Here is a 56774-nt window from a genome sequence, read left to right as displayed (position 1 = left end):
GGATCGTTGTCCACATTGGCGGTGATGAACCCCGGCCCCAGCACAGCGAGGAACAGCACGATCCGGGTTCTCCAGCGTTTCAGCATCAGGAATGAGCCATCAGGGGTTAGGGATTAGCGATCAGGGATTAAGATCAGCGATCAGAAAAACGCTCCACAGGTGACAGTCAGCACTTATTAAGAGAAATGATTGGACGTTGGGGAGGAGCGAGTCGTTTCGAGCTTTTTCATCATCACTACCAGCATCTTACCGACTTCCGGGGAAAGCTCTTCGGCTCTCATCATTTTTTCCCTGCCGCCATAGCCGAGCTCCCGAGCGATCACAAGCTGCGTTTGTATTTCGAAGTTCGATCCGCGCGCCATCCCGAGGAAATGCCGATACTCGCCGGTCGTATTCCGTCCCCAGCCCTCAGCAATATTGCTCGCGGTGGAAATACCGGCATGCCGCAGCTGACTGACCAGGCTGTAAAGTTCTTCGCGCTGAAACTCGGCAGTGAGTTGATAAATCGCAACGGTCATCTGAATGACACGCTGCCAGACTTAAGGTCGCGGCAGGAGGGCTTGCAGGCTGTCTCAGACATCCCTCAAAAATAAATTCCTGCTTATTCCTCAAAGCCCTTCCAGCAAATCCTGTCCATTACCGAAGGCATGCTGAATCATCCCCGACCCCTGACAGCTAATGGCTGATGGCTAATCCCTGATCCCTAATGGCTGCCCCGCAGAAACGCGATCACATGATCGGCCTCAATCGCTCCGACCAGCTTTCCGGCTCCGTTCACCACCGGCAGCGCGCGCAGGTTGTATTTGTCGAAGAGCTCCGCGACCTCGTTCTGGTGCGCATCACCCTGCACGGAGATGAAGTGCGGCTCCGTCAGCACGCTCAGCCGCGTCTCCGGCCGCGCCAGCACCAGCCGCGCCAGCGGAACCACACCCTTCAGCGTGTCGTTCTCCTCGATCAGATAAATCTCCGTGACCGTCTCCGGATCGCCGTCAAACTCGCGCAGCGCCTGAATGGCATCGCCGACCGTGGCCGTATGCGCGACCGCGATGTACTCGGTCGTCATGCGCCCGGCGGCCGAGTCCTCGCGGAATTCGAGCAGCTCCTCGACCTCCTGCCGCTCCTCCGGGTCCATCTCCTCGAGAATGGCCTCCGACCGCTCATCGGGCAGCTCGGCCAGCAGGTCGGCCGCCGCCGACGGGTCCATCTCCTCGACGATTCCCGCCGCCGTCTCCGAATCCAGCGCCTCCACCAGCGACTTCTGCAGCCGCGGGTCCACCTCTTCCAGAGCCTCCGCGGCCACTTCCTCGTCGAGGGTCGTCAGCACCGCCTCGCGCTCGGCCGGAGCAAGATTTTCCAGAATGTCCGCGATATCGGAGGGGTGCAGCTGCGCCAGCCGCTCGTGCTCGATGCGCAGCTTCACCCGCCGCGCCGGATCGACCTCGATCATGTCGACAAACTGCCAGGGAATCACCCGCGCCGGAATCTTCCGCACCAGCGCCTCGATCGTCCGCTTCGGCATCGTCCCCGCCAGCAGCCGGCGCAGCGCGCCGCGCAGCCCCGTCTCCACCTCGGAGACGCGCAGATCCTCGACATTGCCCGTCGTGAACCACTGCAGGTCCACATCGTTCACCCGGACCACCTTACGCCCGTGCACATCGATGATCTGCCGGTCCAGCAGGTCCTGCCGCAGCAGGATGAAGTTCTCGTCGCCCTTCAGCTCGCGCAGCGTGGCCTCGGGACGCAGCTCGAGAGCCCCGCTCGGCGTCCAGCGCAGCTCCTTTGCCGGAACCACCTCGAGCCCGTTGCGCGTCTTCAGCACCAGCCCGGCCACGCGCCCCGCATCGGCGCCCGTGCCCACGGCAATATCCTTCAGACGCCCGCGCAGCCGCCCCTCCACGTCCGTGATGGGCGTGCCCTGCAGAGTCGTCAGCGCTTTGATGGCCAGCTTATCCCGCATTTTTCAAGGGTCCCGGCCCGAGTGTAACAGGCATGCATATTCCGGTGAGTTCTGTGATCCGCAAACAATCCCTCACGCTTCGCTTGACATCTAAGGTCTCAGCAAGCAAACTGCGACGTACGAGGAAAAGTGGTTCCGGGGTCGCCGCAGCAGGCGGCAGCACGGGTTACGCCGCTGAGGTCCGAGATGCGGAAATTGCCCGAAAACGCTCCAGGAACGCGATGCAGCAACGATGAGGAAGAGCATTTGACCGGACAACAGGCAAGCCGCATCACCTACACGCTGGAGTCGTCGCTCGACAGCGTGAATAAAGTGGAGGCAACCGCCGAGCAACTGGCGAAAAAAGCCGGCATCGAAGAGGACGAAATCTTCCGCATCACCATGGCCGTCCGCGAAGCGGCCGTCAACGCCGTGCTCCACGGCAACGCCTACGATCCGTCCAAACGCATCACCGCCGTATTTGAAAATACCGGCAAAGATCTCGTGATTCGCATCACCGACCAGGGCAAAGGACTGGACCCGGAAACGCTTCCCGATCCGCTGGCGCCGGAGAATCTGCTGCGTGGCTCAGGCCGTGGTATCTTCCTCATTCGATCGTTCATGGATGAGGTACACTTCAGGCAATTACATCCCGGGACTGAGCTGACGCTGATCAAGCATCTGGGAGCCGCCCCAACAGGAAATTAGTTGCAGTCAGTTAAGGAGGATTTTCTACGTGAGCATGAAAGTGACGACCCGTCAGGTGGACGGCGTAACCATTCTTGATCTGAGCGGACGCATTACTCTCGGCGAGGGCAGCGTGATGCTGCGCGACTCCGTCCGCGATCTGCTGTCCAGGGGACAGAAGCAGATTCTGCTCAACCTGGCAGACGTCAATTACATCGACAGCTCGGGCATCGGTGAGCTGGTCAGCGCGTACACCACCGTACGCAATCAGGGCGGCGAGCTGAAGCTCCTGAACCTGACCAAGAAGGTGCACGACCTGCTGCAGATCACCAAGCTCTACACCGTCTTCGACATCAAGGACGACGAGGCCAGCGCCATCGCGTCCTACGCGCGTGCCTGAAGCGGCAGCCGGTCTCCACTCCTCTGTTTCAAAAAGGCTGCCGCCACCGGCAGCCTTTTCATTTTCTGTGCCGGAAGGCTTTCATGCTGCCTGAACTCGTCGCTCCCACCCTGCTGCTGGCCTTTGGAATCGCGCCTCTCGCCCTCGCGCAGCAGCCCGCGCCGCCCGCTCTCACCAGCGCCGACTACGCCCACGCCGAGCGGTTCATGCCTTACAACACCGCGAATCTGGTCTACGGCGCGGTCGAGCACCTGACCTGGCTGCCGGCGCAGGGTTCTGAGCCGGAGCGCTTCTGGTACAGCACCATGACGCCGGAGGGCGCGCGCATCATGCTCGTCGATCCGTCCGCAAAGAGCGCGAAGCCGGCCTTCGATCACACCCGCATCGCCGCCGCTCTCTCGAAGGCCACCGGCCAGTCCTTCACTGCCGGCGCGCTGCCCCTCAAAGGCTTCGACCTCGCCCCCGGCGCGAAGACCGCAACCTTTCAGGTGGACGACCACTCCTGGAAGTGCGATCTGGCCTCCAATACCTGCGCCTCCGACAAACAGGCGGAGACCTGGAGGAAAAACGCCTCCGTCTCGCCCGACGGAAAGCGCGCCGTCTTTATCCGCAACTGGAACCTCTGGGTCCGCAACCTCTCCACCGGCCAGGAGACGCAGCTCACCACCGATGGCGTGAAGGACTTCGGCTATGCGACCGACAACGCCGGCTGGAGCTCGAGTGACAACCCCGTCGTCGTCTGGTCGCCCGATTCGAAGAAGGTCGCCACCTATCAGCAGGACCAGCGCGGCGACGGCGAAATGTATCTCGTCGATACCCGCATCGGCCATCCTCATCTGCGCGCCTGGAAGTATCCGCTGCCCGGCGATGCCGTCGTCACCACCATTCAGCGCGTCGTCATCGATGTGGATGTGCCCCGCGTCGTGCGCTTCAGAATGCCGCCCGATCAGCACCGCTCCACCCTCTGCGACGATCTCGCCTGCCACGGCGGCGACTGGCAGGACGTGCAGTGGAGTCCCGACTCCGCGCACCTCGCCTTCATCTCCACCTCGCGCGATCACAAACAGGAGTGGCTCCGCATCGCCGACGCCGCAACCGGGGAGATCCGCGACGTGATGCAGGAGACGGTGAAGACCTTCTACGAATCCGGCAATGGCAAAGCCAACTGGAAGTATCTTCCGCAGTCGAACGAGGTCATCTGGTTCTCCGAGCGCGACAACTGGGGCCAGCTTTACCTCTACGCCCTGACCACCGGCCGGCTTAAAAATCAGATCACCCGCGGTGAAGGCAACGTCGCGCAGATGATCTCCGTCGATCCCCAAAGCCGCACAATCTGGTTCATCGGCAACGGACGCGAGCCGGGACGCGACCCCTACTATCGTGCGCTCTACAGCATTCGCTTCGACGGCAGCGGCCAGAAGCTGCTCTCGCCCGAAGACGCCGACCACGACATCAGCGCCTCGCCCTCTGGCCGCTGGTTTGCCGATTCGTACTCCACGCCTGACCGTCCCGGCATCTCCGTCGTTCGCGACACCGAGGGGCATGTGGCCGATACCTTTTCGAAGACCGGCATCACAAAACTGCTCGCCGCCGGATGGGTCCCGCCGGTTCCCTTTACCGTGAAGGCGCGCGACGGCGTCACCGATCTCTACGGTCTGATGTTCAAACCCTCGCACTTCGATCCGTCGAGGAAATATCCCATCGTCAATCACATCTATCCCGGCCCGCAGACCGGCAGCGTCGGCACGCGCTCCTTCCGCGCTTCACGCGGCGACTGCCAGGCGCTGGCCGAGCTTGGCTTCATCGTCATCGAGCTCGACGGCATGGGCACGCCCTGGCGCTCGAAGAAATTCCACGAGACCTGGTACGGCAACATGGGCGACAACACACTGCCCGATCAGATCACCGGCATGAAGCAGCTCGCGCAGCGCTATCCGTGGATCGACCTCAGCCGCGCCGGCATCTACGGCCACTCCGGCGGAGGCAACGCCACCGCCGACGCCATGTTCCAGTATCCGGACTTCTTCAAAGCCGGCATCGCCGAATCCGGCAACCACGACAACCGCGAGTATGAGGACGACTGGGGCGAGAAGTGGATCGGCCTGCTCGATACGCACCCTGACGGCACGACGAACTACGACAACCAGGCCAATGAGAACATCGCAAAAAATCTCAAAGGCCATCTGCTGCTCGCGCACGGCACCATGGACAACAACGTGCCACCTTACAGCACGCTGCTGGTGGTAGACGCGCTCATCCGCGCCAACAAAGACTTCGACCTGCTTCTGCTGCCGAATCAGAAGCACGGCTATGGCCCCGACACGGCTTACATGACACGCCGCCGCTGGGATTACTTTGTCCGCTATCTGATGGGCGCCGAGCCGCCCTTCGAATACGAAATGCATCCCGAGCCCTGATATCCAGGCCCGGCGCAAACTGACGCAGCCTCAGAACTTGACCTGAGGCGCCTGGCGCGATCCCTCACTCGCCTGGAAGTACGCGTTGTCCGGCTGAAAGCCCGCTACGCCCGCCCAGATGCTGTTGGGAAACTGCCGGATGAAGGTGTTGTAGTCGCGCAGCGTCTCGTTGTAGCGCCGCCGCTCCACGGCGATGCGGTTTTCGCTGCCTTCGAGCTGATCCTGCAGCGCCAGAAAATTCTGGTCCGCCTTCAGGTTCGGATAATTCTCCGAGATCGCCAGCAGCCGTCCCAGCGCGCCGTCGAGCTGCCCGTTCGCCTGAATCTTCGACTGAGGATCGTGCGCGCCCAGCAGAGCCTCCCGCGCCTTGTCCACATCGCCGAAGACCGTCTCCTCATGCTGCGCGTAGCCCTTCACCGTGGCCACCAGGTTGGGAATCAGGTCCGCGCGCCGCTGCAGCACCACATCCACCTGCGACCACTCCTCGTGGACCGCTTCCTGCTTTGCCACCATCTGGTTTTTGGCCGTAACGTAGCTGCCGAAGACCAGCAGCCCCGCCAGAACCACCACCACTACCACCGCGATTGCAACCCACAGCCCGCGACGCATCATAGAATCGAAATTTCCTTTCCGCTTACCCGCATCCGTTCACCGCACCTTCTGACCCGCAGTCTACCAGTCGCCCCCGGCGCCGCCACCGCCGGTGCTGCCGCCGCCCCATCCGCCGAAGCCGCTTCCGCCATCACTGCCTCCATCGCCGCCACCACCCCAGCCTCCTCCGCCGCCGCGGCCGCCCCATCCACCGCCGAAGAACATGCCCAGCAGAAAGCCCAGCAGTCCCGAGCCGCCCGCCCACAGCAGAAAGATCACGATCAGGATGAGGAAGATGATTCCGCCGATAATCTGCCCCGGCGTGGCGTGCTGCGGCTGCGTCGCCGCGCCCTGCCGGGTCAGCGGGGTCAGCTTCACGCCCGCGTCGTCGGCGATAATCTGCGCGATCTCATCGGTGGCCAGCGTCAGCGCGCCGTCAAAGTCGTTGTTGCGCAGCATCGGCACCATCTGCCGGCCAATCTGTCCTACCTTCGCGTCGGGCAGAATCCCTTCGAGCCCGTACCCCGTTTCGATGAAACGCCTGCGGTCGTTCACCGCAATCAGCAGGATCACGCCGCGGTCCTGTTTATTGCCGACCTTCCAGGCGTCCTCCAGCTCCACCGCGTACTGCTGGATCGGCTCGCCGTTCGTGGTGTTGATCGTCACCACCGCAATCTGCGCGTGCGCCTGATGATCCACCTCGCCGCACAAATGGTCGAGCTGCAGCTTCGCCCCCGGCGACATCACATGCGCAAAATCGTTGACGTAATCCGTGGACCGGGGCAGGTCTTTTACCGCCTGGCAGACGCCCGGCATCGATCCGCACAGCAGTGCCGCTGCGCACCCCAGCAGCACCGCAGCCGCAAACGTGCATCGCTTCCGTCGAAACATGGCCGGAGACATTGCTTCTATTGTATGCACGCTGTCAAAGCTCAGCGGCTCTGAGCCTCAGCCGGCGGAGCGTCGACCGGGACGTGGTGTGCCTGCGCGATCTGATAGATCATGCGCAGATGCTGCGAGAGAAGGTCGCCGCCGTGCTTCGCCGCCTCTTTCACCGCCGCATCGTGCCCCTGCGCCGCCTCCACGCGAAAGGCCTGCAGGTCCTCGCGGTGATCCTGCACCATGACGCGGATATACGCATCATCGAACCGGCTGCCCGAGAGCCCCTTCAGCCTGTCCTCCTGCCGGCTGCCCTCGGAGGAGATCTCGTCCGTCGGCTGGATGCCGAGCCGCTGCCCCGCCGGCTGGATCTGCGCATTCAGCGCTTCATGATCGTCGATCATCTTCTGCGCAAACTCCTTCACATCGCCGCTGGCCGCCTTCTGCCCGGCAAGCTGTCCCAGATGGATCTCCGTATTGCCGCTTTCGAGCGCATGACGGATGAAAGCCCTGTCCGCATCCGTCGGAGCGCTCTTCGACGCATCCTGCGCTCCGCCGCGCCGCGGCGAAATGATGGCGCCCGCGCACGAAGCAAACACCGTCACCGCAGCCAGCGCCACAAGGACCGGCACGGCTGCTGTTCGCTTTCCGGATAGCTTCTCTGTTTCGTTCCCTGCCTCAGCCTTCATACGGTAGCCCCGCTTTCTGCGATATATTTTGCGCCGTGTAGACTGACTCTGCCTGCCGGCTATGAATCCATCATCTCCCTTGCTTGAATGCGCAAACCTTACCCGCGAGTTGTACGCGCCTGCCGAGGGAAAGGTGACCGCCGGTTCTGCGGGCCCTGCAAAGACCCTCCTGCACGATGTGAGCTTTTCTCTCAGCCGCGGCGAGGTGCTGGCCGTCGTCGGCCCCAGCGGAGCCGGTAAAAGCACCCTGCTGCGTCTGCTCAACCGCCTCGACGAGCCCACCTCCGGCGCCGTCCGGCTCGACGGCGAAGACTACCGGCAGATCAGCCCGCTCGATCTGCGCCGCCGCGTCGGCATGGTCATGCAGCGCGCGTATCTCTTTCCCGGGACCGTCGCCGAAAACATCGCCTACGGCCCCGCGCAGCACGGCAAAAACCTTCCGCCGGAGACGCTCGCCTCCATGCTGGCCCGCGTCGGCCTCGAAGAGTACGGATCGCGCAACGCCCTCACCCTCTCCGGCGGCGAAGCCCAGCGCGTCGCCATTCTCCGCGCCCTCGCCAACGATCCCGAGCTGCTTCTGCTCGACGAGCCGACCTCAGCCCTCGATGAAGCCGCGCGCTCCGGCGTCGAGCGCCTGCTCGAATCGCTGATCCGCGAGCGCCATCTCGCCTGCGTCTGGGTCACGCACAGCACCGATCAGGCGCGCGCCATGGCCGACCGCGTCCTCGTCCTTGCGGCGGGACGCATCCGCGCCATCGGCACGCCCGCCGACGTGCTCGCTCCATCCCTGCCCGGCTCATCATCCGAACCCGGAGGTGCCGCATGATCGAACACTTCTTTCACACCGAAATCGCACGCGGTCTGGTCGAGTGCGCCATCACCGCTCTGCTCGGCCTCGTGGTCATGCTGCTCGCCCGCCGCCGCGCGCCCGATCTCTTCCGCGATCTGCCCGTCGCCGAGCTGCGCGGCGTGCTCCAGATCGTCGCCGTCGGAGCCATCCTGGCCTTCCTGCTCCACGGTCCGCGCTGGACCAGCATCTTCGTGCTTGCCGGAATGGTCTTCGCCGCCGCCGGCATCGTGCGCAAACGCGCCAGGCTCATCCCCCGCGCCTTCCGCCTCGCGCTTACCGCTATCGCAGCGGGAGCCGGAGGCGTTCTCTGTCTCATGGCGCTGCTTGGCGTCATCCCGCTCGGCATCACCATCCTCATTCCGGTGGGCAGCATGGTCATCGCCAACACCATGAACACGCAGTCGCTCTTCCTCGACCGGCTGCGCGGCGAGGTCCTCGCCCACACCGGCGAGATCGAGTCGGCGCTCGCCCTCGGAGCCACCGCCGAAGCCGCGCTCTCGCCCAGCCTCAGCGCCGCTTACCGCGCCTGCCTCATCCCCTCGATCGACAACATCCGCTCGCTCGGCATCGTCTGGATTCCCGGCATCATGGCCGGCATGGTGCTCTCCGGAGCCTCGCCGCTCTATGCCGCGCTCTATCAGTTCGTCGTCATCACGACCATCTTCTCGGCCTCGGCATTGACCTGCCTCATCGCCAGCCGCATGGTCACGCGCCGCCTCTTCTCGGCGCACGAGCAGCTCCTGCTGCGCCCGTAACCGGTCGGAAAGTCGCCGCTACGCCGTCTTCGGTCTGCGCCCGAGGAACAGCCAGACGATCGAGAGCAGCGTAATCACCGCGATAATGCACTGCGAGGTCACGCAGTACAGGCACCAGGTTTCGAGCACGTGCGCTTCGATGTTGGTCAGGTAGAGCGCAAAGCCCAGGCCCGCCAGCGCCGCAATCAGCGTCAGCGCCTTCTGCCGCAGCAGCGCCAGCACCGCCAGCACCACGTACCCGATCATGCCGATCACCGCTACCGGAATCCCGTGGAAGAGCGAGTAGCGGCTGTGGTTGACCGTGCCGCAGTCCCAGTGCGAGTTGATGTCGCAGAACTCGACCGCATGGCTGTAGTGCAGGTGCAGAGTATACGAAGCGACCGCCAGACCGGCCAGAGCGAGAATCACAAGCAGCACGCGCATCCGTCTATCGAACCCCCGAGTTCAGAGTAGCAGCGGCCCGGGCCGAAATCCCGATTTCCGCAGGACCGTCGCAAAGCGATACATTAGAAGGCATGGTGAGTAGACGCCGTTTTGCACTTTTCGTTTTGGCTGCCCTCTTTGTTGTGTACTGCGGTCTTCGACCGGCGCAGGCCCAGCAGGTACCGGCGCAGGTGCACGATACCTCCGCGCTCAAAGTACCGCCCGGATACCACATCGCCCTCGTCGAGTTCGCCGACCTCGAGTGCCCGATGTGCGCGCACGAAAACCCCATTCTGAAGCAGGCCGCCGAGCAGTACCACGCCGCCTGGGTGCGCCACGACTTCCCGCTCCCCATGCACAACTGGAGCTTCCAGGCCGCCGTCTACGCCCGCTGGTTCGACACGAAGGCGAAGAAGACCGGCGATGAGTACCGCGACGCCGTCTTCGCCAACCAGGTCAACATCGAAACGAAGGCCGACCTGCAGAGCGCCACAGCGAAATTTGCAAAGGATCGCGGCATCGATCTGCCCTTCGTCATCGATCCCCAGGGCAGGCTCGAAGCCGATGTGCGCGCCGACGTCGCGCTCGGCGACCGCATGGGCGTGCATGAGACGCCGACCGTGTGGATCGTGATCGACAAGGCCGGCTCCGGCGCTCCCAACTACGAACAGGTGCTCGACTTCAACAAGCTCTACTCCATGCTTGACGAAGCCCAGGCGCAGACGCAGTCCCCACACACCGTCGCACGCGCGAAGAAGTGAATCTAAGCCAGGAATGAGCACGGAAACCGTCCTTCAGCCCCCGGTCGCGGCCATTCGCCACACCGAAACCCGCCTTCACGGCCACACCCTCGTCGATGACTACGCTTGGCTCCGCGAGCGCGAGAACCCGGAGGTCATCGAGTACCTCGAAGCCGAGAACGCGTACTGCTCCGCATCGCTCGCCGCCACCGAGCCGCTGCAGAAGCGCCTCTACGACGAGATGCTGAGCCATATTAAGGAGACCGACGTCTCGGTCCCCTTCCGCAGCGGCGGCTTCTGGTACTACTCCCGCACCGAGCAGGGGCTGCAGTACTCCATCCAGTGCCGCAAAGTCGCCGGAAGCATCTCCGCCTCCGCGCCCGATTCTCTCGCGCCGGAGGAGATCATCCTCGACATCAACGAGCTCGCCAAGGGCGAATCGTTCATGGCCGTCGGCTCCATGACCGTCTCCGACGATGGCCATCTGCTCGCGTATTCCATCGACAACAAAGGCTTCCGCCAGTACACGCTGCAGGTCAAAGACCTGCGCACCGGAGAGCTGCTGCCCGAGCGCGTCGAGCGCGTCGGCTCCGTCGTGTGGGCCGCCGACAGCCGCACGCTCTTCTACACCATCGAGGACGAGGAGCAGAAACGCCAGTACCAGCTCTTCCGCCATCAGCTCGGCACGCCGCACGACTCCGACGTGCTCGTCTACGAAGAGACCGACGAGCGCTTCAACATCGGCGCAGGCCGCACGCGCGACCGCCAGTACCTCATTCTCGGAAGCGCCAGCCACACCACCTCCGAAGAGCGCTTCCTCCGCGCCGACCAGCCCACTGCCGCGTGGAGCCTCATTGCGCCGCGCCAGGACAGCATCGAGTACTACGCCGATCACCGCGGCGGCCTCTTCTACATCCGCGTCAACGACACAGGGCGCAACTTCCGCCTCATCACCGCGCCCGTCGCCTCGCCCGGCAAACAGCAGTGGACCGAGCTGATCCCTCACCGCGCCGACGTCATGCTCGAAGACTTCGATCTCTTCGCAGACTTCGCCGTCGTCTGCGAGCGCTCTGCCGGCCTCGAGCATCTTCGCGTCACGCCCTTCGCCGGTTCCGGAGCCGCGCTCGCTCCCGGCCGCGAGATCGCCTTCCCCGAGCCCGTCTACGCCGCGCATCCGCACATCAACCGCGAGTTCGAGACCGCCACGTACCGCTACGGCTATCAGTCGCTGGTCACGCCCGGCTCGGTCTACGAGTACGACATCGCCACCGGCGCATCCACCCTGCTCAAACAGCAGGAGGTCCCCGGCGGCTTCGACCGCACGCTCTACGCCTCCGAGCGCATCTTTGCCACCGCGCCCGACGGCGTCGAGGTCCCGGTCTCGCTCGTCTATCGAAAAGACCGCTTCCGCGCCGGCGCCAATCCGCTCTGGGTCTACGGCTACGGCTCCTACGGCTACTCGCTCCCCATCGGCTTCAACAGCAACCGGCTCAGCCTGCTCGATCGCGGCTTTGTCCTCGCCTATGCCCACATCCGCGGCGGAGGCGACCTCGGCAAGCCCTGGCACGACGCCGGCCGCCTCATGCACAAGCAGAACACCTTCACCGACTTCATCGCCGTCGTCGAGCACCTCACCGCCCGCGGCTATGGAGATCCCGCACGCGTCTCGGCCGAAGGCGGCAGCGCCGGCGGCCTGCTGATGGGCGCCATCGCCAATCTGCGCCCCGATCTCTTCCGCGCCATCGTCTCGCATGTGCCCTTCGTCGACGTGATGAACACCATGCTCGACGCCTCGCTGCCCCTCACCGTTCCCGAATACGAGGAGTGGGGCAACCCGAATGAAAAAGAGGCCTTCGAGTACATGCTCAGTTACTCCCCCTATGACAACCTCGCGGCAAAGCCCTACCCCGCCATGCTGGTCAAAACGTCGCTCTACGACAGCCAGGTCATGTACTGGGAACCGGCCAAATATGCCGCGAAGCTGCGCAGACTGGGCACCGGCGCGCATCGTCTGCTGCTGCAGACCAATATGAGCGCGGGCCACGGCGGAGCCTCCGGCCGCTACGACTATCTGAAGGAGATCGCGCTCGATTACGCCTTTCTCCTTGAGGAACTGAAGGCCGGCGAGTAACCGGACTCGCCCTGTCTCGCTTACACTGTGAAAGACCTCATGTTCTACCCGACCGACGACTTACGCATCAAGTGGACCAAAGTAGTTCTTCCACCGGCCTTCCTCGAAGAAGAGCTGCCCATCACCGACACCGCATCGGCCACCGTCTTTGAGACGCGCAGACAGATCTGCGACGTCCTCAACGGCGACGACCACCGCCTGATTGTCGTGGCCGGGCCCTGCTCCATCCACGATCCCAAAGCCGCGCGCGAATATGCCGCGCTGCTCAAAGACGCCATGTCCGAGTTCTCGAAGGAGCTGCTGCTGGTCATGCGCGTCTACTTCGAGAAGCCCCGCACCACCCTCGGCTGGAAGGGCCTCATCAACGATCCCTGGCTCGACGAATCCTTCCGCATCAACGACGGCCTGCGCCTCGCCCGCCATCTGCTGATCGATCTCGCCGGGATGGGCGTGCCCGCCGGCTCCGAGCTGCTCGACATCATCACGCCGCAGTACATCGCCGCCCTCCTCAGCTGGGGAGCCATCGGCGCCCGCACCACCGAGAGCCAGAACCACCGCGAGCTGGTCTCCGGTCTGTCCTGCCCGGTCGGCTTCAAGAACGGCACCTCCGGCAACACGCAGATCGCCGTCGAGGCCATCCTCTCGGCCAGCCATCCGCACACCTTCCTCGGACACTCGAAGTACGGCCAGTCGGCCATCTTCGTTACCAGTGGCAACGAGGACTGCCACATCATTCTGCGCGGCGGCCGCGAGACCACCAACTACGATGCCGCGTCGGTGCAGAAGACCTGCGAGCAGATGGCGAAGACCGGCGTACCGCAGCGCGTCATGATCGACTGCAGCCACGCCAACTCGAACAAGGACCACACTCGCCAGGGCGCCGTCTGCCGCAACGTGGCCGGGCAGATCGCCGGAGGCGACCGCCGCATCATCGGCGTCATGCTCGAGAGCAATCTGGTCGCCGGAGCGCAGAAGTTCGTCCCCGGCAAAACCCAGGTCGGCGCTCTGGTCTACGGCCAGAGCATCACCGACGCCTGCATCGACTGGAAAGAGACGCGCAGCCTGCTCGCCGAGCTCGCCGCCGCCGTCCGCGAAGGCCGTCCGGCCGCCGTCACCGTGTAACCCTGCGGGTTCGCTCCCCCGAACCCGCGGAACCCTCCCGCGCGAAACGCATTTCCTCCGAAAGTCCGTCTTTCCAGACTGCAGAATGCAGGCCCGGCCCGTACACTGATACGGCTTGCACTCTCTCTTTCATCCTGAGCTTCATCCGCTCTTTGAAGTGCTCGGATACGTGGGCGGCTATGCCTTCTACCGGCGCAGCCGCAGCCGGCAGCAGGACTTCCTGACCACCGAACAGCGATGGATTCTGCTTGCCGCCGCTGCAGTTGGAGCGCTCGCCGGCAGCCGGGTGCTGGGACTGCTGGAGCAGGCTCCGCGAACAGGGTTGAGCTGGCACAGTCTCTTCCTGCCGGGCGGCAAAACCATCGTGGGCGGTCTGCTCGGCGGCTGGCTCGCGGTGGAAATGATAAAGTCCGCGTCCGGAATCGGCGAGCGCACCGGAGACCTCTTTGCGGTTCCGCTCTGTATCGGGATTGCCATCGGGCGCATCGGCTGCTTCTTCGCGGGGCTGGCCGACGACACCTACGGAAAAGCGACTTCGCTGCCCTGGGGCGTCGATTTCGGCGACGGCGTGCGACGGCACCCGGCGCAGTTGTACGAAGTCCTGTTTCTGACGGCTCTGGCAGGTATCCTGTGGCGTTATGGCAGGCGGCCACATACAAATGGACGCATCTTCCGGCTGTTTCTGGCCGGCTATCTGGCATGGAGGCTGGGGATCGACTTTCTGAAGCCGCAGCCTCTGATCGGTGGAATGAATGTGATTCAGTGGGCCTGCGTGGCGGGATTGGCGGCGCTGGGAATCATGGAAGGAAACGACCGGCGGCAAATCGAAGCCGTCTGACCGGTCACTCCGGAGGAGCGCATGAAACTGCAGTCGGAAAACCGGACGGGACTTGCGAAGGCAGCGGCAGTGCTGGCTTCGGTCTTTACCGTCTCGCTTGGATTGTGCGGGGTGAATTTCCTTGCCGTCACGGGATTACGGTCTTCGAATATATTTCAACCATTTCTCGCAATTGCCGGATGGACCGAATTGCTTGCGATCGTACTGAGCTTTGCAGGTCTCGTCCTTCTGGGATTTTTCGCACTTATCCTCGCAATATATAAACGCTTCTTTCAAAATGTGGATCGAAGCGGAGATCGGTGATGGCAAAGACGCGCGATTATCTCTTCTACGACACCGCCGTGTCGATCTGCACGGTATGCTTCCGCCGGATCGATGCAAAGATCGTCTTTGAAGACGGCAGCGTCTACATGTTCAAGCGCTGCCCGGAGCATGGATTTGAGCGCGTGCTGATGGCCGACGACATCGACTATTACCGCCGCTGCCGCGAGGTCTTCATCAAGCCTCCGGAGATGCCGCAGCACTACAACACGCCGGTAAAGTACGGCTGCCCCTATGACTGCGGCCTCTGCCCCGACCACGAGCAGCACTCCTGCCTCTCACTCATCGAAATCTGCGACGCCTGCAATCTCAACTGCCCCGTCTGCTACGCCGAAAGCGGAACCCACCGCACAACGTATCGCACACTGGAGCAGATCGAGGCCATGATGGACATGGTCGTCGCCAACGAGCTCGAGCCCGATGTCGTGCAGATCTCCGGCGGCGAGCCCACCCTCCATCCCGATTTCTTCCGAGTGCTCGACGCGGCAAAGCGCCGCCCGATCAAACACCTGATGGTAAATACAAACGGCATCCGCATCGCACAGGAAGATGGCTTCGCCGAGCAGCTCGCCGCCTGTATGCCGCAGTTCGAGCTCTACCTGCAGTTCGACTCGTTGCGCCGCGATCCGCTGATGCAGCTTCGCGGAGCGGACCTGCGCTCCATCCGCGAGAAGGCGCTCGAAAAGCTGAACCGGCTGAACGTCTCCACCACGCTGGTCGTCACCGTCGAGCGCGGCGTGAACGACGATGAGATGGGCAGCATCATCGACTTCGCTCTGCAGCAGTCCTGTGTCCGCGGCGTCACCTTTCAGCCGGTGCAGCGCGCCGGACGGCTGCAGGGTTACGATCCCGCAGTGCACCGTCTCACGCTGAGCGAGGTGCGGCGGCGCATTCTGGAGCAGACCAGCGCCTTTCGCCCCGAAGACCTCATCCCCGTACCCTGTCATCCGGATACGCTGGCCATGGCCTACGCACTGAAGCTGGGCGGCAAGGTCGTTCCGCTGACGGGGATGGTCGATCCCGATGTACTGATCAACGGAGGACGCAACACCATCCTCTTCGAGAAAGATCAGGCGGTCACCGATCACATCTTCAGACTCTTCGCGACGAACCACTCGCCGCAGTCGCAGGCAAACACCCTGCGCGAGCTGCTCTGCTGCCTGCCGCGGATCTCCGCCCCGGCCAGTCTGAGCTATGAGAATCTCTTCCGTGTGCTGATCGTGCAGTTCATCGACGCACAGGGCTTCGATCTGCGGTCGATAAAGAAAACCTGCATCCACATCGCTCACCCGGACGCCAGGCGGCTCATTCCGTTCGACACCTATAACATGTTCTACCGCGATGAGCTGGAACAGACCCGGCTCGCGCCACTGAGAGAGCGCGCCATGGCCTCCGTTTAGCCCCTTTCCATCCGATCTTTCGGCGCCATAACGGCAAATGCGGCCGCTTCGCTTTGCGCAACGAAGCCAGCCGCATTCCAGGTTATGTCAGATCCATCAGCCCGTGCGTGTTACGGCAGCTCTCTTACCCAGATGTTCCGGAAGCTGATCGGCTCGCTGTGGTCGCCGTGCGCCTGCAGCTTGATCGGCGCCGAGTCATATGCCTTGTAAAACGGCTTGCCGATGTACAGCGTCTGCCCCTTCAGTTCGAAGTGGTTCTCGACCAGCACGCCGTTGAAGAAGACCGTCGCATAGGCAGGCGTCTTCAGTGAGCCGTCCGCGTTGAAGGTCGGCGCCGTCCACACCACGTCGTAGCTCTGCCACTCGCCCGGTTTGCGGTTCGCATTCACCAGCGGAATCGCCTGCTTGTAGAGGCTGCCCGCCTGGCCGTTCACATACGTCTTGTTGTTGTACGAATCCAGAACCTGCAGCTCATAGCCCGCATCGCCCGGTCCCATCGAAGCCAGAAAGACGCCGCTGTTGCCGCGTGCCTGGCCGCTGCCGGTGATGTTCTCCGGAATCTTCCACTCGACATGAAGCTGATAGTCCTTGAACTTCCGCTTCGTTTCGATATTGCCCGCGCTCTTGCTTACCGTCACGATGCCATCGGCGACGGTCCACTGCGCCGGCGTGTGGTCCTGAGCCGAGACCCACTCGTCCAGGTTCTTTCCGTCGAAGAGAATGATCGCGTCCGATGGCGGAGCGCCGCAGGTCGCGCCCGGAGTCACCACCTGAGGCACCGGCTCCCATACTTCGGTGTCCTCCGGTTTGGGCTTCGTCTGCTGCGCAGCAAGAGGAAGCGTGACAGACACAAGAAGAGTCAGCGAGAGAAGATGTGAAAGTCGGATGCTCATAGGTCGTACTGAGCATACACCTGCTCCCACCGCACCGCCCACGCGTCGCGCTGACCCGCTACAATCTTTCTGAGGGCATCCCGCTTTTGTCACGATTCGCAGAACCCATGGCGCGGCTCATCGAAGAGCTGCGCAAGCTCCCCGGCATCGGCACCAAATCCGCGCAGCGCCTGGCCTTTCACATCCTGCGCTCCGGCAGCGAAGATGCTGACGCGCTCTCGGCCGCCATCCGCGATGTCAAAGCCGGTCTCCGTCTCTGCTCCGTCTGCAACAACATCACTGATATCGATCCCTGCGTCTACTGCGCCAGTCCCACGCGCAACCAGCGCCTCGTCTGCGTCATCGAGGAGCCGACCAACATCGCCACCATCGAAAAAACGCACGCATGGAACGGCGTCTACCACGTCCTGCACGGCACGCTCTCGCCGCTGCACGGCGTCGGACCGGAGCATCTGCGTGTCTCCGGCCTCACCGAGCGCGCCCGGCACGGCGAGCTCGATGAGGTGATCCTCGCCACCTCGCCCACCGTCGAAGGCGAGGCCACCGCCAGCTGGCTGGCCGACCTGCTGCGCCCGTCGAAGGTCCGCCTCACCCGCATCGCCACCGGCGTTCCCGCCGGCAGCGACATCGAATACGCCGACGAAGTCACCATGACCCGCGCGCTCGAAGGCCGCCGCGATCTCTGAATCCTGCGCCCTGTAGTATCCTGCGCGAAGACGCGTCATGCTTCTCGAACTGCGGGCTGAAAATTACGCTGTCATCGACCACGCCATCGCCGTCTTCGGTCCGGGCCTGAACCTGCTCACCGGAGAAACCGGCGCAGGCAAGTCCATCCTCGTCGATGCCCTCGCCCTGCTCATGGGCCACAAGGCCTCGCCCGACGTCATCCGTCACGGCGCCGACCGCGCCGTCGTCGCCTGCGTCTTCGAGAGCACGCCCGGAGCCGAAGCCGTCCTCGAAGCCAACGGCATCGACGCGGAGGGCCAGGAGATCATCCTGCGCCGCGAGATTCTCGAAAGCGGCAAGGCCCGCGTCTACGTCAACAATCAGCCCGCAACCGTTGCCGTGCTCCGCCAGCTTGCGCCCGAGCTCGCCCTGGTCCACGCGCAGAGCGAGACCCTCGGCGGCTTCGATGCCGCGCAGCAGCGCCAGCTTCTCGACCGCTTCGCCGGTCTCTCCACCGACGCAGCAGCCGCCGCGCACACACAGTGGCAGCAGATCCAGGAGAAGCTCGCCGCCCTCGAGCGCGACGAGCAGGACCGCCTTCGTATGGCCGACCTGTGGAGCTTCCAGGCGCGCGAGATCGAGGGCGCGAAGCCCGAGCCCGGCGAAGATGAAGCGCTTGAAACCGAGCGCCGCGTCCTCGCCAATGCGGAAAAGCTCTACGCCGCCGCCATGAGCGCCTACGGCCTGCTCTACGACGACAGCGCCTCGGCCGAGACCGCTCTCCGCGCCGCGCTTCGCCAGATCGAAGAGCTCGCCCGCTACGACCCGAAGTTCCAGGAGTCCGCGCAGCAGCTCGCCTCCGCCCGCGCCACTGTGCAGGATGTCAGCGCCACGGTGCGCGATTACGCCGAGGGCATCAACGCCTCGCCCGAGCGCCTGGCCGAGATCGAAGACCGCCTCGCGCAGCTCGACCGGCTCAAACGCAAGTACGGAGCCACGCTTGCCGGGGTCATCGCGTATGGAGAAGAGGTCCGCCAGAAGCTCTCCGAGATCGAGAACCGCGATGAAATTCTGAAGTCGCTGCGCGCCGACCTCACCCGCGCCGCCGAAAGCTATCGCAGCGCCGCCCGCAGCCTCAGCGCCGAACGCGCCGCCGCAGCAAAGAAGCTCGAGAAGCTCGCCGAGTCGCAGATCAACGATCTCGCCATGAAGGTGCGCTTCGCCGTCGCCGTCACGCCCGAAGAAGACTCGCTCGCCTGGACCACGCACGGATGGGACGCCGTCGAGTGCCGCATCGCCACCAATGCCGGCGAGCCGCTCAAGCCGCTCGATGAGATCGCCTCCGGCGGCGAGATGTCGCGCGTGCTGCTCGCTCTCAAAGTCAGCGTCGAAGAAGGAGCGGGACAGAAGGGCAAGCGCAAAACTCAGGTTCCGCGCACCCTGGTCTTCGACGAAATCGACATCGGCATCGGAGGCCGCGCCGCCGAGGCCGTCGGCCAGAAGCTGAAAGCCCTCTCGAAGGCGCAGCAGGTGCTCTGTGTCACGCATCTGCCGCAGATCGCCGCCTTCGCCGATCAGCACTTCCTCATCGAGAAGCAGGAGAAGCAGGGCCGCACCCGCACCTCCGTCCGTCTGCTTGGAGAAACCGAGCGCGCCGAAGAGATCGCCCGCATGATCAGCGGCGCCACCGTCACCGATACCTCGCGCCGCCACGCCGAGCAGATGCTGAAGACAAGCCGTTGAAATCCGGGCGCTGAAAAATACGGCGTAAAAAGCGGCGCTCAGCTCGCCATCTTTTTTTCTTCGCGCTGCAGCGCCTCGTGAATCAGCATCTTCAGATACGTCTGATACTTCAGGCCGCGGTGCTCCGCCTGAGCGCGGGCGCGCTCGATATCCGCAGGATCAAGGCGAATGGTCGTCGTCGGTGTAATTCCCCGCCGGGCCGCAGTTCCTCTTCCCAGGCGGCCTTCTGCCGCCGCGCGACGAAATTCTCCAGCAAGAGCGCTCTGGTTCTCAGCCCACCAGCGTGCTTCGTCCGCTTCGCTCTGGAATTCAGGGATTTTCAGTTTCTTCTCCATAGCCGGCCGCCTTTTGCGTGATGTAGAAGGTCCGCAGAGCCTTCGGTGCCGGAAAAGCTGTGACAACGTCTTACCCAACAACGTAGCCATATTGTAGCTACACGTCAAGCTGCCTTGCAGCCTCAGACATCCGAGCGTAAGTCGCTTGTTTCAAATGCAGATCGGCCTGTCACTGATCTGATTCCTGCCCGCCGAAACGGCCTCCACCACCTCCGCGAGGCGAAACCGCATCTGATAACGTGATAAGCAGGCGATGATACATCTTTTTAGTGCCACAGCATTCTTTCTGTTGCAGACCGACGCCGGCTCCTCTGCTCCACCGGTCAGCAACGGCAGCGCAATCGTCGAGATGGTGCAGAACAGCGGGCCGGTCGCTCTGGCGGTTCTGGCCGTTCTCCTCGTCGCAAGCATATGGTCGTGGGCCATCATTCTCGGCAAGAGCTCCTCATTCCGCAGAGCCGGCGCGCAAAGCCGCCGCTTCCTCCGCGCCTTTCGCAAGGCGTCGCGCCTGCAGGAGATCGCTACCGTCAGCGAACAGTTCAAACCCAGTCCTCTGGTCGCCGTCTTCGACGAAGTGTATGAGACCTACAAGCGGCAGACCGGCGGCTATGGGCAGCCGCGCAACATCACCGCGCTCGAGCGCGCCGCGCAGACGGCATCGAGCGAAGCGCTCACGTCCATGGAGCACCGCCTCACCTGGCTGGCCACCATCGGCGCCATCTCGCCCTTCGTCGGTCTCTTCGGCACCATTATGGGCATCGTCGATGCCTTTCACGGACTCGGCACCGCCGGCACCGCAACGCTGCGCGCCGTCGCGCCCGGCGTCTCTGAAGCGCTGATCACCACCGCCGCCGGACTGCTCGTCGCCATCCCCGCCGTCGTGGCCTACAACCAGCTGACCGCGCGCTGCCGCGACTTCGGCGCGCGCATGGACGACTTCGCGCGCGAGCTGCTGAACAGCATGGAAGAGGTCGCGCTGCGGCCCGATCAGGACCCGATGGAAAGGGAGACCGTGCGTGGCCTTCACAAGTAGAAGCGGCCATACGCAGACCTCTCTGGCAGAGATCAACATCACGCCGCTGGTCGACGTGGTGCTGGTGCTGCTGGTGATCTTCATGCTCACCGCTCCGGTGCTGCAGTCCGGCATCGACGTCAGCGTGCCGAAGACGCGGACCGTCAAAGAGATCACGCAGCAGCGCACGGTGCTTACCATCAACCGCGATCAGGAGATATTTCTCAACGACAAGCCGGTGAACCTCGCCGACCTGCCCGGCCTTCTGCATCAGCAGCCGGACAGCGATCCCTCGCACCAGATCATCTATCTGCGCGCAGACGAGAAGGTCCCCTTCGGCGCATTCGCCACACTGATGGATGCGGTGAAGCAGGCCGGCATCACCAACATCAGCATCGTCACGCAGCCCATCCCCGGCGGCGCGTCAGCAAAGTAGTTCGCAGGGGCAGTAAGAGAAGTTATGCCGAGAAACAGCGTCCCGTTGCAATCCGATCCCTTCGGCCCCCCCGTGGCCGGATCGCTTCTGCTGCATATTGCTATCGCGGGCGCGCTCGTTCTGTATATCTGGCTGGCCGGCCGCCTGCATGGAAATGAATGGGGCAACAACGCGCCTCCCGGAGCCATCCAGGCCACGCTCGTCAGCTCCGCTCCGTCCATTCCTCTGCCTCAGGACACGCCGCCCACGCCCAACGTTCTGGCCACCGAGCAGCCCAGCCCGGCGCCTGCGCCGCCCGCTCCGAAGATCGAGCCCGTTCCCGTTCCCGACGCCATACCCATCCCCGCGAAGCAGCCGAAGGTGAAGCTGAAGGAGAAAAAACTGCAGCCGCCCTCGCCACGCCACGCGCAGCCGGTTCCCAATCAGCGGAACCGCGCCAACTATGGCGAAGCACAGGCCACGCAGATTCCTCACGCCACCACGGGCAACCCGACGCCCGCAAGTCCCGTCAACGTCAATGGGGGAGATTTCTCCTCGCGGTTCCCCTGGTATGTATCGCTGATCACTCGGAAGGTGAGCGAAGCATGGTACCGGCAGGAGATCGATTCAGCGACGCAGTACGGCAGCCAGGTGCGAGTGGAGTTCACCATCTCGCGCGACGGAACCGTGCACGAAGTTCACATTTCGCAGCCCAGCGCCTCGTCCACTCTGAACACCTCCGCTGTGCGAGCCGTACAGCGCGTGGATTCTTTTGGACCGTTGCCTAATCAGTACACAGGATCGACCGTCAGCGTGGAGTACACTTTCACCTATGATCAGCCGTCGCGCTGATCACCGCAGCAATGACCTGCCGGAGTATCGGCCGTCTATATCTTTACGGAGTATTTCTGTGGATGCGGAAGCATGAATAAAAGCGAGAACCCCCAGCTGCATTCTTTTCTGAAACTGTTTTCCCTCTTCATATTTCTCTTTTCTGCCGGTTTCGCAGCACCGTCTCTGCACGCGCAGGACTGGGTCCGCACCGGAACCAACCTCGGCGTACAACGCATCCGCCTGGCCGCGGCAGATTTCAAGCCCGGCACGATGGACGCGCAGACCACGCCGCTGAAGACCGTCTTCGACCAGACCTTTTACACCGATCTGAAAAACGCCGGCATCTTTGACATGGTTTCGCGCAGCATGGCGCCTCCGGTCATGCCCGGCTCACCGCAGGAGATCAACCTCACGCAGTGGTCCGCGGCTCCCTCCAGTGCCGAGATGGTTGCCTTCGGCGCCATCGGCGTCTCCGGCGGCCGCGTCAATGTGCAGGGTTATCTCTTCGACACGAAAAACGCGCAGACTCCGCAGGTCCTCGGCAAGCAGTACTCCGACAACGCCACGGAAGAGGCCGCGCGGCAGATCGCGCACCGCTTCGCCGATGAGATCATCACCCGCCTCGGCGGCGTGCCCGGCATCGCCGAGACCAAAATCTACTTCGTCTCCAATCGCTCCGGCAACAAGCAGATCTGGGCGATGGACTACGACGGAGAGAACGAGCATCAGCTCACGCATGTAAGCGGTATCGCTCTTTCGCCGCGCGTCTCTCCCGACAACTCCCGCGTCGCCTTCTCCGAGCTGGGCAAATACGGCTGGTCGATTCGCATGTATTCGATCGAGCTCGGCCGCCTCGTCGCCTTCTCCTCGTGGACCGGCACCACCATCACGCCCGCATGGACCAGCGACGGATCGAAGCTCGCCTTCTCCTCCTCTCACTCCGGCGATCCTGAGATCTACACCTGCGATGCCAGCGGCGGCAGCCAGCATCGCGTCACCGCATTTCGCGGACCCGACTCCTCGCCCGTCTGGAACCCCAAAACGAATTCGCAGATCGCGTGGGTCAGCGGACGCACCAGCCTGCCGCAGATTTACATCATGGATGCGGACGGCGCCAACATTACCCGGATGACCGACGGCGGCTATGCCACGTCGCCCTCCTGGTCGCCCAACGGACAGTTCCTGGCCTTTGCGTGGAACCGGCACTACGGTCCCGGCGCGCCCGGCGGGCAGGATATCTACATTATGGACATCGCCAGCAAACGCTGGGTTCAGCTCACGCACGAGGAGGGAATGAACGACTTCCCCTCCTGGTCGCCCGATGGACGGCACATCGTCTTTCAGCGCGAGCAGAACGGACACAGCGAACTCTGGTCGATGCTCGCGGATGGGACACAACAGCAACAGCTGACGCACGGAGGCTCCAATTCCATGCCCAACTGGAGCTGGAAATAAATGACGGTGGCAGGCTTCGGCCTGCCTTTCTGCTTTGGTTAACAAAAAATGGCCCGTCAGCGGCCAAATAAACACTCCTGAAGGAGGAGAACGTGCAATTCACTTACCGTAGGTCTCTTACTCTTGCTGCGGGTCTTGCAGCGCTGCTCACCGTGGCCGGCTGCCACAAGAAACCCGCTCCGCCACCGCCGCCGCCGCCCACGCCCGCTGCTGCTCCGGCACCGACTGCAGCCATCACCGCCACGCCTGACACCATCAACGCGGGTGGCAGTGTGGTTCTGACCTGGCACACCTCCGACGCCACCGACGTTTCCATCGAAGGCCTCGGACAGGTCGCCGCCAACGGCACGCAGACCGTGAACCCGGCCAACTCGACCAGCTATCACCTGGTCGCCCGCGGAGACGGCGGATCGGCGGATGCCACCGCGAATGTCACGGTGAACTCGGCTCCCGTGCAGAACAATATCGCCGAGTCGAACATCGATGAGGCGGCCTTCGAGCAGAGTGTCAAGCCCGTCTTCTACGACTACGACAGCTACGATATCCGCGCCGACGCGCAGACCACCATCCAGGCCGATGCCAACTTCCTCAATCAGCATCCGGACCTGAAAGTGGTCGTCGGCGGTTACTGCGACGAGCGCGGCTCGACGGAGTACAACCTGGCCCTCGGTGAAAACCGCGCCAATGCCGCCAAGCAGGCCCTGGTCAGCGCCGGAGTAAGCCCGGACCGCCTGCGCACGGTGAGCTACGGCAAGGAAAAGCAGTTCTGCACCGACCACTCCGAGAGCTGCTGGCAGTTGAACCGCCGCGGCCAGTTCACGCTGGACCGCTAAGGCATTTTCCGAAGTCATTCGGAAAATGTCCGGACGCGGACCCGCGAGGGTCGCACCCGAGGCCGGTTTGCCCCAGGCGAGCCGGCTTCGCTGCCGCGGCGGCGCAGCAGCAGAGCCGACGCGCAGCTTCTCTTTGCTGCGTCCGCGGCACTCGCCCTCGGCCCGGTTCGTCGTTGATAATCAGAGTGTAAGAGTTTGAAGGAGCGCCACCGGCGCTCAACGTGGACAACAGATTGAGGATGTGCGCTATGCGAAAGACTCTGACCTTGCTTCTGTCTGTGGCGGCTCTGGCATGTCTCTGCCCTGCTCCCCGGGCCTTCGCCGTCTCCAAAGAGATGATTCAGCTGCAGACCCAGGTACAGCAGCTGCAGGATGCCGTACAGCATCTGCAGGAGACACAGGACCAGCAGCTCAGCGTCATTCTGCACGTCATCCAGCAGACCACCGATAACGTAAACCGCATGAGCACCGCCCTGAACGCCCTGCAGCAGCAGGTGCAGGTGCAGAATGAGTCCGGCGGCGGCAAGATCGATCAGGTCTCGACCCAGATGCAGGGGCTGAACGATTCGGTCGACGAGCTGAAGTCGCGCATCGCGAAGCTCGATACCGAGCTGAAGGCCATCCAGTCGCAGCTGCAGAACATCAACACTCCGCCGCCCGCCGCCACGCCCGGCTCGACTGAGCCCGGCCAGCCGGGCGCTCCCGCCCAGGGCCAGCCCACCGATCAGCAGCAGGGTGGACAGCAGAATGGCCAGCAACCCGCACCGCAGGGCGCCATGATGATGATGCAGCAGCAGCCTCAGCAGCCGCAGGCCCCGCCGCTCGAGCAGCTCTATCAGAGCGCCATCCGCGACTACAACGGCGCGCGCTACGATCTCGCCGGCGGCGAATTCAGCGACGTGCTGAAGTACTACCCGCAGGACGATCTCGCCGGCAACGCCCAGTTCTACCTCGGCGAAATCTCTTACCGCAAAGGCGACTACGAGAACGCCGTCAAATCCTACGACGCCGTGCTCGAGCAGTTTGCCGGCAATCCCAAAGCGCCCGCCGCGCAGCTCCACAAGGGTGAGGCCGAGCTCTCGCTTCACCGCCGCGACGCCGGCATCCGCGATCTCAGAAATCTGATCGCCCGCTATCCCCAGACGCCGGAGGCTTCGCAGGCCCGCAGCCGTCTGAACGGCATGGGCGTGCGCATCGTCGCCGCCAAGCCCAGCGCCTACCGCTGATTTTCCCTCCGGTTTCCGCTCCATTTTTCATTTCATTTTTTGTCCCGGGGGGTACAATTCCCCCCGGAGGTCGCTGCATCTCATCACCCTATGACCAAACCTGCCGTTTTTCGTCACGACAGCGATGTGCGCAAAGGTGCGCAGGAAGAAGAAGCGCCTTCGAACCCGGCCCTGCGTCCTGATGCCGATCACCGGCTCGGTGGCCAGCTCTCTCACCGCGAAACCGATGACCTCATCAAGGAATCCGACACCGATTTCCCCGAGCCCGGATCGAACCCGGAGCACACCGGCCAGCGATAAACACCCTGAAGCCGCGGTTTCCGCGCCGCGGCCCAGACTTCCCCGCCCGTTACTTCCGCCTTACGCCTCTTCTTTCTTTTTCCCCCCTGCCCGGTTCCGGTGGTAGCCTTCGGGCATCCATTACCCATCGCCCTGAAGGATAGACGGAGGCTGTGTGAAAGGAATCCTCGCAACTACAAACGACTGCACGCTCGCGCTGATGCGGCTTGTCCTCGGACTCATCTTTTTCGTGCACGGAGCGCAGCTCGCTCTCGGCTGGTTCGGCGGCTACGGCTTTGCCGGAAGCATGCACTTCTTCACCACCGTGGTGGGCATCCCGCCCTTCTTCGCCGCCATCGCGATCCTCTCGCAGTTCCTCGGCGCCATCGGACTGCTCGTCGGCTTCCTCACCCGCATCGCCGCCCTGGGCATCGCCATCGACATGGTCGTGGCCATCTTCAAGGTGCACATCGCGGTCGGCTTCTTCATGAACTGGTACGGCCAGCAGAAAGGCGAAGGCTACGAGTTCCACCTGCTCGTCATCGCTCTCTGCATTCTTCTCATCGTCAAAGGCGCGGGAGCGCTCTCGATCGACCGGGCCATCGCCAAAAAGTAAAAGCCCGGCCATTGCAGCCGGGCTCGTTTGCAGGGCACGCAGCACGCGTGTCCTGCAAGGCTCTCGTTACGCCGGAACCAGATCGCGCCGCGCCGGATCGTTCAGCTTCGCGTGGGTCGCCCACAATCCCGCCGACGGCGTGCTGATGTAGAAGACCTCTTCTCCGTCGGGCATCGTGTTCCAGCCCTCCTTCATCTTCTCCGGCGAGTAGCGCGCCTGCGCCTGCTTCAGGTCGGCATACTGGTATCCCACGCTTTCGATCTCCGCCCGCGTCAGATGCCCCGGCGCATACGTGATCGTAAAGCGGCCCTCACTCGATCCGTGAATCAGGTGAGCCACCGCATGCGGAATCGCCTTCATATCGGCCTCGGTCTGATACAGGCGAAGCACGCGCTCCGTGCCCGTGTAGCCATATTTGCGAATCAGCGCGTCCACCTCGGGCTGCTCGCCGAAGCGCTCCAGCCCCGGCGCAATCACCAGCAGCTCGCCGCCGTCGGCAATCACCATGCGCGTGCGGTACACCGCCTTGTTGCCCACCCATGTGCTGCGGAACTCATCGGCCTGCATCACGGCGACTACTTTTTTGATCGGCTTGTCGAAGATCGTGATGTTCTGCTCCCGGCTGGCGCGCGCCGCGGCCAGATAGGTATCCAGATCGTCGCCGACATAAATGCCGCTCGTCACCAGCTTGTTCTGCTCGTCGCGGCGCATCACGATCTGCAGATAGACATCCGGGAAGCGCTGCAGATACTTCTCTTCGGCCCAGTTGAAGCAGGCGCGCAGCGGCGTCACCAGACAGCCCAGGTTATTCTCGATGCCGTAGACCGCGGCGGCAATGTGCGCCGCGCAGATCGTATCCTTGCCGCCCAGCCCGATGAAGTAATTCTTGTTGTGGTTCGCAAAGCCCAGCACTTCGTGCGGCACCACGTGGCCCACATTCACGATCAGGTCCCACTGCTCATCGACCAGCATGGAGTTCATATCGACCGGAATGTCCCAGTTCGCCTTGCCGCCCGTCGTCTCCTCCACCAGGCTCGCCGGAATCACGCCCACCGGTGAGACGCCGTTGCGCCAGTCGTGCGCGAAGATACGGCTGTGCGGAATCGATCCGAACATCCAGCGGTTCTCTTCCTCGGTGTGCGGAACGTGCTGTCCCAGCGTCGGAATCACCGCGACCTCGCACTCAGGCAGCGCCTGATAGAGCATCTCGGTAATCTTTCCCGCTCCGCTGTGCGCGCGTGTCAGATCCGGCGGCAGCAGCAGCACGCGCTTCAGGTCGCGTTTGATGCGGGTGCGGGCTTCATCCAGCAGTCGCGTCACGGCATCGCGAATCTGCTGCTCACTCAGGGCGGGTGCTTCTGTCGAAAACCACGGCATATCGAAGACAGTGTACAGGGCCAAAAGGCAAAGTGTAAGTGGTCTGACCGCTTTGTTCCCGCGATTCATCCACACTGCAGCAACGCAGAGGCCAATGGAAGTGTTCGCTTTGGGAAGGGCAGACTTCAGCCGCGCCATCCAGGCTGCACCATATCGCGGCTTCAGCCGCTGAGGGATGGTCTGCTCTCACTGCATTCCTGAGGTTGCCTCACCTCCTTCTGCATGGATCTTCACATGACACACTCCACGGTCTGTGATACGGTTGGCGCGCTGAACGGGGCTCCGTGCCGGTTGCGCCCGCGAGCCGCGTAGCTGTCTGCCTGATCTGGTCGCACGAAAGGAACGAATGACTATGAACAAGGGTGGATTTCTTCCCCTGGCAGCGGGGCTCGTACTCTCTCTGTTATGCTGCCCGGTAATGAGCGCACAATCTTCCGCACACGATTCGAACACAGGCAACGACGCACGGACGGCCTGTGCTCAGCTCCCCTCACACGGCGCCCTGCGCGCGGCGCTGATCGCGGCGCGCTCACAGCAGAACGGCGGCTTCAACCTCGATATGTGGGCCACCGTCGTCAATCGTGACGGCATCGTCTGCGCCGTCGCCTTTACCGGCAGCCAGCGCGGCGATCAGTGGCCGGGCAGCCGCGTCATCTCCGCGCAGAAGGCCAACACCGCGAATGCCTTCAGCCTGCCGAAGCTCTCTCTCTCGACCGCCAACCTCTACACCGCCGTGCAGCCCGGCGGAAGCCTCTACGGACTCCAGCACAGCAACCCCGTCGATACCGACGTTGCCTATCGCGGTAATTCCGAAGACTACGGTCAGGCGAATGACCCAATGGTCGGCGGAAAGATCGGCGGCGTGAATGTCTTCGGCGGCGGTCTCGCTCTCTACAACGCGCAGGGTGAGCTCATCGGCGCCCTTGGCGTCAGCGGCGACTCCTCCTGCGCCGACCACAACATCGCCTGGCGCACCCGCCACACGCTGAAGCTCGATTACGTTCCGGCCGGCGTCAGCGGCGATGCTGCCCGCCCCGACAACATCGTCTACGACATCTCCACGCAGCCCGGCTTCGCCATCGGCGTCAGCGCCAATGGATGGGGCCATCCCGCATGCAGTGCGCTGGCAACATCCATCGCTGCACAGCTTCCGGCCATCCCATAATTCGCATACGTTCTTCGGAGAAGTCCTTCGAAGAGTTGATTCAAAGCGACAGCCCCGCCTCGCGCGGGGCTTCGCTTTTGCCTCGGGCGCTGTCCTCTGGGTGGCTGCTGCGTTACGGCAATCGAATCACGATCCCCGTGCCCAGCGTTCTGGGGTGAAGATTCTCCCCCAGGTTGGCGAAGCCGCCGTAGGAAAATTCCGCGACCCGCCAGTCGATGCGCGGAAAGATCGTGACGTCGGCGCCCGCCACCAGCTGATACTCGAAGGCCGTATCGCTGGCATTCGCGACTCCCTCGCCCACGTTCACATCGCCGGCGCCGCCCAGTGCCTCGACATACGGCTTCACCGGAAGAAGATGCGGATGCAGGGAGACACGCGGGCCGAGAAGCCCGCTGTAGATCTGGCTCGATCCCGATCCCAGAAACTGGGCGCGGACATCGAAGCCGACCCCCAAAAACGGTATCGCCCCGAACTCATGGTAAAGACCGACCGTTGGACCATACTGCCAGTCCACATTGGGCAGGTTGTAATCGGAGGCGCTGAAGGTGGCGTAGATTCCGGTTTGAGCCAGTCCGGACAAAGGCAGCAGAAGCAGACCGCATAACACAAGGTAAATACCGCGCATGGTAATCCCCTCGGTACGACGACCTTACGTACGCTTGGATGCGTTCCGCCTTCCGCGCAGACGCAAAAAGAGCCGCACATCGTACGAAATGCGGCTCTTTCCTGCTGTTTCGCTGTTACGAAGGTTACTTCAGCCGGTTCATGATCTCGTCCAGAACCTGCTTTGAGGGCCGGGTGCGCTCCTGCGGCAGCGTCGCCAGCGGATCGTCGACCATGTTCAGCAGCTCCGTAAACGTCGGCTTCTCCGGATCGATATAGAAGACGCCGGTCAGCACCTCGCCCTTTTCGTGTGCTTCCATCAGCGCCTTCACGGCCTGCACGCGATCGGTCGGGTTGTAGTTCTCATGCAGCTTGTGCAGACGCAGGTGCGATCCGTCGTGCATGCGCACGTCGAAGGTCGAGCCCGCATCGTAGTCCACGCTGATGTCCTCGAAGTGCGGCACAAAGCCCACTTCGGCGATGGCCTCTTCGTGTTCCTGCATGTACTTGTAGCTCTTCGTCGATCCTTCGTGATCGTTGAAGGTCACGCAGGGCGAGATCACGTCGAGCATCACCGTGCCCTTGTGCGCAATCGCCGCCTTCAGCATCGCCGAAAGCTGCTTCTTGTCGCCTGAGAAGGAGCGGCCCACGAAGGTCGCGCCCAGCTGAATCGCCAGAGCGCAGGTATCGATCGCCGGCAGATCGTTGATGACGCCCGTCTTCAGCTTCGAGCCCAGATCGGCCGTCGCCGAGAACTGGCCTTTGGTCAGCCCGTACACGCCGTTGTCCTCGATGATGTAGATCATCGGCAGGTTGCGGCGCATCAGGTGCACGAACTGGCCCATACCAATCGAGGCCGTGTCGCCGTCGCCGGAGACGCCGAGGCCCATCATCGTCTTGTTCGCCAGCAGCGCGCCCGTCGCCACCGAGGGCATGCGTCCGTGCACGCTGTTGAAGCTGTGCGCGCGCGAAAGAAAGTACGCCGGGCTCTTCGACGAGCAGCCGATGCCGGAGAGCTTCATCACCCGCTCCGGCTGAATGCCCATCTCATACAGCGAATCGATGATGCGCTCGGAGATCGCATTGTGGCCGCAGCCGGCGCACAGCGTCGTCTTGCCGCCGCGATAGTCGAGGACCGGCAGGCCGATACGATTCACTTTCGGTGCGGGAGGAGGTGTCGCAGTCGTTGCCATAGGTCAGATTCCTTCCTGCAGAACAATTTCGTCCGTAACCGAGCGCGCGTCGATCGGCAGACCGTTGAAGTGGCGAACGCTGCGCAGCCGCACCGTCTCTTCCGCCGGAAGATCCAGTTTCAGCAGGCTCAGCATCTGCGCATCGCGGTTCTGCTCGACCACATACACCCGCTCATGCGACGCGACGAAGTCCAGCACCTCGGGCGTGAAGGGCCACGCGCGCAGGCGCAGGTAATCGACCTCGAGGCCGTATTCCTTCTTCATCTGATCACGGCTCTCTGTCACGGCGAAGTCCGACGTGCCGAAGGCGATGATGCCGATCTTCGATTTGCCGTTCTGCACCACCACCGGAGCCGGCACCATTGTGCGCGCCGTGTCGAACTTGCGGTTCAGCCGCTCCATCAGGTTCTGGTAATCGTCCGGACGCTCCGTGTACAGCGCCTGTTCGTTGTGGCCGCTGCCGCGCGTAAAGTACGCCGCCTTCGGATGATCGGTTCCCGGCAGCGTGCGGTACGGAATTCCGTCGCCGTCCACGTCCTTGTAGCGTCCGAAGCCGCCCAGCCGCTTCAGGTCTTCCGCCGTCAGCACCTTGCCGCGCTGAATCGGCGTCTCCGGATAATCGAACGGCTCCGACATCCAGTTGTTCATGCCCAGATCCAGATCCGACAGCACGAAGATCGGCGTCTGCAGCTGCTCGGCCAGATCGAAGGCCGCGCCGCCGAACTCGAAGCACTCCTTCACGCTGCCCGGCAGCAGCATCACGTGCTTCGTGTCGCCGTGCGACAGATACGCGATCGACAGCAGATCGCCCTGCATCGTGCGCGTCGGCAGGCCGGTCGAGGGCCCCACGCGCTGCACGTCGAAGATCACGCCCGGCAGCTCGGAAAAGTAGCCCAGTCCGGCAAACTCCGCCATCAGCGAGATGCCCGGTCCCGAGGTCGCCGTCATCGAGCGTGCGCCGGCCCAGCCCGCGCCCAGCACCATGCCGACCGCAGCCAGCTCGTCTTCGGCCTGCACCACGGCAAAGCTCGCCTTGCCGTCCTGCTCCACGCGGTACTTCTTCAGATAATCGATCAGCTGCTCGACCACCGAGGACGAAGGCGTGATCGGATACCAGGTCACCACCGTGACGCCGGCGAACATCGCGCCCAGCGCCGCCGCGGCATTGCCGTCGATGATGATCTTGCCTTCCGTCGCGTGCATCCGCTCCAGCACGAACGGATCGTGCTTGGTCAGCGACTGCGTCGTGTAGTCGTAGCCGGCCTGCACCGCGCCCCAGTTCAGGTCCGCGGCCTTCTGCTTCTTCGCGAACTGGCGCCGCACCGCGGCTTCCACCACCGCCATGTCCATCTGCGTCAGCTTCGCGACCACGCCGACATAGATCATGTTGCGGACCAGCTTGCGCAGCTTCGCCTCGGGACACACCTGCGCCGTCAGCTTGTCGAAAGGCACCGGATAACAGATCACGTCTTCGCGGTACTGCTGCAGGTTCAGCCCTTCCTCGTAGATCGCGACCGAGCCGGCGCGCAGCGACAGAATGTCATCCTTCGCCGTCTCCGGATTCATCGCCACGAGAATGTCGATATCTTTTTTGCGCGCAACATAACCATGTTTGCTGGCGCGGATGGTGTACCAGGTCGGCAGTCCGGCAATGTTCGACGGGAAGAGATTCTTGCCGCTGACCGGAATGCCCATGCCAAAGATGCTCTTCAGAAGCACCGCGTTCGCTGACTGCGAACCTGAACCGTTGACCGTGGCAACCTGAATGCTGAAGTCGTTGACTACAGGCCTGGTTGTACTGCCTGCTGCGGACTCGCCCTGCGCGGACGGTGCGCTGGCGTTTGTTGTCGCCATGTGGCGCTGTTCCCTTCAGATCGGAGATTGGAAAGGAAAATTTCTCTTTCTTTTATTCATTATAGCGATGCGGAGAGTGCAGGAACGCACATATCATTCGGAACACGAATTGATTTCGTAAACGGCAGAAATCCCGCGCTGAATGACGATTCTCCGCCCAAGCCGTCTAAGTGGACCCGCCTAATTGCGCGTATCCGCCATCGCCTCAGCGACCTCCGCCTGCTGCTCTGCATTCAATGGCAGCAAAGGAATCCGCGGTCGCCCGCCATAGTAGCCGTTCAGATCGCAGCCATGCTTGATGCCCGGAATGCCGTACCGGCTGGCCACCAGCCGCGCCGCGCCGAAGACGCGCTCCTGCTTCTCACGCGCCAGCTTCGGATCGTTATCCTTCCAGGCCGTGTACACCTCCTGGCAGGCCTGCGGAGCGCACGCCGCAAAGCTCAGCACCGCGCCCGGCGATCCCGCCTCCAGCCCGTCCAGCAGCCTCTCCGTCGAGCCGTTCAGCACCTGAAAGCCGATCTCCTTCGAGCGCATTTTGATCGCTTCTCTCGGCGGAGCCACCGCCACCGCGGCCGCATCCGTGCCCAGAATATCGGCCGGCACAAAATTCGCCGGAGCCAGCGGCTGATCCAGCAGCATGCGTCCGGTAATCGCCGTGAAGATCGTCGTGACCGAGACCGTGCGCTTCGGAGCATTCCCCGTCGCCGCCATCAGCGCCTTCAGCCGCTCCACGCTTCCGCTCGAATCCTTGATGCCGATGATGTTCGGATGCTGCGCCAGCTCCGCCACCACCTCCACCGGCAGCTCGTAGTGCGTGAACTTCGGAATGCTGTACAGCACCACCGGCAGCGGCGAGCGGTCGGCCAGCGCGCGATACCAGGTCAACATCTCCAGCGCGCCCATCTGCGCGCCGTAGTAGTGCGGCGTGCGCACCATCACCGCATCGTACTTCTGCTCGGCGGCATACTCGGCCAGGTGCAGCGTCTCCTGGAGACTCTCGCGCCCCACGCCCGCCACCAGCACCTTGTCCGGAGCCGCGGCCGACCGCGCCGTGTGCAGCACATGGCGCGTCTCCTCATCGCTCAGCATCACTGCTTCGCCGGTCGACCCCAGCACTACCAGACCCGCCACCGGCGTGCGCGAGTAGCGGTCGAGATTATGCTCCAGCTTGCGGAGATACAGTTTTCCATCGGGATAAAAAGGAGTCGTTACCGGGATGAAGATGCCTTCGAGCAGCATGAACCGATTGTAAGGCGAATCGGCTCTGCGCGATCCGGAGGAAAACCCGTCGCAGGGCCGCAGGCACCCCGTCTTCGTGCCGCACTCTGTTTTCTGTCAAGCCCCTCGATGAAATTTATTTTCTAACTAATTGAAAACAGGCCGGTTGTTGGCGCACAAATTTGGCATAGAGTTTTTCGCTGCCTTCTACAATGGAAAACAGAGACACAAGCCCGGCTTCGGCCGGGCTTTTTTATTTCAGGAGAACCTCCCCATGCTCAATGAATGCAACTTCGTCCTGTCCAGCGGCCGCAAATGCCGTGGCGTCTCCATCCGCCGTCAGGATTTCTGCCGGCATCATCTCTCCCTCGGCGGTCTTCGTCCCAGGCCGCGCCACCGCATCGAGCTCTACTCCCGCATGGCGCGCTGGCGCGATCTGCGCCGCTCCGTGGCCACGCGCCCGATCGAGCATCTTCCCTCCGATATCATCCTGGTCCTCCGCTCGCTCCTTTATGAAGGAGCCGGAGGCATCTCCGACCGCCAGGCAGGACGGCTCATCCGCGGCATGCTGCGCCGCCTCGGCGCCATCCCACCCTTTCCCTCCGAGCTGCTCTCCGGGAATGCGGAGGACAACAACGCGGACAGCGAATCGTCTGATGCAGAGCCCGATGCCGGACCCGGCTTCGAATCCGGCTGCCGGTTCAGCACGGAATCCGCCGCCGCTCTCAGCATCCATCTCGCCCGCGATCCGCGGACCACGCCTGCGCCTCTGGCCGAGCCGCCAAATCCTCCCGGCAGCTCTCACGGTGCCTGCCCTGGTCCGGTGCGTGAGCGACGGAGCTGCACACCCGGCCTCTATCCCATGCGTACTCTGATGATCTGAAAGATCACTCTGCCCTGCATACGCGGCCCGCATTCCTCCCGGCCGTGTATGCCGCAGTCGCGGTCGCGCGTTCGGCACACGCGGCCGTGAAGCCGTCAGAGACGGCCCTCCCGTCTCTAACATGTTTTCGGACACATGACCTTCGGGACAGCCGCGCATGCTGCAATCATGGCCGTCTCTGCAGCATCGCGGCTCTCTCGCAACTGCCCTGTCCTCCGGCATCTGCGGGCTTCGCTGCCGTCCGCGTACGGCAGCGCCGCATAAACGGGCACTTCACCGATTGGAGACTCTTTTTTGCATCGCCATTCGCCCTCTCCCCTGTTCACCCGGCCGAAGTCAATTCACTCTCAGACCTGTCATCCTGGAGCGAAGCACGCGTAGCGTGTTTCACAGCCGGGTGCCAGGGTGCTCTATCGCCTGCCCTGAGCGCAGCTGAAGGGTCCGGATTCTCGAACGTGAGTTCCAGCCTCCCTCGAAACAAATCCCCAAGCCGCTTCGTCTTCTCATCGAACAGCGGCGTACTTCACCGCTGTCCGGAGATCGACCATGCTGCGTTCCGTTCGTTGTGAACTGCTTCTTCTGCTCTGCGTTGTCCTCATTTCCACCACTGCTTTCGCGCAGCCATCCGACACATCTCCCACAGCGCCTGTTCCGCCCGCCATCCTCAACGCAAAGACAGTCTTCCTCTCTAACGCCGGAGCCGACAGCGGGCTCTTCCCCAGCCCCTTCACCGGGACCCCCGACCGCCCCTATGACGAGTTCTACGCGGCCCTGAAATTATGGAATCGCTACACCCTCGTCGCCGATCCCGCACAGGCCGATCTCGTTTTCGAGATCCAGCTCACCGCGCCGAATGGTCCATCGAATGGAAGCAAACAGAACGGCGCCTCCGATCCGGTGCCGATGTTCCGCCTCGTCATCTACGACCGCGCCACGCACTACATCCTCTGGGCGATGACTGAATCCGTCGACACCGCGCTTCTGCAGAAATCGCATGACCGCAACTTCGACGACGCTCTCAACAACATCCTCCTCGACCTGAAAGACCTCAGCAACAACACGCCCGAAGCGATTCCCTCCAAACCCGGGAAATACCGCTTCGGTACTCCGCCGCCGCCTCGCGGCTGATCTACAGCCGGCCCCCACCAAAATAGCCACTCCCTGATCGCGATACCGGCCGGCTTGGCAGCCATACGGGAGCTCACGTTGAAGCAGGCTGCGGCCCGCTTTAACATGAAACCTCTCCGCAAACCTGCTTCGCCATCTGCTCTCGACTATGAACCGCCGGTCGGGCATGCTTGTGGTAGTCCATCTGGTCTCCTGAGTCGGGACACAGTGACGAGGATTTTATGGATATGAAGCCGCAGCGCGAGGGAGACACTATCCGGTTCTCGGTGCCGGGCGCGGTGCTGGCCGCGAAGGTTCTGCATGAGTGAGAGAACGATGCGGGTTGTGATTGCCGGCGGCGGCACGGGCGGACACATTATTCCGGCGCTGGCGATTGCCGACGAGCTCAAGTCGGCCTTCGCGGCGGAGATGCTGTTCATCGGCTCGCCGAGGGGGCTGGAGTCGCGGCTGGTGCCGCAGGCGGGCTACCGTCTGGAGCTGATCCAGGTGGGGCAGCTGAAAAATGTTTCCCTGATGACGCGGGCGCGCACGCTGCTCGATCTGCCGCTCGGCATAATGCGCTGCATGCGGCTGCTGCGGGATTTTCATCCGCATGCCGTGGTGGGTGTGGGCGGTTATGCCTCGGGCCCGGCGATGGGCGCGGCGATTCTCGAGAGGATTCCGGCGCTGGCCTTTGAGCCGAATGCGGCGCCGGGGCTGGCGAACCGGCTGGTGGGCCGATGGGTGACCGGGGCAGCGGTGAATTTTGCTCCGGCGGCAAGGTATTTCCGCCATGCGCAGGTGACGGGGATTCCCGTGCGCAGCGAGTTCTTTCGTCTCACGCCGCGGCTGGCGGCAGAGCCTCCGCACCTGCTGGTCTTTGGCGGCAGCCAGGGAGCGCGGGTGCTGAACACGATCCTGCCGAAGATTGCGGCGCCGCTGCTCGATGCGGTGCCGGGGCTGACGATTCTGCATCAGGCGGGCGCGCGGCACGCGGAGACGACGCTGGCGGCGTATGAGGCGAGCGGCGCGCCGCCGGAGCGATGGCAGGTGCACGCCTTTCTCGATGACATGCCGCGGCGCTTCGAGGCGGCGGATCTGGTGCTGGCGCGGAGCGGAGCCTCTACGGTGGCGGAGCTGTGCGCGGCGGGCAAGCCGGCGGTGCTGGTGCCGTTTCCCCAGGCCGCCGACGATCATCAGCGGAAGAACGCCGAGGTCATGGCCGGGGCGGGTGCGGCGAAGATGCTGATCGAGGCCGATCTGACGCCGTCGCTGCTGGAGGCCACGCTGCGCGAGCTGCTCGACAACGCCGCGGCTCTGGCGGCGATGGGAGAACGAGCACGCTCGCTGGCGCATCCCGATGCCGCGCTGCGGATCGCCGCGATGGTAGCGGCGATGAGCCGGAGAACATCAAAGGCAGGCTGAGGTGTTTCCTTCTCACCCTTCTCTGCGGGAAGAATGGGCACGCCGGACTGTGGGGAGAGGATTCATCCTGTGTCCGAAATACGAACATGGGCACCCGCCGGATCTTCAGGCAGAAATACGAAGGCCCGCTCCGTAGAGCGGGCCCCGAGAGAACCACAACAGGCAGATCGATTACCGGTGTCCACCACCGCCGTGGCCGCCGCCACCACCGTGGAAGCCTCCGCCTCCGCCGCCGTGGAATCCACCACCGCCGCCATGGAAGCCGCCGCCACCACCGTGGAACCCGCCGGCAGAGCCGCCGTGGAAGCCACCCATCGAGCCGCCGCGATAGCCGGTCGAGCCGTGGAATCCGCCGCCGTAGCCACCGCGGTAACCCGTCGAGCCATGGAAGCCACCACCGTAGCCGCCGCGATAACCGGTTGAGCCGTGGAATCCGCCGCCGTAGCCGCCACGGTATCCATATCCACCGCGATATCCGTAACCGCCACGATAGCCATAACCGCCGCGATAACCCCAGCCGCCACGGTATCCGTAGTAGCCTACGTGTCCGAAGCCCCATCCCCATGGGCGGCCATACCAGCCGTGGAACCACGGGCCCGCGCCGATGAAGAGGCCGCCTGCAAACCAGTCAGGACCCCAGTAGCCGTAGGGCGCGCAGTCATACGGGTAGTAGGAGTAGTAGCCGTATTCGCAGACCGGAGGGCCGCCAACGTAGACCGGCGCCGGATACTCCACTGCCGGACCGATGCCGATGCCGACTGCGACCTGGGCATTCGCCGGCTTTGTGAACGCCAGTGGTGCCGCCAGCAGTGCCAGAAACAAAAGATAGCGCAAACTGCGCATGACCTGAACCTCCCCGTCCGGCTGGTGCTCCGTTCGGCAGCCTGACGCGGTCCGCATTCGATCCCGTTCCGGATATCGTTCGGACCTGCTCATACTAACAACAGATGACGGAAAAAGTTGTTCGGATTTCTGCCGCTTTTATCCGGTTGTAAAACGCTGCAGCCAAAAAGAAAACGCACCCGGAAGCGGGGAGCTTCAACGGGTGCGCCGGGCGGGCAGAGTGTGTGGGGACTCTGCCGCCTCATCTCGTGGAATTACCGGCGGCCGCGATAGCCGTGTCCGTATCCGCCGCGGTCGTAGTGATCGTCATGGTGTCCGGCCCAGGCGCGGCCGTAGTCATCGCGGCGATACTCTTCGCGATGCATCCAGCGGCCGGGATACCAGGCGGTGCCCACGTAGTAGCCGGGAGCCCAGATAAAGTCCACTCCGGGGCAGGGCGGCTGCACGGCATAAGCCGGAGGGACGGACGCTCCGACATAGATTCCAACCTGCGCCTGAGCCGCTGCCGCGGCCAGACCCATCACGCCAGTCAGTGCAAGTGCGCGAAGTACGCTTTTCATCGCGAGACCTCCTGGCTCCGGCCTTGAACTTCTCTCAACGCCCTGGAGCCCTCGTCCGGCTTCTTTCACCGAACCGTCTCTGCGTGTGTGAACAGCGGCTTTCGCGAATTGTTGCGGAGATTTATTTCGCTGCGCCGGCCGCGAATTTCGCGACTTTTCGCATTCATTCCGCATCGTGTTTCATTCGATGCAGGCGGCGCTGATAGAGTAACGAAGGCTCTTTAAAAAGATGTTTGCCAAAGCACAACGCGTTCATTTCATCGGAATCGGCGGGATCGGCATGAGCGGGATCGCCGAGATTCTGCTCAATCTTGGCTATGCGGTCTCGGGGTCGGATCTGCGCCGCTCGGCGGTGACGGAGCGGCTGGCTGTGCTGGGCGCGACGGTCTTTGAGGGCCATGCGGCGGCGAATGTGGTCGGTTCGGGCGTCGTCGTCGCCAGCTCGGCGGTGAACGAGCGCAACCCGGAAGTGATTGAGGCGCGGGCGCGGCGCATCCCGGTGATTCAGCGCGCGGAGATGCTGGCGGAGCTGATGCGTCTGAAGTACGGCATCGCCGTTGCGGGCATGCACGGCAAGACGACGACGACCTCAATGATTGCGGCGGTGCTGGCTGCCGGTGGGCTGGACCCCACGGTGGTGGTGGGCGGCCGCGTGGACGCGCTGGGATCGAATGCGCGGCTGGGGAAGTCGCAGTACCTGGTGGCGGAGGCTGACGAGAGCGACCGCTCCTTTCTGAAGCTGTCGCCGATTCTGGGCGTAGTGACGAATCTGGATCGCGAGCACATGGACTGCTATCGCGACATGGCCGACGTGGAAGAGGCCTTTATCGAGTTCATGGACCGCGTGCCCTTTTACGGAGCGTGCGTGGCCTGCGTGGACAACGCGCTGCTGGCGGAGATTCTGCCGCGCGTGCGGCGGCGGGTGTTTACCTACGGCACTTCGCCGAAGGCGGACTTCGTGCTGCGCATGCTGCCGGCGCCGCCGATTACCGTGGCTTCCACAGAGGGGCCGGTGATCCGGTCGCGCTTTGAAGTGGTGGCGGGCGGGCAGGTTCTGGGGCCGTTCGAGCTGCACGTGCCGGGCCTGCACAATGTGCTGAATGCGACGGCGGCGGTAGCGATTGGCGCGCAGCTCGAGATGACCGCGGCCGCGATGGTCGAGGGACTGCGCTCGTTCCGCGGCGTCGACCGGCGCTTCCAGGTGAAGGGATGCGTGCGCGGCGTGACGGTGATCGACGACTACGGGCATCATCCCACGGAGATTCGCGCGACGCTGCGCGCGGCGAAAGACTGCGGCTACCGGCGCGTGCACGTCATCTTTCAGCCGCACCGCTATTCCCGCACGCGCGATCTGATGACGGAGTTCACGCAGGCCTTCGACGACGCGTCGACGGTCGAGATGCTGGACATCTATGCAGCAAGCGAGGAGCCGATTGCGGGTGTGACGGCGCAGGCTCTGGTGGCTGCGATCGGACGCGATGGCGTGGAGTACGCCGCGTCTCCGGCTGAGGCGATTGGGCGCGTGGTGGAGCGGGCTGAGGACGGCGATGTGATCCTGACGCTGGGCGCGGGAAGCGTCTCGCAAATGGCCGGCGCGGTGCTCGAGAAGCTGCAGAGCGCAGGGAGTCACGGGGTATAGCTGGTTCTTATCGCGATTGAATTGTCTGTCCGCGTGCAGGGAACTCTTTCTGTGCCCTGCGCCCTGTGACCTGCGCCCTGTACCTCACATCAGGCTCACTGCATCCACATCCACCACAATGTTTCCTCGCGGAATCCCCGCGCGCTCCGCATGCGCCAGTGCCGCCCTTAGCGCCTTCTGCAGTGCCTGCCGCTTCTCCGCCTTCACCACCAGGTGAAACCGGTAAATCCGCTTCACCTTCGCCAGCGGAGCCGTCGCCGGACCCAGCACCCGCACACCCGGCAGCGTCGTCTCCTGGAACCACCGTCCCAGCGCCGCCGCCCATCCCGCCGCCTCTTCAAAGTGCTGGCTCTGCACAATCACATTCGCCAGCGGCGCAAACGGCGGATAGTGCATGAAGCGCCGAAACCGCAGCTCCTTCTGCACAAATCCGTGATAGTCGTGCTTCGCCGCAAACTCAATCGCGTAGTGGTCCGGATGATACGTCTGCACAATCACCTTGCCCGGCAGCTCGCCGCGACCCGCTCGCCCCGACACCTGCGTCAGCAGCTGAAAGACCCGCTCCGCTGCGCGAAAATCCGGCAGCCCCAGCGCATGATCGCACCCGACAACGCCAACCAGCGTGACGCCATGAATGTCATGCCCCTTCGCGATCATCTGCGTCCCCACCAGCAGATTGATCTCGCCCGAATGCAGCCGCATCAGCAGCCGCTCCATGTCTGACCGCCCGCGAACGGTATCGCGATCCATGCGCCCAATTCGCGCGCCGGGAAAAATCTCCTGCAGCCGCTCCTCGCCCTGCTGCGACCCCGCGCCCAGAAAGTACAAGTGCTCGCTGTCGCACTTCGGACACGTCTTCGGAACCGTCCTTTTGTAACCGCAATAGTGACATTCCAGCCGCTGCCCCACATGCGCATGATCGTCATCCGACGGAACCGGCTTGTGATACGTCAGCGCAATCGAGCAGTTCTCGCACTCCAGCTTGTCGCCGCACGCCCGGCACATCACCACAAACGAATACCCGCGCCGATTGAGCAGAATAATCGCCTGCTCGCCGCGATCCAGCGTCGCCTGCGTCTCTTCCATCAGCTTGCGCGCAAACAGATGCTCCTGCCCCGTCTCCTGAAACTCGCGCCGCATGTCCACCAGCTCCACCGCCGGCAGCGAACGCGCATTCACCCGCTCGTGCATCTCGATCCGCGCATACTTGCCCAACTCGCCGTTATGCCACGTCTCCAAAGAAGGAGTCGCCGACCCCAGCACCACCGTCGCCCCCGCCAGCTTCGCCCGCACCACCGCTACATCACGCGCGTGATACCGCGGCATCGACTCCTGCTTATAGCTCGAATCGTGCTCCTCATCGACTACGATCAGCCCCAGCTTCTCCACCGGAGCAAACACCGCCGATCGCGTCCCCACCACCACCCGCGCCTCGCCGCGACGAATGCGGTGCCACTGCTCCGATCGCTCCTCGGGCGTCAGCTGCGAGTGCAGCAGCGCGACCTCCGTCCCGAATGCATGATGCAGCTGCGCCGCCATCGCCGGCGTCAACCCAATCTCCGGAACCAGCAGGATCGCGGCCTTCCCCGCATCGAGCGTCCGCCGCATCGCGGCTAAATAGACAGCGGTTTTCCCCGACCCCGTCACGCCATGCAGCAGATAAGGCCGAAACTCACCGGCCTCCATCGCGCCTGTAATCGCGTCCAGTGCTTTTTGCTGCGCTGCATTCAGCACATGCCCATACTTCGACACATCCCGCAGCCCGCTCAGATGAAACTCCGCCGCCCGCTCCTCGATCCGCACCAGCTCCCGCTTGACTAAGGTCGTTAAGGTGGACGCCGGAACCTCCAGCCTCCGCAGCTCCGCCACCGGAAGCGCACCGCCCGCTCCCGCCAGCTCCGCCAGGATCGCCGTCTGATTCTCATTCAGCTTCGGCAGCCGCGCATCATCAACCAGCACGGCGTATCGAACCGTCCTTCGCGCATCTCGCTGCTCCGCCGACGTCTCGCGCACAATCCACTTTTTGCGCACCATCCCGTTCAGCAGCGCAGGACTCGCCCCCGTCGCCGACCGCAGCTTCGCCGCGCGCACCGCATCCCCGGCCTCCAGATAGTTCAGAACCGCATACTCCTTGTCCTGTTCTTCGGGAGAAAGCTTCGAACGCCGCGACGACCCCATCTGCGCGCCCTCGAACAGCGCCTGCCGCCCCGCATCCGCAATCCGATACAGCACCTGCCGCCTGACCTCGCTCATCAGCGGCAGCATCGCCCGCAGCACCTCGCCCACCGGAGCGATGTAGTACTGCGCCGTCCACTGTGCCAGCTCCATCAGCTGCTCTGACAGCACCGGCTCCTCATCCAGAACGCTGAGGACCGTCTTCACCTCCACCGGCGCCGCATCCTTCGCGTCTCCCGGCGAGCCGGTGCGCTGCGGTGGCTCATCATGCACCCGCACCACAATCCCCATCAGTTTTTCATTGCGAAACGGAACCAGTACGCGCCCGCCCACCGGAGGCGCCTGCGCCTGGAGCGCAGGGGGCAGCGCGTAGGTAAACGCACGATCCAGCGGAACCGGCAGCGCGACATCGCAAAACCCAGGCACCTTCCCAGAGTATCGCGTCGTCATGCGGAGGCCGTCCTGCGCCGCTGTGTTTTCAACAGCTTCTGCTCGCCGCTCCCTCCGCCAGCCTGCCCCGCACCCCGGGCGAGTCATGAAAATACAACGCCTCCGTCACATCACCGCAACAACCCGCGCATAGCGTCGACCGGGCGATCCGTCGCGAACCTTTTTTCGTGAGGTACAGTCCCCTATGTCTACCGACCGCCGTTCCTTCCTGAAGCTCCTCACCACCGGCGCACTCTCTGCAGCCTTTCCCGCCAGCATCAGCCGCGCGCTGCAGATTCCCGCCCACCATCAGACCGGAACCATCGACGACGTGCAGCACATCGTCTTCATGATGCAGGAGAACCGCTCCTTCGATCACTACTTCGGCACCCTCCGCGGCGTCCGCGGCTTCGGCGACCCGCGCACCGTCCGCCTGCCCTCCGGCCAGTCCGTCTGGTATCAGCCCGATCCCGCAAACCCCGACGGCTATGTGCTGCCCTTCCATCCCGGAGCGCCCAGCCTCGGCCTGCAGTTCATCCAGGATCTCGCCCACGACTGGACCACCACGCACGCTGCCTGGGATGAGGGAAAGCACGATCAGTGGGTGCCGCAAAAGGGCACCACCTCCATGGCGCACCTCACCCGCAGCGACATCCCCTTCCACTACGCACTCGCCGACGCCTTCACCGTGTGCGATGCCTACCACTGCTCGCTCCTCGGTCCCACCGATCCCAACCGCTATCACATGTGGACCGGCTGGGTTGGCAACGACGGACAGGGCGGCGGACCCGTCATCGACAACGCCGAGGCCGGCTACGACTGGTCGACCTTCCCCGAGATCCTCGAAAAGGCCGGCGTCTCCTGGAAGATCTATCAGGACGTGGGCCTCGGACTGAATGCCAGCGAGTTCTGGGGCTGGACCAGCGAGGACGCCTACATCGGCAACTACGGCGATAACTCGCTGCTCTACTTCCACCAGTACCAGAACGCGCAGCCCGGCAGCCCGCTCGCCAACGGCGCAAAGGTCGGCACCGATATCGCCGTCTCCGGAACGCTCTTCGATCTCTTCCGCCAGGACATCCGCAGCGGCAATCTGCCCCAGGTCTCCTGGGTCGTCGCGCCCGAGGCCTACACCGAGCACCCCAACTGGCCCGCCAACTATGGCGCCTGGTATGTCTCGCAGATCCTCGACGCGCTCACCGAAAACCCCGATGTCTGGAGCAAGACCGTCTTCTTCCTCATGTACGACGAGAACGACGGCTTCTTCGATCACGCCATTCCGCCTACGCCGCCGCAGACGCGAGCCGAAGGCATCTCCACCGTCGACATCACGAACGAGATCTTCCCCGGCGACTCCGAATACCCCGCCGGTCCCTACGGTCTCGGCGTGCGCGTGCCCATGGTCGTCATTTCGCCGTGGAGCAAGGGCGGATGGATCAACTCCCAGGTCTTCGATCACACCTCGCTGATCCGCTTCGTCGAAGAGCGCTTCGGCCTCGTGCAGCGGGGCTTCGCGGAGACGAACATCACGAAGTGGCGCCGCGCCGTTACCGGAGACCTCACCTCCGCCTTCAACTTCACCAACCCCAACGACGCAAGCGTGCCTTTGCCGAGCACCACCGCCTACATCCCGCCCGATAACGAGCGCCATCCCGACTACGTGCCGGTTCCTCCCACCGATCAGGCTCTGCCCGCGCAGGAACAGGGCACGCGTCCCGCGCGCGCTCTGCCCTACGAGCTTCACGTCCACGGCAACGCCGGCTTCACCAGCGGCGTCCTCACCCTCGATTTCCGCAACTCCGGCACAGCGGCCGCCGTCTTCCATGTACGCTCCGGCAGCGGCGATGCCGGCCCCTGGACCTACACCGTCAGCCCCGGCACCAGTGTGCAGGACAGCTGGCCCGTCACCGGCGGTCAGACCGAATACGATCTCTCCGTCTATGGTCCGAACGGCTTCCTCCGCGCCTTCCGCGGCAGCGTTTCAGGCAGCGGCAAGGCCGATCTCGAGGTTGAGGCCGTCTACGATCGCAGCGGCTGCGGCATCGCTCTCGAAATCCGGAACCGCGGGCAGCACACCACGCCCGTCACCATCACCGATGCCTATTCCGGAGAGGCCATCCGGCGTACGCTCCATCCCGGCACCAGCTTCGTGCAGTCCTGGGCGCTCGCAACGCACTACGGCTGGTACGACCTCATCGTCGAATCCGATTCCGACAGCACCTTCCGCCGGCAGCTCGCCGGTCACGTCGAAACCGGACGAGACAGCATGACCGATCCCGCCATCGGCAAACCCCGCGCGTAAAACTCGCTGTCCCGACTATCCCTCTGCGGGCCGGAGCATGCTCCGGTCCGCAAAAGTCCCTCCCTCCTCCCCGCTCCCCGATCGACCTCCGCTCGCGGCATCCGGTTCCCATGCGCTGCTTTCCTCTTGCTTTCCCATAGGTATCGTGCGATCCTCTTCCCTATGGCATACCCAGAGGAGAAAAAGAAGAGGCCAGAGCAGAAAAAAGGGAGAACGGAGAAGAACGATGAGCGGTAAAGCGGACATCCCGCAGGGCACGCTCGCCCTGATGGTCCTTAAGACCCTCGAAGCGCTCGGCCCTCTGCACGGCTACGGCATCGCCCGCCGCATCGAGCAGACCAGCGGCGACCTGCTCTCGCTGAACTACGGCACGCTCTATCCCGCGCTGCTCAAGCTCGAGCAGGAGGGCTCCATCGCCTCGGCATGGGGCGTCTCCGACAACAACCGCCGCGCAAAGTTCTACCGCCTCACGAAGTCCGGCCGCAGACAGCTTGCAAAGGAAGCCCGCAACTGGGAGCAGACCACCGCCATCCTCGCCCGCTTTCTCGCTCCGTCGGAGGAGGCGCTGTGAAGCGCCTTCGCGCATGGATGCTCCGCTTCCGCGGTCTCTTCGCCACCGGGCATTCGCGGCGCGAGAGCGATCTTGCCGCCGAGCTGGAAGCTCATCTGCAGATGCACATCGAGGACAACCTTCGCGCCGGCATGTCGGAAGAGGAAGCGCGTCGCCAGGCAATCCTCCGCCTCGGCGGCATCGAGCAGACAAAGCAGGCGTACCACGAGCGCGCCACGCTGCCGCTCCTTGAAACCTTCCTGCACGATCTCCGCTTCTCCGTGCGCCAACTTGCAAAGAACCCCGGCTTCGCCGCGACCGCAATCCTCACGCTGGCTCTCGGCATCTGCGCCAGCGTGTCCATCTTTGCCTTCGTCGATGCAGCTTTGGTCCGTCCGCTGCCTTACCCCAGTCCCAACACACTCGTTGCCGTCAACGAAAGCGCTCTCAACTTTCCGCACGGTTCGCTCTCCTGGCCCGATTACGTGGACTGGAAGCGCCTGAATACCTCCTTCCGCTCGCTCGATGTCTGGGGCGGCTCCAGCTCGCTGATCGAGATGCCTGCGGGCGTCCAGCCCGTGCCCGGTCTCACTGTCAGCGCCGGCTTCTTCCGCACCCTCGGTGTGCCGCCCATGCTCGGCCGCGGCTTCCGCGACGGCGAAGACGCCGTGGGAGCGCCGCGTAACGTCGTCCTCAGCTATAGTGCCTGGCAATCCTGGTTCGGAGGCCGCCGCGATATCATCGGCCGCTCCGTCACCCTCAGCGGAGTTCCGCACACCATCATCGGCGTCATGCCGCGCGATTTTCAGTTTGCCCGCCGCGGCCGCGTCGATTACTGGGTGACCGTCCAGCCCGACAAAGGCTGCGCTCCGAGGCGCATCTGTCACTTCCTTGACGGCATGGCCCGTCTGCGCGACGGCGTCACGCTCTCGTCCGCCAGCGCCAACATGAAGGCCATCGCTGCGCAGCTCGAAAAGCAGTATCCCGCCTCCAACCGCGATCAGGGAGCCAGCATCCGCCCGCTGCGTGAATCCATCGTCGGCGATATCCGTCCTGTTCTGCTCACTCTGCTCTGCGGCGCGGGACTGCTGCTCCTCATCGCCTGCGTCAATGTCTCCAGCCTGCTGCTGCTGCGCTCCGAAAGCCGCCGCCGCGAGATCGCCGTCCGCGGCGCACTCGGAGCCTCATCTGCGCGACTCGCACGCCAGTTCATCACCGAGGCCTTTGCCCTCATCGCCTGCGCGACCCTTCTCGGCCTGGCAGCCGCATCTCTCATCATGCAGCTCCTGCTTCGGCTCATTCCCAAAGACACCCTCGACAACATGCCGTATCTGCAGGGCCTCACCCTCAACCGGCACGCGCTCGCCTTCACCGCCGCCGTTGCCCTGCTCGCGCTGCTGCTCTTCTCGGTCACGCCCATGCTGCGCCTGTTACGAGTCGGAGCGTGGTTCGGGCGCCTGCTTTCTCTCCCTATACAGCCGCGTACCAGTCTGCGTGACGATCTCGCCGAAGGCACTCGCGGAGCCGGAAGCACGCTCTGGCGGCATTTTGGATCGAACCTCGTCATCGTCGAGCTGGCCGTCGCCGTCGTCCTGCTTACCGGAGCCGGTCTTCTCGGTCGCAGCTTCTACCGCCTGCTGCACGTCGACCTCAACTTCCAGCCCGACCATCTCGCCATGCTCACCGTCGCCGCCTCCGACGCCGCGTATCCAAAGAACACGCAGTCCGCCGCCCTCGATCGCGCCGTCGTCGATCGCATGGCCGTTCTTCCCGGCGTCGAGTCTGCTGCTCTCACCGATCTGCCCGTCGTTACCTGCAACTGCAACACCGACTGGATTCGCGTCGTCGGCCATCCCTTCCACGGCGAGCACAATGAAGTCAACGACCGCACCGTCAGCGCCGGCTACTTCACCACCCTGCACGCGCGCCTGCTGCGCGGCCGCCTCTTCACCGCCGCCGACGACAGCACCAGACCACGCGTCATCCTCATCAATCAGGCATTTGCGAAGAGCTACTTCCCCGGCGAAGACCCCATCGGAAAAAAAATCGCCGCCGGCGACCTCGATCCGAAGACGGTGCGCACCATCGTCGGCGTCGTCGACGATGTCCGCGAAGGCTCGCTCGACAGCGAAATCTGGCCCGCGGAGTACACCCCCTTCCGCCAGCGTCCGCAGAACTACTTCCACGTGCTGGTGCGCACCACCCAGGCTCCCGCATCGATTCTGCCGGCTATGGCCGCTGCCCTGCGCCGCATCGATCCCGGCCTCGGCATCACCGACGAAATAACCATGGAGGCCCGCATCGCCGACTCGCCCAGCGCGACCATGCACCGCTCCTCCGCATGGCTGGTCGGCGGCTTCGCCGTGCTCGCCCTGCTGCTCAGCATCATCGGACTCTACGGCGTCATCGCTTACTCCGTCAGCCAGCGCACCCGCGAGATCGGCGTGCGCATGGCTCTCGGCGCGCAGCGCGCGACCGTCTACCGGCTCATCTTCAAAGAGGCCGCCTGGCTCACTCTTGCCGGAATCGTCATCGGCCTCGCCTGCGCCGTCGCCGCTGCCGGCTTCATGCGCAGCCTGCTCTTCGGCGTCCACTCCTGGGACATCGCCACCCTCGCCGCCGTCGCCATACTGCTCGCCACCGCCGCGCTCTCCGCAAGCTGGCTGCCCGCCCGCCGCGCCGCGTCGGTCAACCCCGTCGAAGCCCTGCGCGCGGAGTAGCTTTGAAATCTCAGGCCTCTCGCGGGCAAATAAAAAGGTGAATGCCCGGACTCGGCACCCGCCTTCCCTGGCTTCGGAAAGGGCTCCGGATAAAAAAGCGGATACCGGAACTCCGGCATCCGCTTCGACGATTCCCTAATCGCTGATCCTTAATCCCTAATTGCTGATCCCTGCCTTTACCGCAATCCGCCGCTGGCTACAAGCAACTCACCCGTCAGCCAGCCCGAGTCCTGCGACGCCAGGAAGACCGCAATCGGCGTGATATCGTCCGGCTGCCCAATGCGGCCCAGCGGCGTCTGTCCCTCCAGGTTCTTCTGGAAGTCGCTGCCGATAAAGCCCGCCGCATGCACGCCCTCGGTCTCCACCATTCCCGGGTTGATCGCATTCACGCGGATCTTCTTCGGCCCCAGCTCCTTCGCCAGCACCCTCGTGATCGCATCCACCGCGCCCTTCGTTCCCGTATACACCGCGCTCGCCTGCGGATGAATCTCCGTCACCGCCGATCCGATGTTGATCACGCTGCCGCCCTCTTCGCCGAACAGCTTCTCGGCCTCCTGCGTCGCCTGCAGCAGCCCCAGCACGTTGGTGTTAAAGATGCGGTGGAACTGTTCCTCGGTGATCGCATCCAGCGGGCTGAACTCATACACGCCGGCATTGTTCACCAGCACATCCAGTCTTCCGTAAGCCTTCTTCGTCTCGGCAAAGATGCGCTTCACATCGTCGGCCTTTGCCACGCTGCCCTGCACGGCAATCGCCTTGCCGCCGTTCTTCACAATCTCCGCGACGACCTTCTCCGCGCCCTCTTTGCTCGACGCGTAATTCACCACGACCGCGGCGCCCTCCGCCGCCAGTCCCTTCGCAATTCCGGCGCCAATGCCCTTCGACGCGCCCGTCACCACAGCAACCTTATTCGCCAGCTTCCCCATGGACGATCTCCTTTTCAATCCCGTCGTCAAATCTTAGACATTTCGACAACTATCGAATTGATGAACCGAGCCCTGAAAGGATTCAACCTGTGGAAATGAAATTCTCCGAAACACGGGTAATGTCTCACAGTTGCGAAAGGAATTGTCATCCCGGCCGAAGCGGAACGCAGTGAAGCGCAGCAGAGGAATCTGCTTTTCTTACTCTCCCCGGAATCCGGTACCGGGTGCCCCATCTTCGCCGCCCGTCGTTGGCGGCTAAGGTGGGAAGGTCTGCCCCGAGCGCAGCCTCATGTCCGGACTTTCGGACATGGATAAAAGGTCAGATCTTCCCCAGCTCGTCCAGATACGCCTGCAGCACCTCGCGCTCCAGCACCAGATTGGCGAACTTCCCCTCGCGCTCAATCCGGATCAGCCCCGCCATCTCCAGCTCTTTCATGTGGTGCGAAAGCGTTGCCGCGCTGATCGGCTGGCTCGCGTGCACCTCGCTGCACGCCGCTGGTCCCCGGCAGCTCCCGATCTGTTTCAGAATCTGATATCTCCGCGGATCGGCCAGCGCTTTGGCAATCAGTGCTCTCTGCCGCTCCGTCAACCGAATTTGCTTCTTCACCGCCATCTCATCAGCCGTCATCTATCAGCCACAGATGCGGGTGCCCCATGTCTCGATTCTGAGACACCGGATTACACCGAAGGTGTTTCCGCCCGTGCGGCCAGCACCTTTAGCCCCAGCTCTTTCATCGCGATCTGCAGATCCGCCCAGGCCTCTTTCTTCTGCCGAGGATCACGCAGCAGATACGCCGGGTGATACGTCACAATCAGCCGCGACCCGCGCGCCTGGTGAATCCGCCCGCGCAGCGAAGCCAGCGAGCTCTTGCCGCCCAGCAGATAGGTCGCCGCCGTCGAACCCAGCGCCACAATCACCTCCGGCCGGATCACATCGATCTGCCGCTCCAGAAACTGCATGCACGTATTGGCCTCGACCGGCTCCGGCGTCCGGTTCCCCGGCGGCCTGCACTTCACAATGTTCGCAATGTAGACCTCGCTGCGCTTCAGCCCCATCGCCGTAATCATGTTGTTCAGCAGCTGTCCCGCGCGTCCCACAAACGGAAGCCCCTGCGCGTCTTCATCCGCGCCCGGACCCTCGCCCACAAACATCAGGCGCGTATTTGGATCGCCGTCGCCGAACACAATTTTGTGCCGTCCCTGAAAGGCCAGCGGGCATCGCGTGCAGTCGCCGATATCCAGGCGAATCGCCTCCAGCGCCGCCGCGCGCTCCTTCGGCGCGACCGCTTCCCTCTCCGGAAACACCAGAGCATCCGCCGCTTTTGCTGTACTCGTTTTACGTGGAATCGCCGTCTCCGCTTCCACAATGGCCGGCTTCGCCGCCACCGCGCCGATAAGAGTCTCCGCAGAAGAACGCGCCGCCTCTGCATCAGCTATTGTAACTGTACTGGATACAGTTACGAATTCCGCAGCCTCGGCCGCAGGAGCCTCGCCTCTGCGATACAAATCGAAGACGCCAAGATCGCGATAGTATCCGATCCGCGCCGCCAGTGCTTCACTTATCTCTGCGGAAATCCGTCCCGCCATCCTGATCGTTATCCCCTGCGCCTGTTTTTCTGTGCCCTGCGACCTGTGCCCTGCGACCTGTTTCTCTACGTCTCCGACATCACCAGCGACGGCCGCCGCAGCGCGATCACCTCTTCCAGAATCCGGTCCGCCAGCTCCCGCTTCGACATCTCCGGCAGATCGATCGCCGTATCCCGCGTCAGAAACGTCACCGCATTCCGGTCCGAATCGAAGCCGATCCCCTCGCGCGACACGTCATTCAGCACAATCGCATCCGCGCCCTTGCGCAGCAGCTTGTCGCGCCCATGGACCACGGGATTTTCCGTCTCCGCCGCAAAGCCCACCACCAGCATCTCCGGATGACGACGCTGCGCCACCTCCGCCAGAATGTCCTCCGTCGGCTCCAGCTCCAGCGTCAGCCCGCCCTTCCGCTTCAGCTTCTGATCGGCCTTCATCTTCGGCTTGTAATCCGCCACCGCCGCCGCCTTGATCACCACCGACGCCTGATCCACGCGCCCCAGCACCGCGTGCCGCATCTCCTCTGTCGTCACCACCGGAACCACTTCCACATTTGCCGGAGGCCGCAGCGCCGTCGGCGCCGTCACCAGAATCACCCTCGCTCCGCGCCGCTCCGCCGCCTCCGCCAGCGCGTAGCCCATCTTGCCGCTCGACCGGTTGCCCAGAAACCGCACCGGGTCCAGAGCCTCGCGCGTTCCGCCCGCTGTAATCAGCACCGTCTCGCCCGCCAGATCGTTGCGCCGGTGCAGCACGCTCAGCACCGCCTCCACAATCGACGAGGTCTCCGCCAGCCGTCCCGCGCCCACCATCCCGCACGCCAGGTACCCCGCATCGGGAGCCACGATCTTCACATGCCGCTCTGCCAGCGTCTCCACATTCGCCTGCGTCGCCGCATGGTTCCACATATTCACATTCATTGCGGGAGCCACGATCACCGGCGCCGTCGTCGCCAGATATAAGGTGGTCAGAAAGTCATCGGCAATGCCGTGCGCAAACTTCGCCAGCACATCCGCCGTCGCCGGAGCCACCACCAGCGCGTCTGTCGTCTGCGCGGCATCGATATGCTCGATCGCCGACGCCAGCGCCGCCTCGTCCGAGCCCGAATGCGAGATGGAATCCGCGCCCAACCCCGCGCCCGCGTCCGAACCGCCAGCCCACAGACTGGTAATGACCTTGTGCCCGGTCAGAGCGGCAAAGGTCAGCGGCTGCACAAACCGCTGCGCGCCTTCTGTCATGACCACATGTACATCGAGCGCCTGCTGCTGCAGCGCCCGCACCAGCTCCGCGGCCTTGTACGCCGCAATCCCGCCGGAAACCCCAACCGTGACCTTCATAGGCTTGATTCTACGCCGCCCGTCAACCGGTCATCCTGGTGGAAAGCCAAGTTTAAACGACTAGCCAACGTCTGCAAATGAAACTAACTCAACGCCAAGCCAATTCGTGATGACTGAGATCAATTACAACCCTCTTGAGCCAGATCGAAGCACTATCAGAGGGAAATGATATGATTCTGCTCGATTTCGAAAAGATATGTCAGTGAGGATGTAATGGCCCTAAGCAGTTCTTATGTATTGCCCATTAATCGTATCCCAGATATCTTTAATAAAATTCGGGATGGTCAAGCACCAGAGAGATTCTCAAATCAACTGCTTAAAGATTGGGGGTTTACGTCCACTAACGACCGAGGTTTTATTTCGCTGCTCAAATCGCTTGGCTTCCTATCATCTGAGGGTAAGCCCACCCAACGATATAACGACTACCGCGATCACTCCCGCTCGAAGCAAATAATGGGTGAGACCCTCCGAGATGCATACGGAGATATATTTCTGATCAAAGAACACCCGACACAGTCCGACAAAAATGCAATTGAAGGTAAGTTCAAGAGTTTCCACAACGCGAGTGATCATGTAGCAGGTTTGATGACGAAGACGTTTCTGGGGCTTCTGAATCTGGCTGATCTTTCTAAAAAACCGACGAACTTGTCAGGGGGTAAGGAGCCAGAAAGGAAAGTTGAAGTGGAACCTTCGCCACATCCAAACGGTGTGGACCATGGGGTGTCTGGGTTGCACTACAACATCCAGATTCACCTTCCCGCGACCAAAGACGTTGAAGTTTACAATTCCATCTTCAAATCGTTGAAGGAGCACCTCCTTGAAAAGTAGCGAGGTGCGGGAGTTTCTGTTCCGAGGCCTCATGTTTGAAGCTGAGTCTGAGCAGTTTCGGCTCGCCGGAATTCAGATCGGCGCTAACTCTTCAGATGCTGAAGAAAACCTATTAAAAGAAGCACTAGCTCCCTTTGGTATAGCCCGTCGGAATAATGCGCTCGAGATGGCACGACTTTTCGCAGTCCTGTTCTGCTTCGAGAATGAAATCCGTGACTTCATCAGAGAGGCATTAGTTGAGGAAGAAGGCGTTAACTGGTCAGATAAGTTACCTCCCAAAATCAAGGAGCATGCTGAATCACGAAGAGACGCAGCTTTGAAAGACTCATGGCTAGAAGGAGAAAAATCTGATCTTCTAGGGTTTGTGGATTTCGGCCATCTCGCGCAAATCATTATCGCCAAATGGGACATTTTTAAAGATGTTGTTCCGACGCAGCACTGGTTGAAGCAGCGTATGGATGAGTTGGAGAAGTGCCGCAACTTCATCGCGCATAACAGGATGCTCTTACCCAGCGAATTCCAGCGCATATACATGTATATCTCAGACTGGAACCGCGTCATTGGCCTTTGAGACACTCACAAAGCAGTTGGTTCAGCTTAACATTAACATTTTTTCAACCCTCTCTTAGCTCAAGGGTAAAAGATAGTCCCGAGCGCTTACATAACTCTAGTCGCTTCCCCATCGACGCATATAGCTCCTCACCACCGAACGCTTCTATTCCGGAACGATTGTGGTCCGCGAATCCATGTCTGAAACAAAAGGACGTGCGAGTGCAACGCATATCAGGCCGGTAATGAAGGGGAACCGCAGTGATAACCCAGCGGTATTTGAACGACCGCCAAAATCTAACGCATTCCACCCCTCTTTATTCCATTGACACCCGAACGTCCTTGCTTCCTAATCGGAGTGCACTTTCAGGAGGCAGGATGAGGATTCCCCACTGGATGATTCTGAGCATGATCGCCCTCACCGCGGGCGTGTCCTGCTCTGCGCAGCAAAAATTTCCCCTCCGCTCCGGCGAGTGGGCCGTCACCAGCTCCAGCGCCGAATCCGAGCCGACGCTCTTCTGCCTCAACGACGAAATGTGGGAGAAAGCGCTGACGCGAAACCCCAGCTGCACCATCCAGGAGCTCACCGTCACCTCCGGCGGCGCCAGCTACTCCATGAGCTGCGCGCTGAGGACCCTCCAGATGAAGGGAAAAGTCACCCTCACCTTCGACGGCATGGAACACATGACGGGCAAAGCGCTGATCGACATCATCCGGAACGGACAAACCACCACCAGCACATCGCTCGTCGACTACCGCTGGAAGAGTCCCGCCTGCAGCCCGAACGACGTCAACATGCGCGCCAAACCGGCGAAGTAGCCGCCCGGCTGGCCCTGCTCACTGCGCATTCTGCAGATACCTGAACCTTGCCACCAGAAGCTGCTCGATCTGCTCTTCCTTCAGCGCCCGCGGAGTTCCAAGCTGGTTCGCAACGAAGGCCACATGCGCCAGGTGTTCGACCGTCTCCATCTTCTGAAACGCATCCGGCAGCGAGCACCCATAGCTCACCGCGCCATGATTCGCCAGAAGCACCGCGTCATAATGCGGAATATACGAGACCAGGCTGGCCGCCACATCCCCTGTCCCCGTCGTGGCGTATCCCGCCAAAGGAACAACCCCCAGCGTCATCACCGCTTCCTGGCACAGCATCTCCTCCAGCCCCCGCCCCGCGCAGGCAAAGGCCGTGGCGTACGGCGGATGAGAATGGACCACCGCCTGCACATCGTCCCGGTGCCGGTAGATGGCCAGATGCATGTTCAGCTCGCTCGTCACCTTCCGCGATCCGCTGATCTGCCTGCCGTCAAAATCGACAACCACCAGGTCCGCCGCCTTCAGCAGAAACTTGCTGACGCCCGTAGGCGTAATCAGCAAACGCTCCGCGTCCAGCCTGACGGAGAGATTCCCCGACGTGCCGGGCATACATCCCTGGCGATAAAGCAGCTTGCTGAACAGAACAATCTCCCGCCTCAGCCTCAGCTCTGTCCGGTCTTCGTTTTCCGCCAATGCATACTCCTCTTCCTGAATCTTCATCCCTGCAACCCTTCGCGCTGGAGCAAAATCACGACCGCTCTCCCCCGGACCACCCTGTTTCAGGTATCGATTTCCTTAACAAAGCACAGAGTCTTTCAGGGTACAGGAATCCTGATTTTGCCTTAAAGTATCCTGAAAGGACTCGGCTCGCCAGCAGAAACGGGCTTTCGCGACACCGCCCTGTGCAATCTGCGCCATCCCTTCCCCACCCGGTCTGAAGCCATAAAGATCTGTCCCGCCGTCAGCGGCCCCACCAGCCTGTAATGCCCCACCGCCGCCAGCCCCATTGAAGCGATGCAGCCGCACTGCCGGCAGTCGGGCTTCCCTCCAAACTGGCAGGGCGTGATCTTCGTCGTCAGATCGGCCGACAGAGTCGTGGTCGTCCTCGCAAAAATGCATTCGCCAGGACTCCCCGGGGGAGAAGCGATCTCATCGATGACCATATCAGGCATATCCAGAATGGAATATTTACGCCGCAGCACCCTCAGCTCCGCCACCACCGATGCTCTCTGAGCCGCCGTCAGCACCTCCGCGTCCGTCGCGCCCACCTGCGGCGTAAACAGGCTGAACCAGACCTTCGCGATCTCAGGACGCCCGCTCCAGAAGCGGAGAAACTCATCCAGATACCCCGGCCGGTCCGCGATCTGCGAAGTAATCGTGCAGTGGATCGTCACCCGCGCGCCCGCAATGTTCCGCAGAATGCGCTCATACGTCGCCGGTTTGCGCCGCGCGTCATGCTCCGGCTGCAGCCCGTCGATCGACACCACCACGTTGACCCTGCTCAGTTCCTTCCAGGCCGGCGGAATCTCCCGGAAGGCGCTCGTCACCACCTGCGTATGCACCCCCCGGCTCGCGATCTGCGGCAGCAGCGCGTCCAGCTCCCGATAGCGAACCATCGGGTCGCCCCCCACCAGCGAGACATGGAGCGGCCTGTACTCATCGATTACCGCCAGCACCCTCCGCACCAGCTCATCGCCCTTAAAGTCCGAGAGCTGACGAAGCCCGGTCCCGCCTCCAAGATGAGCCGCATCGAACGCATAGCATCCCGGACAGCGCAAAGGGCACTCTTTCGTAATTTCAATGGAAAGCGATGGGGCGCGGCCCGACAGGATCGTGGACCACGCTTTCAGAACTTCGGATGTGTGCATATCTTCTCCAGGAACGAATCGCGGAGGCCACGATTCGGTTGCGGAAACGTGCATGACTCGAACGAGCCATTCGGTTCGCCTGATGGGCTGGATCAGATTTGAATCGGTGCGTTATACGTGGCAGGCGCGGTCCATCGATCAGGTCTGACCTGTAAAACCGCAGTGCCTCCGCGCTTCAACGCGGCTGCTTCCCTCGTCTGCAGGGCGAAGGAGAGCATCTGCGCGATGGCAAACAGAAAAGCCATTCTTACTTTCCGATGGCGGGAGAGTACGAGGATCAGAGAAAAAATCGTGATCAGAGCCAGAAGGCCCAGCTCAAGGTCCTGACCGCCGCGCAAAAACCCGT

The 56774-nt window shown here is 62.9% G+C and carries 55 protein-coding genes and 1 pseudogene (2 of these 56 cut by a window edge); 32 read left to right on the top strand and 24 right to left on the bottom strand.

What is annotated here, in order from left to right; translation table 11 throughout:
• From D0Y96_RS04955 to D0Y96_RS04945, 3 genes and pseudogenes are all read right to left on the bottom strand, one after another.
• Positions 1–86, bottom strand: the start of a protein-coding gene (locus tag D0Y96_RS04955; RefSeq protein ID WP_117298250.1) for an Nramp family divalent metal transporter. It extends 1159 nt beyond the left edge of the window; the window shows 86 of its 1245 coding nt (coding positions 1–86); it begins with the start codon at positions 84–86; the stop codon falls past the left edge of the window.
• Between the two features lie 90 nt (positions 87–176).
• Positions 177–527 (bottom strand): annotated as a pseudogene (locus tag D0Y96_RS04950) (four helix bundle protein); the annotation flags it as partial.
• Positions 528–703: 176 nt separating this feature from the next.
• A complete protein-coding gene (locus D0Y96_RS04945; RefSeq protein WP_117298248.1) occupies positions 704–1957 on the bottom strand; it encodes a magnesium transporter MgtE N-terminal domain-containing protein in 1254 nt (417 codons plus the stop codon).
• A 246-nt stretch (positions 1958–2203) separates the two neighbouring features.
• On the opposite strand from D0Y96_RS04945, the gene D0Y96_RS04940 reads away from it, so the two are divergent.
• The 3 genes from D0Y96_RS04940 to D0Y96_RS04930 all read left to right on the top strand — a co-directional run bounded on the left by D0Y96_RS04940 (position 2204) and on the right by D0Y96_RS04930 (position 5440).
• Positions 2204–2644, top strand: coding sequence for an ATP-binding protein (locus tag D0Y96_RS04940; RefSeq protein WP_117298247.1), 441 nt, complete (start codon positions 2204–2206; stop codon positions 2642–2644).
• Between the two features lie 28 nt (positions 2645–2672).
• Positions 2673–3023, top strand: coding sequence for an STAS domain-containing protein (locus tag D0Y96_RS04935; protein ID WP_117298246.1), 351 nt, complete (start codon positions 2673–2675; stop codon positions 3021–3023).
• An 83-nt stretch (positions 3024–3106) separates the two neighbouring features.
• Positions 3107–5440, top strand: coding sequence for a S9 family peptidase (locus D0Y96_RS04930; protein WP_199480185.1), 2334 nt, complete (start codon positions 3107–3109; stop codon positions 5438–5440).
• 30 nt (positions 5441–5470) lie between these two features.
• On the opposite strand, the gene D0Y96_RS04925 is transcribed toward D0Y96_RS04930, so the two are convergent.
• The 3 genes from D0Y96_RS04925 to D0Y96_RS04915 are packed head-to-tail and all read right to left on the bottom strand — an operon-like array spanning position 5471 to position 7599.
• Positions 5471–6052: a LemA family protein gene (locus D0Y96_RS04925; protein ID WP_350448968.1), complete on the bottom strand. Its 582-nt coding sequence runs from the start codon at positions 6050–6052 to the stop codon at positions 5471–5473.
• A gap of 60 nt (positions 6053–6112) precedes the next feature.
• The gene (locus D0Y96_RS04920; RefSeq protein WP_158562219.1) at positions 6113–6922 is read right to left on the bottom strand and encodes a TPM domain-containing protein; all 810 of its coding nucleotides are present in this window, start codon (positions 6920–6922) and stop codon (positions 6113–6115) included.
• Positions 6923–6963: 41 nt separating this feature from the next.
• Entirely contained in the window at positions 6964–7599 is a 636-nt protein-coding gene (locus tag D0Y96_RS04915) for a DUF4142 domain-containing protein (protein ID WP_117298244.1), read from the bottom strand.
• 133 nt (positions 7600–7732) lie between these two features.
• On the opposite strand from D0Y96_RS04915, the gene D0Y96_RS04910 reads away from it, so the two are divergent.
• Together D0Y96_RS04910 and D0Y96_RS04905 are read left to right on the top strand one after the other, a co-directional pair.
• Positions 7733–8425: an ABC transporter ATP-binding protein gene (locus D0Y96_RS04910; RefSeq protein ID WP_350448967.1), complete on the top strand. Its 693-nt coding sequence runs from the start codon at positions 7733–7735 to the stop codon at positions 8423–8425.
• Complete coding sequence (locus D0Y96_RS04905; RefSeq protein ID WP_117298242.1) at positions 8422–9204, top strand: ABC transporter permease; 783 nt, start codon at positions 8422–8424, stop codon at positions 9202–9204. The genes D0Y96_RS04910 and D0Y96_RS04905 overlap by 4 nt, the downstream gene beginning before the upstream one ends.
• A gap of 18 nt (positions 9205–9222) precedes the next feature.
• Here D0Y96_RS04905 and D0Y96_RS04900 read toward each other — a convergent pair whose 3' ends face one another.
• Entirely contained in the window at positions 9223–9621 is a 399-nt protein-coding gene (locus D0Y96_RS04900; RefSeq protein WP_158562217.1) for a vitamin K epoxide reductase family protein, read from the bottom strand.
• Positions 9622–9719: 98 nt separating this feature from the next.
• On the opposite strand from D0Y96_RS04900, the gene D0Y96_RS04895 reads away from it, so the two are divergent.
• The 6 genes from D0Y96_RS04895 to D0Y96_RS04870 all read left to right on the top strand — a co-directional run bounded on the left by D0Y96_RS04895 (position 9720) and on the right by D0Y96_RS04870 (position 16179).
• On the top strand, positions 9720–10388 hold the full coding sequence (locus D0Y96_RS04895) for a DsbA family protein (protein ID WP_117298240.1): 669 nt from the start codon (positions 9720–9722) through the stop codon (positions 10386–10388).
• Positions 10389–10401: 13 nt separating this feature from the next.
• Positions 10402–12498 (top strand): S9 family peptidase, encoded by a 2097-nt coding sequence (locus D0Y96_RS04890; protein WP_117298239.1) that lies wholly within the window; start codon positions 10402–10404, stop codon positions 12496–12498.
• 39 nt (positions 12499–12537) lie between these two features.
• Positions 12538–13620 carry a 3-deoxy-7-phosphoheptulonate synthase gene (locus D0Y96_RS04885; RefSeq protein ID WP_117298238.1) on the top strand — a complete coding sequence of 361 codons (1083 nt, stop codon included), beginning with the start codon at positions 12538–12540 and terminating at the stop codon, positions 13618–13620.
• A gap of 115 nt (positions 13621–13735) precedes the next feature.
• A complete protein-coding gene (locus D0Y96_RS04880) occupies positions 13736–14458 on the top strand; it encodes a prolipoprotein diacylglyceryl transferase (protein WP_117298237.1) in 723 nt (240 codons plus the stop codon).
• Between the two features lie 21 nt (positions 14459–14479).
• Entirely contained in the window at positions 14480–14761 is a 282-nt protein-coding gene (locus D0Y96_RS04875; protein ID WP_117298236.1) for a hypothetical protein, read from the top strand.
• Positions 14761–16179: a radical SAM protein gene (locus D0Y96_RS04870; RefSeq protein WP_117298235.1), complete on the top strand. Its 1419-nt coding sequence runs from the start codon at positions 14761–14763 to the stop codon at positions 16177–16179. The genes D0Y96_RS04875 and D0Y96_RS04870 overlap by 1 nt, the downstream gene beginning before the upstream one ends.
• A 110-nt stretch (positions 16180–16289) precedes the next feature.
• Here the strand turns inward: D0Y96_RS04870 and D0Y96_RS04865 are convergent, their stop codons facing one another.
• Positions 16290–17072, bottom strand: a complete 783-nt coding sequence (locus D0Y96_RS04865) for a 3-keto-disaccharide hydrolase (protein WP_117298234.1) — start codon at positions 17070–17072, stop codon at positions 16290–16292.
• 107 nt (positions 17073–17179) lie between these two features.
• Here D0Y96_RS04865 and recR point away from each other — a divergent pair, with 107 nt between their 5' ends.
• Together recR and recN are read left to right on the top strand one after the other, a co-directional pair.
• The gene (recR, locus tag D0Y96_RS04860; protein ID WP_117298233.1) at positions 17180–17758 is read left to right on the top strand and encodes a recombination mediator RecR; all 579 of its coding nucleotides are present in this window, start codon (positions 17180–17182) and stop codon (positions 17756–17758) included.
• Positions 17759–17795: 37 nt separating this feature from the next.
• Positions 17796–19481, top strand: a complete 1686-nt coding sequence (gene recN / locus D0Y96_RS04855) for a DNA repair protein RecN (protein WP_117298232.1) — start codon at positions 17796–17798, stop codon at positions 19479–19481.
• A 38-nt stretch (positions 19482–19519) separates the two neighbouring features.
• On the opposite strand, the gene D0Y96_RS04850 is transcribed toward recN, so the two are convergent.
• Positions 19520–19816: a hypothetical protein gene (locus D0Y96_RS04850; protein ID WP_199480184.1), complete on the bottom strand. Its 297-nt coding sequence runs from the start codon at positions 19814–19816 to the stop codon at positions 19520–19522.
• A 253-nt stretch (positions 19817–20069) separates the two neighbouring features.
• Between D0Y96_RS04850 and D0Y96_RS04845 the strand changes: the two genes are divergently transcribed.
• The 8 genes from D0Y96_RS04845 (at position 20070) to D0Y96_RS04810 (ending at position 26486) form a co-directional block, all read left to right on the top strand.
• Entirely contained in the window at positions 20070–20849 is a 780-nt protein-coding gene (locus tag D0Y96_RS04845; RefSeq protein ID WP_117298231.1) for a MotA/TolQ/ExbB proton channel family protein, read from the top strand.
• Positions 20833–21264 (top strand): ExbD/TolR family protein, encoded by a 432-nt coding sequence (locus tag D0Y96_RS04840; RefSeq protein WP_117298230.1) that lies wholly within the window; start codon positions 20833–20835, stop codon positions 21262–21264. Before D0Y96_RS04845 ends, D0Y96_RS04840 begins: the two co-directional genes overlap by 17 nt.
• 24 nt (positions 21265–21288) lie before the next feature.
• Positions 21289–22095, top strand: a complete 807-nt coding sequence (locus D0Y96_RS04835) for a TonB family protein (protein ID WP_117298229.1) — start codon at positions 21289–21291, stop codon at positions 22093–22095.
• Between the two features lie 72 nt (positions 22096–22167).
• Positions 22168–23532, top strand: coding sequence for a Tol-Pal system beta propeller repeat protein TolB (gene tolB, locus D0Y96_RS04830; RefSeq protein WP_117298228.1), 1365 nt, complete (start codon positions 22168–22170; stop codon positions 23530–23532).
• Positions 23533–23624: 92 nt separating this feature from the next.
• On the top strand, positions 23625–24365 hold the full coding sequence (pal, locus tag D0Y96_RS04825) for a peptidoglycan-associated lipoprotein Pal (protein ID WP_117298227.1): 741 nt from the start codon (positions 23625–23627) through the stop codon (positions 24363–24365).
• Between the two features lie 248 nt (positions 24366–24613).
• Positions 24614–25591, top strand: coding sequence for a tetratricopeptide repeat protein (locus D0Y96_RS04820; protein ID WP_158562214.1), 978 nt, complete (start codon positions 24614–24616; stop codon positions 25589–25591).
• A gap of 90 nt (positions 25592–25681) precedes the next feature.
• The gene (locus D0Y96_RS04815; protein ID WP_117298225.1) at positions 25682–25891 is read left to right on the top strand and encodes a hypothetical protein; all 210 of its coding nucleotides are present in this window, start codon (positions 25682–25684) and stop codon (positions 25889–25891) included.
• A gap of 154 nt (positions 25892–26045) precedes the next feature.
• Positions 26046–26486 carry a DoxX family protein gene (locus D0Y96_RS04810; protein WP_350448966.1) on the top strand — a complete coding sequence of 147 codons (441 nt, stop codon included), beginning with the start codon at positions 26046–26048 and terminating at the stop codon, positions 26484–26486.
• Positions 26487–26552: 66 nt separating this feature from the next.
• On the opposite strand, the gene D0Y96_RS04805 is transcribed toward D0Y96_RS04810, so the two are convergent.
• Positions 26553–27887 (bottom strand): nickel-dependent putative hexonate epimerase, encoded by a 1335-nt coding sequence (locus D0Y96_RS04805; protein WP_252263495.1) that lies wholly within the window; start codon positions 27885–27887, stop codon positions 26553–26555.
• 394 nt (positions 27888–28281) lie between these two features.
• Here D0Y96_RS04805 and D0Y96_RS04800 point away from each other — a divergent pair, with 394 nt between their 5' ends.
• Positions 28282–29028: a GlcG/HbpS family heme-binding protein gene (locus tag D0Y96_RS04800; protein WP_117298224.1), complete on the top strand. Its 747-nt coding sequence runs from the start codon at positions 28282–28284 to the stop codon at positions 29026–29028.
• Positions 29029–29140: 112 nt separating this feature from the next.
• On the opposite strand, the gene D0Y96_RS04795 is transcribed toward D0Y96_RS04800, so the two are convergent.
• From D0Y96_RS04795 to D0Y96_RS04780, 4 genes are all read right to left on the bottom strand, one after another.
• Entirely contained in the window at positions 29141–29653 is a 513-nt protein-coding gene (locus D0Y96_RS04795; RefSeq protein ID WP_117298223.1) for a hypothetical protein, read from the bottom strand.
• A 124-nt stretch (positions 29654–29777) separates the two neighbouring features.
• Positions 29778–30824, bottom strand: coding sequence for a 2-oxoacid:ferredoxin oxidoreductase subunit beta (locus D0Y96_RS04790; RefSeq protein WP_117298222.1), 1047 nt, complete (start codon positions 30822–30824; stop codon positions 29778–29780).
• A 3-nt stretch (positions 30825–30827) separates the two neighbouring features.
• Positions 30828–32678: a 2-oxoacid:acceptor oxidoreductase subunit alpha gene (locus D0Y96_RS04785; RefSeq protein WP_117298221.1), complete on the bottom strand. Its 1851-nt coding sequence runs from the start codon at positions 32676–32678 to the stop codon at positions 30828–30830.
• Between the two features lie 180 nt (positions 32679–32858).
• A complete protein-coding gene (locus D0Y96_RS04780) occupies positions 32859–33917 on the bottom strand; it encodes a dihydrodipicolinate synthase family protein (protein ID WP_117298220.1) in 1059 nt (352 codons plus the stop codon).
• Positions 33918–34170: 253 nt separating this feature from the next.
• Between D0Y96_RS04780 and D0Y96_RS04775 the strand changes: the two genes are divergently transcribed.
• The 3 genes from D0Y96_RS04775 to murG all read left to right on the top strand — a co-directional run bounded on the left by D0Y96_RS04775 (position 34171) and on the right by murG (position 37311).
• Positions 34171–34779 (top strand): hypothetical protein, encoded by a 609-nt coding sequence (locus D0Y96_RS04775; RefSeq protein ID WP_147324910.1) that lies wholly within the window; start codon positions 34171–34173, stop codon positions 34777–34779.
• 546 nt (positions 34780–35325) lie between these two features.
• Positions 35326–35907 (top strand): hypothetical protein, encoded by a 582-nt coding sequence (locus D0Y96_RS04770; RefSeq protein ID WP_199480182.1) that lies wholly within the window; start codon positions 35326–35328, stop codon positions 35905–35907.
• Positions 35908–36207: 300 nt separating this feature from the next.
• Positions 36208–37311, top strand: a complete 1104-nt coding sequence (gene murG, locus D0Y96_RS04765) for an undecaprenyldiphospho-muramoylpentapeptide beta-N-acetylglucosaminyltransferase (protein ID WP_252263494.1) — start codon at positions 36208–36210, stop codon at positions 37309–37311.
• A gap of 171 nt (positions 37312–37482) precedes the next feature.
• Here murG and D0Y96_RS04760 read toward each other — a convergent pair whose 3' ends face one another.
• Both D0Y96_RS04760 and D0Y96_RS04755 read right to left on the bottom strand, forming a co-directional pair.
• A complete protein-coding gene (locus tag D0Y96_RS04760) occupies positions 37483–38154 on the bottom strand; it encodes a hypothetical protein (RefSeq protein ID WP_199480181.1) in 672 nt (223 codons plus the stop codon).
• Between the two features lie 254 nt (positions 38155–38408).
• On the bottom strand, positions 38409–38714 hold the full coding sequence (locus tag D0Y96_RS04755; RefSeq protein ID WP_147324908.1) for a hypothetical protein: 306 nt from the start codon (positions 38712–38714) through the stop codon (positions 38409–38411).
• A gap of 229 nt (positions 38715–38943) precedes the next feature.
• Between D0Y96_RS04755 and murC the strand changes: the two genes are divergently transcribed.
• On the top strand, positions 38944–40353 hold the full coding sequence (gene murC / locus D0Y96_RS04750; protein WP_117298216.1) for a UDP-N-acetylmuramate--L-alanine ligase: 1410 nt from the start codon (positions 38944–38946) through the stop codon (positions 40351–40353).
• Between the two features lie 84 nt (positions 40354–40437).
• Here murC and priA read toward each other — a convergent pair whose 3' ends face one another.
• Positions 40438–42978, bottom strand: coding sequence for a replication restart helicase PriA (gene priA / locus D0Y96_RS04745; protein ID WP_252263493.1), 2541 nt, complete (start codon positions 42976–42978; stop codon positions 40438–40440).
• 184 nt (positions 42979–43162) lie between these two features.
• On the opposite strand from priA, the gene D0Y96_RS04740 reads away from it, so the two are divergent.
• From D0Y96_RS04740 to D0Y96_RS04730, 3 genes are all read left to right on the top strand, one after another.
• The gene (locus D0Y96_RS04740; protein WP_117298215.1) at positions 43163–45259 is read left to right on the top strand and encodes a phosphocholine-specific phospholipase C; all 2097 of its coding nucleotides are present in this window, start codon (positions 43163–43165) and stop codon (positions 45257–45259) included.
• A gap of 226 nt (positions 45260–45485) precedes the next feature.
• Positions 45486–45830 (top strand): PadR family transcriptional regulator, encoded by a 345-nt coding sequence (locus D0Y96_RS04735; protein WP_117298214.1) that lies wholly within the window; start codon positions 45486–45488, stop codon positions 45828–45830.
• On the top strand, positions 45827–48529 hold the full coding sequence (locus D0Y96_RS04730; RefSeq protein ID WP_117298213.1) for an ABC transporter permease: 2703 nt from the start codon (positions 45827–45829) through the stop codon (positions 48527–48529). Before D0Y96_RS04735 ends, D0Y96_RS04730 begins: the two co-directional genes overlap by 4 nt.
• A 176-nt stretch (positions 48530–48705) precedes the next feature.
• Here D0Y96_RS04730 and D0Y96_RS04725 read toward each other — a convergent pair whose 3' ends face one another.
• The 4 genes from D0Y96_RS04725 to coaBC all read right to left on the bottom strand — a co-directional run bounded on the left by D0Y96_RS04725 (position 48706) and on the right by coaBC (position 52373).
• Positions 48706–49455: a glucose 1-dehydrogenase gene (locus D0Y96_RS04725; RefSeq protein WP_117298212.1), complete on the bottom strand. Its 750-nt coding sequence runs from the start codon at positions 49453–49455 to the stop codon at positions 48706–48708.
• A 319-nt stretch (positions 49456–49774) separates the two neighbouring features.
• Positions 49775–50068 (bottom strand): ArsR/SmtB family transcription factor, encoded by a 294-nt coding sequence (locus D0Y96_RS04720; protein ID WP_117298686.1) that lies wholly within the window; start codon positions 50066–50068, stop codon positions 49775–49777.
• Positions 50069–50133: 65 nt separating this feature from the next.
• Positions 50134–51042, bottom strand: a complete 909-nt coding sequence (locus D0Y96_RS04715; RefSeq protein WP_117298211.1) for a uracil-DNA glycosylase — start codon at positions 51040–51042, stop codon at positions 50134–50136.
• A gap of 65 nt (positions 51043–51107) precedes the next feature.
• A complete protein-coding gene (gene coaBC / locus D0Y96_RS04710) occupies positions 51108–52373 on the bottom strand; it encodes a bifunctional phosphopantothenoylcysteine decarboxylase/phosphopantothenate--cysteine ligase CoaBC (protein WP_117298210.1) in 1266 nt (421 codons plus the stop codon).
• Positions 52374–52586: 213 nt separating this feature from the next.
• On the opposite strand from coaBC, the gene D0Y96_RS04705 reads away from it, so the two are divergent.
• The 3 genes from D0Y96_RS04705 (at position 52587) to D0Y96_RS04695 (ending at position 54569) form a co-directional block, all read left to right on the top strand.
• Positions 52587–53201: a DUF5343 domain-containing protein gene (locus tag D0Y96_RS04705; RefSeq protein ID WP_117298209.1), complete on the top strand. Its 615-nt coding sequence runs from the start codon at positions 52587–52589 to the stop codon at positions 53199–53201.
• Complete coding sequence (locus tag D0Y96_RS04700; RefSeq protein WP_199480179.1) at positions 53191–53772, top strand: Swt1 family HEPN domain-containing protein; 582 nt, start codon at positions 53191–53193, stop codon at positions 53770–53772. The genes D0Y96_RS04705 and D0Y96_RS04700 overlap by 11 nt, the downstream gene beginning before the upstream one ends.
• A gap of 356 nt (positions 53773–54128) precedes the next feature.
• A complete protein-coding gene (locus D0Y96_RS04695) occupies positions 54129–54569 on the top strand; it encodes a DUF3617 domain-containing protein (RefSeq protein WP_117298208.1) in 441 nt (146 codons plus the stop codon).
• An 18-nt stretch (positions 54570–54587) separates the two neighbouring features.
• Here the strand turns inward: D0Y96_RS04695 and D0Y96_RS04690 are convergent, their stop codons facing one another.
• From D0Y96_RS04690 to D0Y96_RS04680, 3 genes are all read right to left on the bottom strand, one after another.
• Positions 54588–55280 carry a class II aldolase/adducin family protein gene (locus tag D0Y96_RS04690; RefSeq protein WP_252263492.1) on the bottom strand — a complete coding sequence of 231 codons (693 nt, stop codon included), beginning with the start codon at positions 55278–55280 and terminating at the stop codon, positions 54588–54590.
• Positions 55281–55402: 122 nt separating this feature from the next.
• A complete protein-coding gene (locus tag D0Y96_RS04685; protein WP_117298207.1) occupies positions 55403–56428 on the bottom strand; it encodes a radical SAM protein in 1026 nt (341 codons plus the stop codon).
• 92 nt (positions 56429–56520) lie between these two features.
• Positions 56521–56774, bottom strand: partial view of a hypothetical protein gene (locus D0Y96_RS04680; protein WP_215601608.1) — the end only. The gene runs 301 nt beyond the window's last position; the window shows 254 of its 555 coding nt (coding positions 302–555); the start codon falls outside the window, past its right edge — the gene reads right to left on this strand; the stop codon is at positions 56521–56523.

Source organism: Paracidobacterium acidisoli (genome assembly GCF_003428625.2).
Lineage (GTDB): Bacteria > Acidobacteriota > Terriglobia > Terriglobales > Acidobacteriaceae > Paracidobacterium > Paracidobacterium acidisoli.
Note: the sequence above shows the minus strand (reverse complement) of the source record. Positions and strands in the feature narration are given on the sequence as shown.

Bases quoted from the DNA above. Each gene is read 5' to 3' on its own strand.
- D0Y96_RS04885 (WP_117298238.1), top strand. From the start codon at position 12,538: ATGTTCTACCCGACCGACGACTTACGCATCAAGTGGACCAAAGTAGTT.
- D0Y96_RS04870 (WP_117298235.1), top strand. From the start codon at position 14,761: ATGGCAAAGACGCGCGATTATCTCTTCTACGACACCGCCGTGTCGATC.
- D0Y96_RS04905 (WP_117298242.1), top strand. From the start codon at position 8,422: ATGATCGAACACTTCTTTCACACCGAAATCGCACGCGGTCTGGTCGAG.
- D0Y96_RS04945 (WP_117298248.1), bottom strand. From the start codon at position 1,957: ATGCGGGATAAGCTGGCCATCAAAGCGCTGACGACTCTGCAGGGCACG.
- D0Y96_RS04690 (WP_252263492.1), bottom strand. From the start codon at position 55,280: ATGAAGATTCAGGAAGAGGAGTATGCATTGGCGGAAAACGAAGACCGG.
- recR (WP_117298233.1), top strand. From the start codon at position 17,180: ATGGCGCGGCTCATCGAAGAGCTGCGCAAGCTCCCCGGCATCGGCACC.
- D0Y96_RS04715 (WP_117298211.1), bottom strand. From the start codon at position 51,042: ATGGCGGGACGGATTTCCGCAGAGATAAGTGAAGCACTGGCGGCGCGG.
- D0Y96_RS04850 (WP_199480184.1), bottom strand. From the start codon at position 19,816: ATGGAGAAGAAACTGAAAATCCCTGAATTCCAGAGCGAAGCGGACGAA.
- D0Y96_RS04895 (WP_117298240.1), top strand. From the start codon at position 9,720: ATGGTGAGTAGACGCCGTTTTGCACTTTTCGTTTTGGCTGCCCTCTTT.
- D0Y96_RS04815 (WP_117298225.1), top strand. From the start codon at position 25,682: ATGACCAAACCTGCCGTTTTTCGTCACGACAGCGATGTGCGCAAAGGT.
- D0Y96_RS04845 (WP_117298231.1), top strand. From the start codon at position 20,070: ATGATACATCTTTTTAGTGCCACAGCATTCTTTCTGTTGCAGACCGAC.
- D0Y96_RS04795 (WP_117298223.1), bottom strand. From the start codon at position 29,653: ATGCGCGGTATTTACCTTGTGTTATGCGGTCTGCTTCTGCTGCCTTTG.
- D0Y96_RS04735 (WP_117298214.1), top strand. From the start codon at position 45,486: ATGAGCGGTAAAGCGGACATCCCGCAGGGCACGCTCGCCCTGATGGTC.
- D0Y96_RS04915 (WP_117298244.1), bottom strand. From the start codon at position 7,599: ATGAAGGCTGAGGCAGGGAACGAAACAGAGAAGCTATCCGGAAAGCGA.
- D0Y96_RS04760 (WP_199480181.1), bottom strand. From the start codon at position 38,154: ATGCGCAGTTTGCGCTATCTTTTGTTTCTGGCACTGCTGGCGGCACCA.
- D0Y96_RS04755 (WP_147324908.1), bottom strand. From the start codon at position 38,714: ATGAAAAGCGTACTTCGCGCACTTGCACTGACTGGCGTGATGGGTCTG.
- D0Y96_RS04685 (WP_117298207.1), bottom strand. From the start codon at position 56,428: ATGCACACATCCGAAGTTCTGAAAGCGTGGTCCACGATCCTGTCGGGC.
- D0Y96_RS04780 (WP_117298220.1), bottom strand. From the start codon at position 33,917: ATGCTGCTCGAAGGCATCTTCATCCCGGTAACGACTCCTTTTTATCCC.
- D0Y96_RS04770 (WP_199480182.1), top strand. From the start codon at position 35,326: ATGCTGCGTTCCGTTCGTTGTGAACTGCTTCTTCTGCTCTGCGTTGTC.
- priA (WP_252263493.1), bottom strand. From the start codon at position 42,978: ATGACGACGCGATACTCTGGGAAGGTGCCTGGGTTTTGCGATGTCGCG.
- D0Y96_RS04930 (WP_199480185.1), top strand. From the start codon at position 3,107: ATGCTGCCTGAACTCGTCGCTCCCACCCTGCTGCTGGCCTTTGGAATC.
- D0Y96_RS04740 (WP_117298215.1), top strand. From the start codon at position 43,163: ATGTCTACCGACCGCCGTTCCTTCCTGAAGCTCCTCACCACCGGCGCA.
- murC (WP_117298216.1), top strand. From the start codon at position 38,944: ATGTTTGCCAAAGCACAACGCGTTCATTTCATCGGAATCGGCGGGATC.
- murG (WP_252263494.1), top strand. From the start codon at position 36,208: ATGAGTGAGAGAACGATGCGGGTTGTGATTGCCGGCGGCGGCACGGGC.
- D0Y96_RS04790 (WP_117298222.1), bottom strand. From the start codon at position 30,824: ATGGCAACGACTGCGACACCTCCTCCCGCACCGAAAGTGAATCGTATC.
- D0Y96_RS04720 (WP_117298686.1), bottom strand. From the start codon at position 50,068: ATGGCGGTGAAGAAGCAAATTCGGTTGACGGAGCGGCAGAGAGCACTG.
- D0Y96_RS04925 (WP_350448968.1), bottom strand. From the start codon at position 6,052: ATGATGCGTCGCGGGCTGTGGGTTGCAATCGCGGTGGTAGTGGTGGTG.
- D0Y96_RS04820 (WP_158562214.1), top strand. From the start codon at position 24,614: ATGCGAAAGACTCTGACCTTGCTTCTGTCTGTGGCGGCTCTGGCATGT.
- D0Y96_RS04725 (WP_117298212.1), bottom strand. From the start codon at position 49,455: ATGGGGAAGCTGGCGAATAAGGTTGCTGTGGTGACGGGCGCGTCGAAG.
- D0Y96_RS04835 (WP_117298229.1), top strand. From the start codon at position 21,289: ATGCCGAGAAACAGCGTCCCGTTGCAATCCGATCCCTTCGGCCCCCCC.
- D0Y96_RS04705 (WP_117298209.1), top strand. From the start codon at position 52,587: ATGGCCCTAAGCAGTTCTTATGTATTGCCCATTAATCGTATCCCAGAT.
- D0Y96_RS04695 (WP_117298208.1), top strand. From the start codon at position 54,129: ATGAGGATTCCCCACTGGATGATTCTGAGCATGATCGCCCTCACCGCG.
- D0Y96_RS04800 (WP_117298224.1), top strand. From the start codon at position 28,282: ATGAGCGCACAATCTTCCGCACACGATTCGAACACAGGCAACGACGCA.
- recN (WP_117298232.1), top strand. From the start codon at position 17,796: ATGCTTCTCGAACTGCGGGCTGAAAATTACGCTGTCATCGACCACGCC.
- coaBC (WP_117298210.1), bottom strand. From the start codon at position 52,373: ATGAAGGTCACGGTTGGGGTTTCCGGCGGGATTGCGGCGTACAAGGCC.
- D0Y96_RS04775 (WP_147324910.1), top strand. From the start codon at position 34,171: ATGCTCAATGAATGCAACTTCGTCCTGTCCAGCGGCCGCAAATGCCGT.
- D0Y96_RS04865 (WP_117298234.1), bottom strand. From the start codon at position 17,072: ATGAGCATCCGACTTTCACATCTTCTCTCGCTGACTCTTCTTGTGTCT.
- D0Y96_RS04890 (WP_117298239.1), top strand. From the start codon at position 10,402: ATGAGCACGGAAACCGTCCTTCAGCCCCCGGTCGCGGCCATTCGCCAC.
- D0Y96_RS04875 (WP_117298236.1), top strand. From the start codon at position 14,480: ATGAAACTGCAGTCGGAAAACCGGACGGGACTTGCGAAGGCAGCGGCA.
- D0Y96_RS04785 (WP_117298221.1), bottom strand. From the start codon at position 32,678: ATGGCGACAACAAACGCCAGCGCACCGTCCGCGCAGGGCGAGTCCGCA.
- D0Y96_RS04920 (WP_158562219.1), bottom strand. From the start codon at position 6,922: ATGTTTCGACGGAAGCGATGCACGTTTGCGGCTGCGGTGCTGCTGGGG.
- tolB (WP_117298228.1), top strand. From the start codon at position 22,168: ATGAATAAAAGCGAGAACCCCCAGCTGCATTCTTTTCTGAAACTGTTT.